Genomic DNA, 57,671 nt, shown 5'->3' with positions numbered 1-57,671 from the left:
CGGGTTTCGTAGCGAACGCGCGTGATCGAACGGCCCGCCGTTTCCTTTGCAATCACCGTATCCATGTCAGAGCCTTTCGATTTTTTTGGCGACGTCATCGAGCAGGTCGACAACGGCTTCGATTTCCGTCTTGTCCATAGGCTTCATACCGCGCGCCTTAAGCGATGCCTTAAGATTACCCATAGCGCGGTACAGCGGAGCATAGTCGCCGTGCTCACCGCTCTGGCCGTCCATCAAGGTAAACAGTTCGGCGACCTGATCCGCCTTTTCTGTCAGGAAGGCCTTGCCTGCATCGGTGATTTGCGCGGACTTGCGGCCATCTTCGCCGGGCGAAATGGTGATGAAGCCTTCGTCTTCTAACCAACTGAGAGTCGGATAGATGACACCGGGGGAGGGGCTGTAGGCGCCGTTAAAGCGTTCTTCGACAGCCTTTATCAGTTCGTAGCCATGGCTTGGCTTTTCTTCGATGAGCTTGAGCAAAACCAGACGAAGACCGCCGTGGCCAAAGCCACGACCATCGCGGCCACCGCGCATGCCGCGGAAACGTTCCATAAAAGCTTCGCGCCCGCCGCCGAAACCTCCGAAGCCGCGACCAAAGCCGTCGCGATGGCTGAAATTGCGGTCAGAGCAAGCACCCTGTCCGCGATGGTGAAAAAAGCCTCTCATAAGAGTCTCCATATATAATTCGTGTGTAACCAGATATATCGAAATTTGGCGCGTACATAAATAGCAACTAGCCTCACCTCGGTACAATCTAGATATATCTAAAATGCATCGTTTTCAAGTGGGCGGATAAATAATTTGCATTACGAAAACTTAATCCGAATCCCTGCATCCGAAATGCGGGTCCGAAGCCTCTTATCTGCAAAGGACCGGATGAGACCGGAACTGGAAATCGACCGTCGGGCAAATCGACACAGGAGTTCACATGGATTTTGATAGCATTACAGGCATCGTAGCCGTCGTCTTGGCCTTGGGAATGCCGGTATTTATCGTCGGCATTATTTTCTTCTTTATTTTCCGCAGCAATGCGGAGAAGCAAAAGACCTTACGCATGGCGATCGAAAAGAGCGACACCTTGCCGCCGGAGTTTCTGGAAAGTCTGAAGACGTTGCAGAAAAAACCTAAGACGCCGGCAAACGATCTTCGGGCGGGGCTTATTCTGATGGCGATCGCCGCAGGGCTGGTTGTTCTTGATGCCGCCGGTCACGGCTGGACGGTCGGCAGCTTGTCCGGTATCGCCGCGATCCCCGGCTTTATTGGTGTGGCGCTTCTGATCCTTGGGATCATCGGCAGCCGTAAAAACTAAGCCCGCCTGCGGCAACCCGGAGACGTAAACGCAGATGGGCCTGACAAGCGAAAAGCTTGATCTGACGCGGCAATCGGATGTCGATCTCGTACGCCTGTGTCTTGGCGGCGACAAATTGGCCTTCGCCGAACTGGTGCGCCGGCATGGGTCGGGCGTGCGCACGCATCTGCGTCGGATGGGGGCTCAAGGGGCCGATGCCGACGATATGGCTCAGGAGGCGTTTATCAGCGCCTATGAGCATCTGGCGGAATTTCGCTTCGATGGGCCGTTTGCCGGTTGGATCAAGCGGATAGCGTCGCGACGGTACCTAAAAAAGGTGCGCGCCAACCAGAAGTACGTGCTGACCGACGATATGACACCGTACGCGCCGGAAACGACCGGGAGCGATGATTTCCGCGCTCATAACCTCGATGCCGCTCTCAATCGTCTCAAACCCGCCGAAAGGCTGTGCCTGACCTTGAATTTTAGTGGCGACCTGTCGCATCAGGATATCGCCGACGAACTGAAAATTCCGCTCGGGACGGTCAAAAGTCATATCAAACGGGCGCTGGATCAACTGAAGGTTATCCTGTCACCCAATTCAGACCCAAACCCGAATCCAGTGATGGAGACCGGAACATGAACGATAACGATATCAAAGACCTGTTCACCGCTGTCCCGGCTTATGATGACGCGCCGGCATTCCAGATGCGCGTTATGCGTAAGCTAAGAGTCAATCTGTGGTTGCGCCAGGGTTTCGTGGTTCTGGCGGGCTTTATTGGCGGACTGTACGCGCTGGCACAATTTGTTCGCCTGCCGAACTGGACGATCGGCGACCGCGCCGTGGCCGGCGCGCATATTGCACGAGTCGAAACGGATCAGACCCTGCGCGCCGGTGTCGAGTTTCTCGATGTCCTCCGTGTGCGCGCGATGACTTTGTTCGAGTCGTCAGCGCATACGTTGAACCTCATGCAAACGCCCTTCTTCTTCTGGGTCAGTTTTTCCCTATGTTTAGTCTGTCTGGCGCTGTATTACGCCTATAGCCAAGAGGAAGCGATTTGAGTCCGGCGTCTGCCGGTCTGAAAATCGCCCCAGACGGAGAAAACCGAATTGAGTAGCCAAGCCGCGCCGATGCGCGCCAAACGCCTGACAGCACCTGAAATCCAGAAGCGCAAGGGACAGACCCCGCTTGTTTCGTTGACTGCCTATACCACGCCCATGGCGGAGATCATGGACCCGCACTGTGACATCCTGCTGGTCGGCGACAGCCTCGGCATGGTGGTCCACGGCCTGCCCAACACCATCGGCGTGACCATGGAGATGATGATTCTGCACGGACAGGCGGTTATGCGTGGGTCGAAAACGGCCTTCGTTGTCATTGACATGCCCTTTGGCTCATATGAGGCCAGCCTAGAGCAGGCGTTCGCCAACGCAGTTCGGCTGCTTAAGGAAACCGGCGCGCAGGCCGTCAAGCTGGAAAGCGGTCCGACCGTCGCTGAAACCATCCGCTACCTGACCTTGCGCGGCATCGCCGTCATGGGGCATGTCGGTCTGCGGCCGCAGGCGCTAAACGTCGAGGGGGGCTTCAAGGCCAAGGGGCGCACGGAAGATGAGCGTGCCAAGGTCATAAAGGAAGCGCAGGACAGTGCCGATGCCGGCGCGTTCGCTATTGTGGTGGAAGGCGTGGCGGCTGACCTGGCAGGGGAGGTTACGCGCCTGGTGTCGGTGCCGACGATCGGAATCGGCGCATCGAGCGCGTGCGACGGCCAGGTGCTGGTGACCGATGACATGCTGGGGTTGTTCGACTGGACGCCAAAGTTTGTTCGTCACTATGCCGACCTGCGCACCCAGATTGGCGCCGCCGTTGAATCCTATGCGAAAGATGTCAGGGACCGCAGCTTTCCCGCCCCAGAAGAGACATATTTTGCTAAATAAGTAGGGCTTGAACTGATTTTGGGGGAAGCGCGTGCCCAGCGCGACTGTATCCGGTTGCGTTAACGATAGCCAGCGGCTAGTTTCGCGCCGAATTGAAGCACTTCCGCTTCCTCTGAAGACGAGATGATAAGGATTCGCTGTGAGCGATATTTTTGACGAAACCGAAGAGAACCTGCGCGCCGACAAATGGGCGTCCATCGTCAAGCGGGCGTTGCCGTGGGTTATCGGTGTACTGGTCGCCGCCCTGGTGATCACGCTGGCTGTCGCCGGTTACGGCGCTTGGCAAAATAGCGCATCGACAAAGGCGTCGGAAATCTATGCGGCAGCGATAGAGTCGCTGGCCAAGGGCGACAAGGCTGTCGCCAAGACGAAATTCGAAGAGGCCGCCAAGGTGGGCAACAAGACATACACGGCTATGTCCTATCAACATCTGGCGGGTATCGCGCTCGACGACAAAAACGCGCCTGAGGCTATCAAGGATCTCGATCTGGCGGCCAAGGCCACCAGCATTCCCATGATCAGCGACGGCGCGGCGCTCAAGTCCGCCCTGTTGGCCATGGATACAGCGCCCTATGCAGATATCGAAAAGCGCCTGACGCCGCTAACCAAGGAGGGACGCCCCTATTCGGCGCTCGCCAAGGAAGCCTTGGCCATGGCCAAATTGCAGAAGGGTGACGTCAAAGGGGCGCGGTCCGATCTGCAGGTCCTGTCGGTGACGCTCGGAACGCCGGACGGTGTCAAGCAACGCGCCTCTGCCTTCGTGGCCGCTATTGATTCGGGCGCCATCACCACGGCCCAGGCATTGGTCAAACTGCCCGAAGCGCCGATGCCTGTCATGCCGCAGATGCAGCCGGGCGCGCAAATGCAACAAATGCCTGCTCAATAGACCCGCCGGCCACATTTAGAATTCTTGTCATGGAAGACGCGCTTATGAACTTGTCGAAGGTTAAATCCAAAGCCCCGAGCCTTCTCGTTCTGGGGGTCGCGGTTGCGCTCAGCCTGAGCGGCTGCTCGACGGTCAGCCGACTGAATCCGCTTAAGGGCAAGAATGCCGAAGACTCGGCTGTGGCGTCCCAAGGCAAACGTATTTCCATCGTCGCCTTTGATCAGCAGTTGCAGCCATCAAAGAGCCTGAAGGGCGTCGGCTACTATTTGCCGGCACCGGCTGCGGTCGATAGCTGGCCTGTGGCCGGCGGACCGGGAACCGTGGTGGAAAATGCCGCGGCCGCTAGTGATTTCCGCGTCGCGTGGAGCAAGGGCATTGGGGCGCGCAGCAAGGGCGTCACCGAAGTTCTGGCTCAGCCGGTGTCCGACGGAAAGACCATCTATGTGATGGACGGCGAGGCGCGTGTTTCCGCGTTTGATGTGAACAGTGGTGCCCAGGTCTGGAGCGTAGACCTCAACCCGCACCTGAAGCGTGACAAGACCGGTTTCGGTGGCGGCCTTGCCCTGTCGGACGGCAAGCTTTATGTCACGTCCGGCTACCGCTTTATCAAGGCGCTGGATGCTTCCACAGGGGCGCAACTGTGGGAAAAGGCCGTCGATACGCAGCTTCATGCCGCGCCGACTGTCGACGCTAAGCACGTGTTTGCCAGCGATGTCGACAATCAGATCTTCGCTTTCGACAAATCCACCGGTGAAATGGTGTGGACCTATCAGGCCATGGCGGAGCCTGCGCGTCTTTTAAAAACCTCGGCGCCCATCGTGGCCAACGACGTTGTATACGCGCCGTTTTCGTCAGGTGAACTGGTCGCCTTGAGCGCCACAACCGGTGATCCGGTCTGGTCTCAGACGCTGGCGCAATCTACGCGTACCAACGCCATGTCGCAGATTCGCGATATATCCGGCCGCCCGGTTCTGGCTGGCGGCGTCGTGTTTGCGGCGAGCCACTCCGGCGTATTCCAGGCTATGGATGTGCGGACGGGCAATCCCAAATGGAAGGTTGACCTAGACAGCATCAATACGCCGTGGGTTGCGGGGGACGTTGTTTTCATCATCAGCCTTCAGGGCGAACTGGTGTGCATCAGCCGCGAAAGCGGTCAGGTCTATTGGATTAAAGACCTTAACGAAGGGATACAGAAGACCAAAAAAGGCTTCTTCGGCCTGGGGCGTGAAAAGAAGGTCGGCAAGATTCCGTTGTGGTCGGGTCCTGTCCTGGCGTCAAACCGGCTGGTGATCGTTAATTCGGAAGGCGAGGCGGTGGCCTTCGATCCGAAGAGCGGCGAGCGCAAGGAAACGATCAAGCTTGGCGGCTCCGCCTTCATCGCACCGATTGTTGTCGGAGATAAGTTGTTCGTGGTGACCGACGACGCCAAACTGGTTGCGATCCGGTAATTTGCCCTTCCGGCTCTGGGAATTCGATCTCGCGGTCCGCTATTTGCGTAACCGGCGTGCCAACGGCGGCATAACCGTTATCGCCATAATTTCGTACGTCGGGGTTATGCTCGCAGTCACGGCGCTAATCGCCATAATGTCTGTTGTGCATGGGCTCCAGGGGCAACTGCTCGGAAATCACCTGATCTTTAACAGTCACGTCGATATTGCCGGCGCGGCCATCAATGACCCGCAGACGCGAGATGCCATGGTGGCGCGGTTATCGCGCGTGGACGGCGTTACGAGCGTTGCGCCCTATTTGCAGCTAGCCGGAATTGGCGCTGCCTCGGCCGGCAATGCCAACATCTATGTCCGCAGCGGCAAGGATGATGCCTTGCAAAAGGCGGGAATAGATCAGTACCTGGTGGCCGGTTCCCTGGATGCGTATACCCGCGGCGATGGCGTGCTGATCGGCAGCGATCTGGCCGACAATATGGGACTGGGTGTTGGCGACACCCTTTCGGTGACCGTTCCTGTCGGCAGTGGGCTCGACCTGACTTCCAGTAGCGCGACATATATTGTCTCCGGCATCTTTCGATCAAACGCGGGCAGGGTGGATGCCACCTACGTCTACCTGCCCTGGAGGGCAGCGCAGGCCCTTCTCCACCGTAACGGCAAATGGGACGTGGTGGAGTTGCGTACGGACAACCCGTATCGGGTGGACCGAATGCTGAGCGATTTAAAACGCGCGGCCGGTCCCAATAGCCATGTCGTAAGCTGGAAAGACCGCGACAAGGTCATCTGGCAGGCATTGAAGCTTGAAGAAACCGTCATGCGGATCATCCTGTTCTTCGTCACCGTCATTGCGTCTTTGAGCATCATCGCCGGGATTGTCATGTTGGTGAAAAACAAGGCGCGCGATATCGCCATATTGCGGACCATAGGGACAGGTAAGCATTCGATCGCGCGCATTTTCTTTCTGTCGGGCGCCATGATCGGCACAGCCGGCACGTTTAGCGGGCTGATTCTGGGCGTCGTCATTGTCACTTGGATGGTGCCGGTTCAGAAAGCTCTGAACGGCCTCTTTCATGTGCAGACCGGCTTGGTGGGGGCGGCCTATCTTCCGGCCCGGCTGGACGTCATCGAAGTGGTCTTTATTGTGATCGGCGTCCTGGTCGCCAGTTGCCTGTGCGCGCTTGTTCCGGCCTTGTCGGCGGCACGGCTTGAGCCCGTTGACGCGCTCAGATACGAATAAAAGTGGCTATTGTGACGATTTTCGCTATAAGGCGGCCATGCCTTTAAGAATAGCTATAGTCGGCCGGCCCAATGTCGGCAAATCGACCCTGTTTAACCGCCTGGCGGGAAAGAAGCTGGCCATCGTCGATGACCAGCCCGGCGTCACGCGCGACCGCCGCTACGCCACTGGCCGCATCGGTGATATTGACCTGGAACTGATCGATACCGCCGGTTTTGAAGACCTGAGCGATCATTCCCTCGAAGCGCGCATGCGTATTCAGACTGAGCGTGGAATTGATGAAGCCGATGTGGCGTTTTTCATCGTTGACGCCCGCGAAGGTGTTACGCCACTTGATCGTATCTTCGCCGATATCCTGCGCCGGAAGGACACGCCTGTCGTGTTGATCGCCAACAAGGCGGAAGGCCATCAGGCCGCCGCTACGGCGGAAGAGGCGCGCGTGCTGGGTTTCGGTGAGCCTATCCACCTGTCGGCCGAACACGGCGAAGGCATTTCCGAACTCTATGACGTCACAGAAAAGTATCGCCAGTTGGTTGAAGGCGACTTCATGGACACCGAGGCTGAAGACGAGGACGAAGAGACCAAACCGATCCGTATCGCCATCATCGGTCGTCCCAACGCCGGTAAATCGACCCTGATCAACAAGTTGTTGGGCGAAGATCGACTGCTGACCGGGCCAGAGGCCGGGATTACCCGCGATTCGATCAGTGTTGACTGGGAATATGAAGGCCGGACTATTCGGCTGGTTGATACGGCGGGTCTGCGCAGAAAGGCGCGGGTCCAGGAAAAGCTGGAAAAGTTGTCCACGGCTGACACCATACGCGCCATTACCTTCGCTGAGGTGGTGGTGCTGGTCATGGACGAAGCCAATGCTTTCGAAGTTCAGGATCTTCAGATCGCCGATCTGGTGGAACGCGAAGGGCGCGGGCTGGTCTATGCCGTTTCCAAATGGGATCTGGTCGAGGAACCGCAGGCCCGCATGGCGGAAATTCTCGAAATTTCCGAACGCATGCTGCCGCAATTGCGCGGGACGCCTTTGGTGACGTTGTCTGGCGCGACGGGTCGTGGGCTGGAACGCCTTATGCCAGCGGTGTTGAAGACCTATCGCAACTGGTCAGCCAAGATCAAGACGCGGGACCTCAACGACTGGCTGGCCCTGGCCATCCAACGGCATCCGCCCCCCGCCGTTGATGGCAAGCGCATCAAGCCAAAATACATGGCCCAGACGAAGGGCCGTCCGCCGACGTTCGTATTGTTCGCGGCACGCGCCTATGCCATGCCGGATCACTATCGCCGCTATCTTATCAATAGCTTGCGGGAATCCTTTGACATGCCGGGTGTGCCTATTCGCGTGACGGTGAAGGCAAATTCGACGACCAATCCCTATGTAGATGCTACCAGTGGCGAAAATTCGGGGCCGCCACGTGTGCGCGCCAAGCCGAAAATGAAGCCGGGTGAAAAGCCGGCGCACCCCAACCGTGTCCGGCAAAAGCCGAAGGGAACCGCCCCCGCAACGCCTAAGGTCAAGGTGGCCGTCAAGGCGCGCGCCGATGTCGCCAAGGCCAAGGCTGTGAAGACCCGCGCCATGGCGCCCAGCACCAAGCCCGGCGCCGCGGCTCCGGGCGGACGGTCAAAGCCGTCGGGCAGAGGCAAGAAATAACAAAAAGGCCTCCTTTCGGAGGCCTTTTTCATATCATGTCTAAAGCTGTTCGAGGACGCGTGCCAACCGGACCAGCATGGCGTCGATATCATCAGGCGTGACATCGAGGGGCGGGCGGAAACGAATACTGTCCGTGCCCGCGCCCAGAAGGAGAAGGCTTTCGGTTTCGAGCGCCAAATCCACCAGGCGGCCCTTGTTGCGCTTTTCCAGCACAGTGAAGCCTTGATAGAGCCCAAGGCCACGCACATTGCCGATCAGGTGGGGGAAGCGGTCCACCAGGGCATTCAGGCCATCGAACAGGCGCTTGCCCTTGTCCGCGACCTGCGCCAAGAGATCTTCGTCTTCGACAATCTGCCATTCCTGAACGAAACGGACCATGTCGGCCAAGGTGCCGCCCCAGGTCGAATCGAGCACGCCGATGTCTTCCATGGGATTGAGCATATAGACCGCGCCATTGCCGAATTTCTTGGCCACGGCGATGGACTGCGGCGGATGGGGGACATCGAACAGGTCGATGGAGAAAACCGCACCGGTCTGTCCGCCAGAGGTCTGCACTTCGTCGAGGCCCCAGCCAATATCGTAACGATGACAGAGCTTTGACAACCCCTGATAAAAGCGCGGCAGCGCCAGGCGGTGACCGCCGGCGCCCTGTAGCGGCTCGAGAATCACGCCGGCAATTTCATCGGCATGATCCTTCATGAACGATTCGAGCAGGCTTAGCGTCTGATCGACAATGTGTTCATTCTGGGCAATGGACAGGCGCGCGTCGTATTCGGGGAAGGGCACCTGAATGTTGCCCTGAATGATGCCGCGAAAATCACGCGTGGCGACAGGGTCGTGCGTCAGCTCGGTGATGTTGAGCGCATAAACCGTACGTCCGTGAAAGGCTTGTTCAAAATAGATAAAGCGATGGGTGAGCGCCGTCTTACCCTTGGCCTTTAGTTTGTGATTATGCAGGTTGATGAGATATTTCATCATGTTTTCGACGGCTTCGGCGCCCGAATTCACGGCATAGACCTCAACGTGCTGACCGCGCATGCAGACCGGCGCGAGGCGATGCAGCAGCCGGTAATAGGCCAGACATTGCGGCGTCAGGAAATCCGGGTTTGCCATCTTGTTGTTGGCGGCCAGAACCAGTTCACGCATGTAATCAGGTTCGAACAGGCGCGGATGATTGTAGCCAAGCAATTTTGAGCCATAGAGGCCGCACCAGTCGGTAATACGATCTCCATCGACGGTCGCCAAGGTCATGCCCTTTGAATTGGCCAGGTCGACAACAAAGGGATAGGGTTCGGCGATAACGTACTTGCCGAGTTCTTCCAGCATCTCTGCGCTGCGGGCACGGGGGTAGGTTGGGGACGTGTGCATGTTCATGCCCGAGAGTGTGATACCAATTTTCACAAAATGAAAGTAAAAATGTGCAAATTGAAAACAAAATTATACATTTTGACTTCGCGATGACGCAAAAAAAAGCGCGACCTGACGGGACGCGCTTTTATAATCAGGCGACGATGTCGGCGTTCTGTGCGCGCCAATCCGGGAAATGGATCGTTTCCAGTGGCGGAACCCGGTCAGCGTCGGCCAGAGTCAGGATCAGGGGAACGATCTCATTGGGGTGCGGTACGCTTTCCGGCTCTTCACCGGGATAGGCGGCTGCCCGCATACGGGTGCGCATGGCACCGGGAGACACCATTGCGGCGCGGATTGGCGTGATTTCGATTTCATCCGCCCAGGCGCGGACCAATGTTTCCATGGCAGCTTTCGTTGCGCCATAAGGGCCCCAGAAGGCGCGGCCGGTTGTCACAGTGGCCCCCGTCGTCAGGAAGATGGCACGCCCGGCGGCAGATTGGCGCAAGAGCGGCTCCATCGCACGAAGGAGGCGCCAGGTCGCCGACAGGTTGACGCTGACTATTTTTTCGAAGTCTTTCGGCTCGTGATGCGTAACCGGGCTGAGGGTGCCCGAAATGGCGGCGGCGTGCACCAGAATATCGACGCGTCCGAAGCGTTCGAACAATACGGAACTTAGCCGGTCCATAGCGTCGCCGTCAGTGATATCAAACGGTATCAGAGTGGCGTGTTGACCCGTGGCCGCGAAAATCTCATCGTCGAGCTCTTCGAGGGCGGCCTTAGACCGCCCGCAGGCAATAACCTGAGCGCCGGCCTTGGCGAGGCCGAGAGCACAGGCTTTTCCTATGCCCCGCGAAGCGCCGGTGATCAGGGCGATACGGCCGGTATGCTGGGTCATTGCGGTCTCGTTAATGGGCGTTTACGAGCAAGGAGAGTTGTGCACCGGCATTGGTATCGCCTTCGGCGCCTTCGCGATCGGTCAGCCGTGTCGGATATTCGCCAGTAAAATAGTGGTCGGTAAATTGGGGCTGGGCCGCGTCGCGTCCCGTGTGTCCCATAGCCTTGTAAAGACCATCAACCGACAGGAAGCCGAGGCTGTCGCATTCCAGCTTCTCGCGCATTTCTTCCAGGGTGTGGTTGGCGGCGAGCAGCTTTTCACGGTCGGGCATGTCAATGCCATAGAAATCCGGCCACATGATCGGTGGACTGGCCGACCGCAGGTGGACTTCTTTCGCGCCGGCGGCGCGAACCATCCGGACGATCTTGACCGAAGTCGTTCCGCGTACAATCGAATCATCGATGAGGACGACACGCTTGCCTTCAAGCACGATACGGTTCGGCGCGTGTTTCTTGCGCACGCCCAGATCGCGAATACCCTGGGTCGGCTGAATGAAGGTACGGCCGACATAATGGTTGCGAATGATGCCAAGGTCGAACGGCAAACCGGACTGTTCCGAGAAGCCCAAGGATGCGGGCACGCCGGAGTCGGGCACGGGCACGACAATATCGGCGTCAGCCGGATGCTCTATCGCCAATTGGCGGCCCATACGCTTGCGCACGTCGTAGATGGACTTACCGTTCACTACGCTGTCGGGACGGGCGAAATAGATGTATTCGAACAGGCAGGGACGGGCGGTCTTTGCGCCAAACGGCTTGAAGGAGGTCAGTCCGCCCTCATCGATCTGGATGACTTCACCATTTTCGACATCGCGGATGAAGGTGGCGCCGATCATGTCCAGGGCGCAGGTTTCCGACGCCAGAACGTAGGAGTCGCCCAGCTTACCGATAACCAGCGGGCGGATACCGAGCGGATCGCGCGCGCCGATCAGCATGCTGCGTGTCAGTGCAACCAAGGCGAAGCCGCCTTCGATATGGCGCAACGCATCGATAAAGCGGTCAATGATCTTCAGTGATCGCGAACGGGCGATCAGATGCAAAATGACCTCCGAATCGGAGGTCGACTGGAAGATGGAGCCTTCCGCCACCAGCTTGGTGCGAAGGTGCATGAAATTGGTCAGATTGCCGTTGTGCGCCAGCGCGATACCGCCGTCGTCTAGGTCGGCGAACATGGGCTGAACGTTGCGGATGAAGGCGCCGCCTGATGTCGAATAGCGTGTATGACCGATGGCGGACCGGCCTTTCAGGCGGGCAACCACCTGAGGCTGGGTGAAGACGTCACCGACCAGGCCATGCTCGCGTTCGGTATAGAAACGCTTGCCGTCGCATGAGGCGATGCCGCAGGCTTCTTCGCCGCGATGCTGGAGGGCATGCATGCCCAGGACCGTAATGGCGCTGGCGTCATCGATGCCATGAATGCCAAACACGCCGCATTCCAGGCGGGGTCGGTCGTCGTCGGAGTCGCGTGGGGTTGCGTCGGGATCGGTGAGAGCAGACAGTTCAGGCTGAGACAACAGCATGGAATCTCTTTTCTATAACGCTTCGACCGTCCGGTAGTGGGCTCACTGAACGGTCAGTTACTTCTGGTTTTCGGCCGCCCGGTCACCCACTCCCAAGCTAGCGGGAATGAAGGCCTGGATGAGCTGGGCGCATTTAACGCTCAGCGGGTAGATCTTGGCGGCGCGGAACCAGTGCGGCTGCCGGTCAATAGGCGTGACCAGCGAAAAAAGCAAATGGATTACGCCCAAAACCACCAGTGTACGGAAGATTCCGATACCGACCCCAAGAACGCGGTCGAAGGTGTTCAATGCCTTCTGCTTCTGGATGCGGTCCGAAAGGCCGTGGCCCATATAGCGGATGCCGAAATACAGAACCAGAAAGGTGACAAACGCACCCATATAGGAAGTAATCGTATCGAGGTGGAAGGTCTTGGCGAGAAAAGGTTGCGACAGAAAGGCGATGAAGAGCGACAGAAAGAAGGCGATCAGGTTGACCAGCTCCTTGGTGGCGCCACGAATGAAGCCCGCGAAACACGATATGGCCAATAAGACCAGAAAGATGAAATCGTAGACTTCCACGCGTATCCCCCATATGTGACGGCCGGCCCCGTTTTCCAGCCCCTGACAGGTTTTTATTCAAAACGCGAGGTGGCGAAGCCGATCCTTTTCATACCATCTGCGCCGGACCATAACAATATAGGTTAACCGAGAGACCGGTCAGCCCTGGGGAAATAGCCCGGTCACGGCATCGACCAGGGTCGTGTAGCCCCGCACCTGCAAGGGCGCGTTTTCGGCGGCGGACTGGGCTGTGACGGCACTCGAAAACCCCAGCTTCAGCGCCTCTTTCAGGCGCGCCTCAGACCGGGAAACCGAACGGACATCGCCGGACAGGCTGATTTCCCCGAATACCACGCAGTCGCGGGGCAGGGGCGTATCGGTGAGGGCGGAAACCAGGGCTAGAGCAGCGCACAGATCTGCTGCCGGCTCGGAGATGCGCAAGCCGCCGGCGACATTCAGATAGACATCCTTTTGGCCGAAGCCTACGCCGCACCGCGATTCCAGAACAGCCAGTATCATGGCCAGCCGACCGGAATCCCAGCCGACGACAGCGCGGCGGGGTGTGCCATAAGCTGACGGCGCAACAAGGGCCTGGACTTCGACCAGCACGGGACGCGACCCTTCTATGCCGGCAAAAACCGCAGACCCGGAGGCGCGTTCATGACCGTCACCGAGAAACAGGGCGGAGGGGTTGGGGACTTCGCGTAAGCCTGCGTCGCCCATTTCGAACACGCCGATTTCGTCCGTGGCGCCGAACCGGTTTTTCGTGCCGCGCAAAATGCGGAAGGGGTAGCCGCGCTCGCCTTCGAACGACAGGACGGCATCGACCATATGTTCCACGACGCGGGGGCCGGCGATCTGGCCTTCCTTGGTGACATGACCAACCATGATGATGGAGGTTGATTGTTTCTTGGCCAATCGCACCAGCTCACCGGCGCAGGCGCGGACCTGAGACACCGAGCCCTGTGCCGCCTCGACCGCATCCGACCACAGGGTCTGAATGGAATCGATGATGACGAGATCGAATTTTTCGCGTTTCAGGGCCTCAAGTATGGTGCGAAGTGCGGTTTCCGCCGCCAGATCCACCGGCGCCTTGGACAGGTTCATCCGCGAGGCCCGTCCGCGAATTTGTTCGACGGCTTCTTCGCCAGATATGTAGGCAACCTTGAGATTCTTCAGTGCCGCGTTGGCGGCCACCTGCAACAAGAGGGTCGATTTGCCGACACCCGGATCGCCGGCGATCAATATCGCCGAGCCAGGCACGATCCCGCCGCCGCAGACGCGGTCGAACTCCTGGATGCCGGTAACCATGCGGACCGGCTCTTTGTCTTCGCTCTCCAGCGTTTCGAACTGTAGCTTGCTCAGGCGGGAAATCTTCCCGGCCGTTTCGGGTTTCAGCGCGCCCGGCGGCGCACTAAAGGCTTCCTGGACCAGGGTGTTCCACTGACCACACCCGCTGCATTGCCCCGCCCACTTGTTGTGGACATTGCCGCAGGATTGACAGACATAGACGGCATGATCACGGGCCATGGAGCACTCATATGAAGATATTTGTTCTTCATATGTTCTGATTTTGTGACCATGTCAACCGCGGTGCCTAAGTCCTTACTCGTAATTGTCGTAGCGACCGCCCTGGGCCAGATTGCCGAAGCGTGTGACGTTTTCGTCGAAGGACAGCTTGACCGTACCGATGGGGCCGTGACGCTGCTTGCCGATGATGACTTCGGCGGTGCCGCGCAGGCGGTCCATGTCTTCCTGCCAGGTCAGGTGCTCCGGCGTGCCCTCGCGCGGTTCGGAGCGGCCGACATAGTAGCTTTCACGATAGACGAACATCACGATATCGGCGTCCTGTTCGATAGAACCCGATTCACGAAGATCGGAGAGCTGAGGGCGCTTGTCGTCACGGCTTTCGACGCTTCGCGACAACTGGGAGAGAGCGATGACCGGGATGGCCAGCTCCTTGGCCAGGGTTTTCAGGCCCATGGTGATGGTCGACACTTCCTGGACGCGGTTCATATTGCCGCCGGTGTCGCCAATGGTGACAAGCTGAAGGTAGTCGACGATTAGACAATCAAGGCCGGAGGTCCGCTTCAAACGGCGCGCGCGGGCAGTGAGCTTGGCCAAGGTGATGCCGCCGGTATCATCGATGTAGAGAGGCGAGGCGCTGATTTCCATCGCCGCGTCCTTGATGCGCACGAATTCGCCCGGATTGATCTCGCCCTTACGAATCTTGTCCGAGGCGACACCGGATGCGTCGGCGAGCAGACGCCCTGCCAACTGGTCTGCTGACATTTCCAGGGAGTAGAAGGCAACGACGCCGCCGCGCACGGTCTTGCGGGTGCCGTCCGGCTGCGGTTCGTAGGCGAAATTCTTGGCGATATTCATGGCGATATTGGTCGCCAGGGCGGTTTTGCCCATGGAGGGACGACCGGCCAGGATAATCAGGTCGGATTTGTGCAACCCGCCGATTTGTTTGTCGAGATCGACCAGACCGGTCGATACGCCGGCCAGACCGCCGTCGCGGTGAAAAGCTTCCTCGGCGTGATTCAGCGCGCCGGCCACGGCGTCGGAGAAGGTAACAAATCCCGAGGAGGAGCTGCCGGTCTCGGCCATGGCGAACAACTGCGCTTCGGCCGCTTCGATCTGGTCGCGGGCGTTCTGTTGGCCCACGGCCGACTTGGCAATTTCGCCGCCGAGACGGATCAGGTCACGACGTAGGGCCAGGTCGTAGATGACGCGTGCATAATCGGACGCGTTGGCGGCGGGCGGCGCGCGGTCCACCAGGTCGGCAAAATAGCGGATACCACCCAGGTCCTGAAACGCCTGATCGCCCTTGAACTTATCCAGAAGCACAATCGGTTCGGCCAGGTGCCCGACACGAATCTGGTCTTCGATCACGGCAAACAGCCGTTGATGGAATGGCTCATAGAAGTGGCGCGGCTGGAGGCCGTCGTACAGGCGTTCGTAGGCGCCGTTGTCGAACAGCAGGCAACCCAGCAGGGCCTGTTCCGCCTCCAAGTTATGCGGAATGGTCGAGGGCGCTTCGGCGGCGGGAACGGCGGGAGACAGTGTATCGGGCATGAGGGGCATAAACAGAGTTAAAACAGGAAAGGCAAGGACTGTCCCGGTAGATTCTGAGGGTGACCACACCTTTCCACTTAACGGCAATTCACAGGCTGTGAACTATGGGGATAAGTTAGACGGCCGTGCGAGTATGGAATATCTTACTCGCGTAAAAATGTTCGCAAAAGTACAAATTTAGAGCCGCTCGATAGGCTCCCACCGAAAAAAAAAGCGCCCCATCCGGAAGATGAGGCGCCTCAAGCATTAGATGAGTTTGGCTATAACAGGTCGTACGTACCTGATTACCAGGATTGGGAAACGCGGGCGTAGACGTAGCGGCCGTTGAAACCGAACGGTGAGAAGCGGGTGAAGGACAGGGCGCCCACACCATTGCCGCTGGTGACGTTCAGGTTGGCCGGGGTCGCATCCGGATAGACATCGAACAGGTTGTCGGCGCCGATGGTGACCGTGGTGCCGCTACCGAAACGATAGCTGCCGGATAGATCGATCAATGTCTTGTCGCCCGAATGGATATCGTTCGCCTGCAAAGCCGCCGGATCGGTCACGTCACTGTAATAGGTCGCGCGTCCATTGACGGACCAGCCGGCCTTTTGCCAGTCAACGGCAAAGGTCGCCTTATCTTCAGGCTGCGAATTGGTCAGGATGACCTGACGAATACGGGCGAACAGAACCGGTTGCGGATTAAGCGGCGAGTTCGAAAGCGTCGGCAGCTTGTCGATCTCGGTCTCGTTGTGGTTATAGGCGAGCGAGAGGTTAAAGCGGCCGAAATTCTCGGTCGGAATCCGGTAATTGCCAACAATATCAACACCCTTGGTGGTCGTATCTACGCCATTGATGAAGAAGCGCGCGGCCGAGACACCGTAAGGCGCCAAGACCGGCGTCACGTTCGAGCCGGAAATGTTTTCCGACAGAACGATACGATCATTCACTTCGATCTGATAGGCATCGACCGTCAATTCGAACGGCCCCTTATGCCAGACGGCGCCAAGGCTATAGTTGGTCGACTTTTCAGCTTTCAGCGGTTGAGCGCCAAGCGTTGCCGCCACCGGGCTGGTCGCCGGGAAGGTGCCGGTTTCCACGATGGTGGCGTTGCCGTTGTTCGTTACGAGAACGGACGCGGTCGAGGTGAAGTACTGTTGAGCCAGGGACGGCGCGCGAAAGCCGGACGATATTGAGCCGCGAATGGCCAGCGCGTCGGTCAGCTTGTAACGGGCGGCCAATTTGCCGGACAGGTTGTCGCCGAAGTCGGAGTAGTTTTCGGCACGAACGGCGGCGTCGAAGCTGAGCCGGTCGGTAATGTCGGCGGCGACATCGGCGTAGACGCCGACATTGTCACGATCAACGTCAACCGCGTTGCTTGGCTGGAAGCCGCCAAAGCCTTGCGCGCCGGCGGACTTGGTAGTGACCGGGCCCAGGGCGTAGGATTGCACCTCACCGGCGCGGATCTGATAGGTCTCGCTGCGGGCTTCGATGCCAACGGCCAGGGTCAACGGCCCCGCCCAACCGGAGACTTCGAATGGGCGGCTGAAGTCTGCGTTGAAAACGGTCTGGCCGTACTTCAACTGACCGTCATAGAAATCGCGTTGCGAGGCGGCACCGTAGGACGGGTTGACGCTGTTCAGCGTGTAGTAATCTATCTTGTTGCCGCCGTTGCTCAGCGAAATATCGCTGGTCCAGGCGCCCAGATTGCCGCGAAGGCCGACGGTTGCCGAATAGTCACCGGATTGGGCGTTGATGATAGGCAGGAAGCCGTTGGGGTAGATGGCAGCAATGTTGCCGGAGGCGTTGGCGTGGCGGAAGAAGGCGGCGCTCTTCGAATCCAGATCGCTGACGCTGGCATTGGCATACAGGGTCCAATCGTCGTTCAGCGGCTTGCCGGCGTTGACGAAGAAGGCATAGCTCGATTGCGCCGGATCGCCATAGCGGCTGGTGACAACCGCCGGACTGACCAGAGCGTCGATATCCCCACGCGATGTCGGGTTGCGACGGCGCACTTCACCGGAAATGGTGACAAAGCCGTCCGAGCCAAGCGGAAGGCCGATCCAGCCGTTCAGATTGGTGGTGGCACCATCAGACGCATGGCGCGACGAACTGGCGGGTTTGACGTCGGTATCGTATTCGCCATAGGAGAAGCTAAGGCCGCCACCGCTACGGGCTTCGCGCAGGTGCAGGTTCATAACGCCAGCTATAGCATCCGATCCATATTGAGCGGAGGCGCCGTCACGAAGGACTTCCACGCGGTCAAGCGAGACTTCGGGGATAGTATTCAAATCAACGGCGGACGATCCGCGGCCCACGGAACCGTTCAGATTGACCAGAGCTGAGGTATGGCGGCGTTTGCCGTCAACGAGGACAAGAGTCTGATCGGGAGACAGGCCGCGCAAGGACGCCGGACGAATGCTGTCCGTGCCGTCAACGCCCGCGGGACGCGGGAAATTCAAACTGGGCGCCACACGCGACAAGGCCTGGCCTAGTTCGGTATTGCCTTGGGATTGCAGGCTTTGCGCTGTGACGACGTCAACGGGGGCGAGGGTGTCGAGGCGAGAGCGGCGGCTGGCACGCTGGCCAGTGACAACGACCTCCGTTGCCGAATCGTCGGCAGTAGGCTGAGAGGATTCTTGCGCGAAGGCCGGAACCGCGAAGGACGCCGACAGGCTGAGGACAAGGGCAGTAGACAGAAACAGCTGGCGGCCAGCGGCGGATTTGGCAGACATGGTTTAACTCCTGGTTTCGGTTCGGGCTCGCCTGTTTGGCGATTTTGTCCGACTCGTGCGGTTGTGCTGACGCCTAATTGGTCGCATTACCGTCACATTTAAAGATGCCGCATCGCAATAAATCGTCGAAGATCGGATTAGGAAAACTATTGAATTGTTTTGGTGTAGGAATAAAGGATTTGTAAATAGTGTTTTTATTCAAATGTTTAATATAATTTCCGGTCGTGCCGCGACCTGTTTTAGATTAGTCTGGCCGTTATCCGAAATACGGCGCTGAAATGTTTTGTGATCACATTGATGACATTTTTCTGGCAATCGGGCATGAAAAAGCCTCCGCAAATGAATTGCGGAGGCTTGATCTTTAGGTCTTGCGGCCAGTTTTAGACCGTTTGCAGGTTGGCTGCCGAGGTCTTACCCTTTTCGGTAACCAGCTCGTAGCTGACCTTTTGGTTTTCGTTCAGCGAACGCAGACCGGCGCGTTCAACGGCGCTGATGTGGACGAACACGTCGCCACCGCCGGCATCCGGCTGAATGAAACCATAACCCTTGGTGGAGTTGAACCACTTAACTGTACCTGTTGCCATTATGGCCTCCTTGAAATCGCACCTCTGTGCTTTGAATCCCAGCGGAATTGCCGAAACCCGATCCGAAAAGCGTGCGTCTTAGGAAGAATGCCATAAGGCGGTCGTGCCGGTAGATACCTGAAATTCGAAACGCCCTCAGATTATCCGTTTCCCATCAAATAGCAAGCCTTCCTTTAAGCGAGGAACAACAAGGCCTTGCAATAATTCCCAACTTCTGACGGCGCGCATATGGAAAATGCAAAAACCCGGCGGGCGGGACCCACCGGGTTTCTGGTCTCTATTGGTGTACGAAGCCTTAGGATTCGTAAGGCGCGTCGGCCATGGCCGCACCAGCGCCGCCTTCGAGCATGTCGGCCGCAGCGGCTTCATCAGCCAGGCGGTCTTCCTCGAATTGCGCAGCGATAACGTTTTCGCCAGCCGCTTGACGCTCAGCTTCATCAGCCGAACGGGCGACGTTGACCGTAATGGTCAGCGAGACTTCAGCATGCAAACGCACCTTGATCTCATGCAGACCAAGCGTCTTGATCGGCGTGTTCAGGACAACCTGATTGCGCTCGACCTTGCCACCGGCTTCGGCGATAGCGTCCGCGACGTCGCGGGCGTTGACCGAACCATAGAGCTGACCGCCGTCACCCGCCTGGCGGATGATGACATAGGTCGTGCCGTCCAGTTCAGACGCAGCCTTTTCGGCGCCAGCCTTGGCGGCGGCGTTACGGGCGACGATCTGTTCCTTCTGGGCTTCGAAGACCTTCAGGTTGGCGGCAGTGGCGCGCAACGCCTTATGGCGCGGCAGCAGGTAGTTACGGGCGAAGCCGTCCTTGACACCGACGACGTCGCCGATGGTGCCGAGGTTTTCGACGCGTTCCAGCAATACAACTTTCATGTGCCTGTACTCCTTACTTCACAACGTAAGGCAGGAGCGCGAGGAAGCGGGCGCGCTTAATGGCCTTGGCCAGTTCGCGTTGCTTCTTCTGGCTGACAGCCGTGATGCGCGAGGGAACGATCTTGCCGCGCTCGGAAATGTAGCGTTGCAGGAGCTTGACGTCCTTATAGTCGATCTTCGGCGAATTGGCGCCGGAGAACGGGCACACCTTACGGCGGCGGAAGAAGGGACGACGGGCGGGGCCGTTACCGACGGGAGCGCCGGGGGCGGGAGCGATGTCTTCAGCCATGGGTCAAGACCTCCTTATTCGGCAAAAGTGGCGTCGGCGTTACGCTCGGAACGCTCAGGGCGGTCACGGCGCGACAGGACGGGTGAAAGTTCGAGATCGAGCTCTTCGACGCGGACGGTCATATAACGGATGACGTCTTCGTTGATCGAGAGCTGGCGCTCCAGTTCCTTGATGGCCGGAGCCGGTGCGTCGAGCGCGAGCAGGGAGTAGTGGCCCTTGCGGTTCTTCTTGACGCGGTAGGTCAGGTTGCGCAAACCCCAATATTCGATCTTGGCGATGTGACCGCCATTTTCTTCGACAAGGGTCTTGATGGTTTCGTTGAGCGCTTCGGCCTGTTGCGGCGAAACGTCTTGCCGTGCAATGACGACATGTTCGTAGTAGGGCATGTGTATCCTCTTCCGTTGATCCGGGTGGCGCATTTACCGGCGGAAGCCCGGAAAACACGATGGATCGAAACGGGCACAACGCCCGACGACCACCCGAAAGGGAGCGCCCTCATAAACGAGACTTGCGCAAAACGCAAGTCCCGCTTGCGCTTGCGATTAATGCATATCCTTGACGGCGGCCAGCAGGGCGCTGACATGGGTGGAGGCGTCACCGCTATCGTGAACGAAGGCGATCTTGCCGTCTGTGCCGATCAGATACGAAATGCGGTTGGACATGTTCATGGCCCCCATCTGGGCGTCATAGGCCTTGGTTACGCTGGCCTTTGTGTCAGCTCCAACCGGGAACTTGCCCTGACAGGTTTCCTTCGAGAAGCGCTGCAGAGTTGCGATGTCGTCCGTCGATACACCAATCACGGTAACATGGTGCGCCTGGAATTCAGGAATAGCCTCGGAAAACTGGTGCGCTTCCAGCGAGCAACCGCCGGTGAAGGCTTTCGGATAAAAATAGACCAGAACGGGCCCGTTCTTCAGAGCAACCTTGGTCGAAAACGTATCCACCTTGCCGTTGGTCGCGGCCGGCAGCGAGAAGTCGGGCGCCTTGTCGCCGACCTTCAGAGCGGCGAAGGCGGGTGAAGCAAGGGCGAGCCCGACGGCGGCGAAGCCGAGGGCAAGTGTTTTCATCTTGGGCGTCATGGGCGTATCTCCTGTCTGATGGAAAAGCGTATGCTTTTTCCAGTACGTCGGCAAGCGCGAGCGCGTTACATATACGTGCCAATTAAGCCGGGGGATTATGCTTCAGAAGAAATGCGACGGCCGTCTCCACAGTCTGGATTCGCGTCGGCTCGCGTGACATCCAGTGGTCTTCCTGTTTCAATTCGACCAATTCCACAGATTTTCCCGCCTTCTGCATCGCTTTATACATTATCGTGCTTTGTTCGAATGGCACAACAGTGTCGTCCTTGCCGTGGATGAGCAGAATAGGGACCTTGATGGCATCGATGTGCTTGACGGGGGATATTTCGTCCCATCGGCTTTCATCGCCCAGGAAACGGCGCCAATATCGCATGGTGTGACTGTCGCCTTTGTAACCTTGCCATTCCAGTTCGTGCGCCATGAAGGCCTTGATGTCTGAAATGCCGGCCAGCGACACCGCGCAATTATATACCCCCGGATCGATGGAAGCCCCGGCTAGGGCGGCATAGCCGCCATAAGACCCACCGAAGATGGCGACGCGTTTCGGATCGACCTTGCCCGCCTTTACAAGGGCGCGCACGCCATCCGACAGGTCCGTCTGCATCTTGCGGCCGAACTGGCCGTATCCGCTGGCGGTAAAGGCCGAACCATAGCCGGCAGACCCGCGATAGTTGGGTTGCAGAACGGCGTAACCACGCGAACTGAGCGCCTGGGACAAAAAGTCGAAGCTAGAGTCATCGTATGATTGAGGCCCGCCATGCGGCAAGACCACCAGCGCCAGGTTTTTCGCCTCCCGATCCACGGGCAAGGTCAGAAATCCAGGAATTTCCAATCCATCGGCAGCTTTATACGCATATGGCGCCTTATCGGCGACCCACTCCATCGGCAAGTCCGGGTAGGATTGGCCGATTTCCTTGTATCCCCCCTTACGGAAATCGATGGCGTAGTAGGTGCCGGAATTGCCCTCTCCTTGAACAAAGACAAGCACATGAAGCGGGTCTTCAGCGAATCCAGCCAGGTCAGCGTGAATATCGCCGACCGCGCCCTTCACCAACTTCGGCAACTGAGCGAAGACAGGGTCATAGAAGACGGACTCGGCAATGCCGCCCGTATTCCCGAAACCGACCAGGTTGAACGTCGTCGGATGGAAAATGGGCCAATGCGTTGCCCCGTCGATGTCGATTGTTTTGAACACCCCATCGGGCGTTACCTCGACATACTTGTCCTTCAGGTCGCCATCATTCATGTACAGCAGTACCGATTGGCCGTCGCGACCCAGGCCCGACAGATAGGGCATGTCCAGCTCGGCCTTAACCTCATATATGTTGCGCCAGCCCTTTTCAGTCCTGTAACGCAGCGACCAAACGTGTTTGTCATCGTCGTACTCCGAACGGGCCACCAAGGTCCCATCGTAGCGGATAACCCAGTTATTGATGCGGCGGCCGTCCTCGTCGATGAGAAAGCCGCGGTGCCCCTCGGTCGTGAAGCCATAGAGCGCTGTATTGATCTCGGTCGTAATACCATAGCCGCTGGCGCTGAAGTTAGAGGCGGTTATGCGATAGCCGCCATTAACCTTGATGCGTCGGATGTCGCCGAAAATCACGGCGCGGAAATCTTTTTGCTCGCTGTAAAGCTGGTAGCGCCTGCCGGCGTGGACATCAATGATGAAGCCCAGCCATTCTTCGATCTGGTCTGCACCGAATTTTGATGTCTTAGAGGTCGTGACGAATATGCTCTTATTGTCGGCCCACATGAGGTCGCGAATTTTGTCGCCGTCGATGGCGGCCGCAGCCGTCTTGCCCGTGGTCAAGTCATAATCATACATGACGATACCGCCATCCTTATTCATGGCCAGACAGACACGCGTACCGTCCGGCGACAGGGCGACCTTGCTGATAGTGGGCAATTTACCATACACGGCGAGCGGTGGCGGGGTTGGTGCGGAAGGCTGAGCCCAGGCCAGTGCCGGTATGCCGTTAAGAACGACGGGTGTCGCCACGGCCGCGACGGCGCCGAACAGATTGCGGCGCGACAGAAATTTATCCGTCATGATATATACCCCCCTCAGAGCATCTTTTTTTTCTTTCATGACGGTACTGCGACATTTCAAGTCCGGCAACACCGATTTTTCGTCATGCGAGTATTTCTCAACTTGGGGTGAGGGTTTTTGCCGGACGGCGGTCGAACAAATCTCTGTGCGGCGGCTTGCCCAAACGGGCGCATTGCCCTAACGGAGTCGCCGGTTAATTTCTGAAAGGCGACCCGTCATGACATTGGCATTTGTTTTTCCCGGTCAGGGCTCACAGAGCGTCGGCATGGGCGCGGACCTGTACGAAACCTACGCCGTAGCCCGGGATGTCTTCAATGAGGTGGATGACGCACTGGGGCAAAAGCTGTTTGCGCTGATGAAGGACGGCCCTGAGGATCAACTGACTTTGACCGAAAATGCCCAGCCGGCGATCATGGCGGTATCGATCGCCGTGTCGCGCGTGCTGGAAAAGGAATTCGGCATCGCGTGTTCGGCTGCAAAATATGTTGCCGGTCACAGCCTGGGTGAATATTCCGCCCATGCGGCAGCGGGCACTTTTTCGCTGAGCGACACGGCGCGGCTTTTGAAGCTGCGCGGCCAGGCCATGCAGCGCGCGACGCCGGTCGGTGTTGGCGCCATGGCCGCCCTGATCGGCAAGGCGGACCTGGAATTGGCAGAAAAAGCTTGCGAAGCCGGTGCGGCAGCAGGTGTCGTTGTGATCGCCAATGATAACAATGCGGGACAGATCGTTATTTCGGGCATGAAGGATGCAGTTGAACTGGCGGTTGAAAAGGCCAAGGAACTGGGCGCCAAGGGCATGTTGCTGAACGTGTCCGCGCCGTTCCATTCTCCCCTTATGGCCCCCGCCGCCGAAGAGATGAAAGCCGCCCTGGCCGAGGTCGCCATTCATATGCCGGTGTCGACCTTGGTCGCCAATGTCACAGCGCAGCCTATACGCGGCAAGGAAGAGATTGCCGCGCTCCTGGTGCAGCAGGTCACCGGCCGGGTGCGCTGGCGTGAAACCGTCCAATGGCTGGCGGGCGAGGGCGGTGTGACCACCTTTGCCGAACTGGGAGCTGGCAAGGTTCTGACAGGTATGTCCAAGCGGATAGCGCCGGAGGCCACCTCAATCGCGCTGAATAGCGCGGCTGATTTCGAAGCCTTCGCCCAATCCCTCAAGCGCTGATTTCACTTGATACATCAGGCGCTTTGACATACACCGCGCCGCCAGTTCTTTCTCCCTATTCAGGAATCGCCATGTTCGATCTGACCGGAAAAACCGCCCTTGTTACCGGCGCCACAGGTGGCCTCGGGGCCGAAATCGCCCGCGCTCTGCATGGTCAGGGCGCCAAGGTGGTGCTATCCGGCACGCGTGAAAACGTCCTTGCCGAATTGGCCGCTGAATTGGGGTCGAATGCGGTGGTCGCTGCCGCCAACCTGTCGGACGCCGCCCAGGTAGATGGCCTGGTGGCGAAGGCGGAAGAGGCGGCCGGTGCCGGGATCGATATCCTGATCGCCAACGCCGGGATTACCCGCGATGGGCTCATCCTGCGCATGAAGGACGAAGACTGGGACACGGTCATAAAGGTCAATCTGGAAGCCTATTTCCGTCTTGCGCGTGCCGCCACCAAGGGCATGATGAAGCGGCGGTTCGGCCGCATCATCGGCATTACGTCGATTGTCGGGGTTACCGGCAATCCGGGCCAGACCAACTATGCCGCCTCCAAGGCCGGGATGATCGGTTTTTCCAAGGCGCTGGCGCAGGAAGTCGCCAGCCGCAATATTACCGTCAACTGCATCGCGCCGGGCTTCATCGCCTCGCCGATGACCGATGACCTGAATGAGGCGCAACGCGCCGCCATTCTGGCCAAGATCCCCGTGGGCGACCTGGGCAAGGGCAGCGATATCGCCGCCGCAGCGGTTTACCTTGCCAGCGCCGAAGGCGGTTACGTTACGGGTCAGACCCTGCACGTCAACGGCGGGATGGCGATGATCTAAAACAGGTATGGACATTACGTCGTCTTTACCTGCATCTGCGTGGCGTTTTCCGGGTCCAGCTAACGGATAGCGCTTTAAATGTCTTGAATCGGCGGTTTTATATGCCTACAAGACAAAACTGGATTCTATCCTCCCCTTGGGACCCTGCGGTCTCGGGTCCTAAGTATCTACTTTCTGAAGGGACAATAAATGTCTGAAGTTCTTGAACGTGTTCGCAAGATCGTTATCGACCACCTGGACGCCGATCCGGACAAGGTCACGGAAAAGGCGAGCTTTATCGACGACCTGGAAGCCGACAGCCTCGACATCGTCGAGCTGGTCATGGCTTTCGAAGAAGAATTCGATATCGAAATCCCGGACGACTCGGCCGAGCACATCCTGACCGTTGGCGATGCCGTCAACTACATCGATGGTAAGCTGAAGTCCTAAGCTGCAAAGCTTTCTCAAGCGCGGTTTCAGGCTCCCGATTTTGCAGGGGCTTGGCCGCGCTTAGTTGTTTTTGGGGTCTCTAAGAGGGTTGATTGCCTATGGTTCGTCGCGTCGTTATCACTGGTTTGGGTCTGGTTTCGCCACTAGGCAATGGAGTGGACATATCCTGGAAGCGGCTGCTGGAAGGCAAGTCGGGCGCTGGTAAGATCACCGCTTTCGACACCACGGATTACGCCTGTACGGTTGCGTGCGAAGTCCCGTCCGTCGATGGACGCGGCGGCGGCGGTCCGGATATCGAAGGGTCTTTCGATCCATCGGCTGTTTTGTCGAACAAGGAACGTCGCAAGGTAGACGACTTCATTCTGTACGCCATCGCGGCGGCCGACGAAGCCCTGAAAGACGCCGATTGGCATCCGGAAACGCCGGAAGACCAGGAGCGAACAGGCACGCTGATCGGTTCCGGTATCGGCGGCCTGGGCATTATTGCCGAAACCGCGCTGGAACTGCGCGACAAGGGGCCGAAGCGGATTTCGCCCTTCTTCATACCATCTTCCCTCATCAACCTGGCCTCAGGTCAGGTGTCCATTCGCCACGGACTGAAAGGGCCAAACCATTCCGTGGTTACGGCTTGCGCCACGGGGGCCCACGCGATTGGCGATGCCGCCCGCATGATCAAGTACGGCGACGCTGACGTCATGGTGGCAGGCGGCGCGGAATCGGCCATTGTGCCGATCGGCATTGCCGGGTTCATTGCCTGCCGCGCCCTGTGCACGGCTTTCAACGACACGCCGGAAAAGGCATCGCGCCCCTACGACAAGGACCGCGACGGCTTCGTCATGGGTGAAGGCGCGGGTATCGTCGTTCTGGAAGAGTACGAACACGCCAAGGCGCGCGGCGCCAAGATTTATGCTGAAGTGCTGGGTTACGGCATGTCAGGCGACGCTTACCATATCACCGCCCCCTCCGAAGACGGCGACGGCGGCTACCGCGCCATGGTGGCGGCAGCCAAGAGCGGGAATATCGATCCAACCACGATAGATTACGTCAACTCACATGGCACCTCGACCATGGCTGACGGCATTGAGTTGAAGGCTATCGAGAAGTTCCTGGGTGAACGCGCCAAGACCGGCACGGTGTCTTCGACCAAGTCCGCCATCGGTCACCTCCTGGGTGGCGCGGGCGCGGTTGAGGCCATTTTCTGCGCGCTGGCTATCAGAGACCAGATTGCACCGCCGACGATCAACCTCGACAATCCGGACGTCGAAACGACCCTGGACCTTGTGCCGCACACGGCCAAGCCCATGAAAATCAAGACAGTCCTGTCTAACAGCTTCGGGTTCGGCGGTACCAACGCCGCTCTGATCCTCGGCGCTGTTGAATGACACAGATGGACGGCTCCAAATCTGACACGTCGAAGGGCAAATCTATCCTTGCCCCTTTGGCGGGTTTGGCGGCCGGCATAGCGCTTCTTATTTTTGCCAGCTTCTTGTTTCTGTATGCGCAATTGTTCGGGCCAGGACCGACGAAGACGACGCAGGTGAGCTTTGTGCATGGTATGAGCGTAACCGCGATGGGCCGCGAGCTACAACGCCGCAAGGTCATCCATTCCGCCTCGCTATTTCGCATAGCAGCCAAGTTCCGTGGGCGACAAAGTGATATGAAAGCCGGAACTTACGATTTTCCCGCCGGTATATCGCTGATTGGGGCGCTGAAACAGATCGAAGAAGGCCGGGTCGTTCAGACCTATGTCACCATCCCCGAAGGCCGGACCTCGGCACAGGCTGTCCGTATCCTGATGGCGACGCCCAATCTGACAGGCGACGTCGATGTTCCTCCGGAAGGGTCAATTCTGCCGGAGACCTATCTCTATGAACCCGGTGAGGCCCGCCAGGCAGTGTTGGAGCGCATGCTCGAAGCCGGCAGGCAGACTCTGGACATGCTTTGGGCCAAACGACAGCCGGGTCTTCCGTTCGCGACAAAGGAAGATGCGCTGATCATGGCTTCCGTCGTCGAGCGCGAAACGAGAATTCCTGCGGAACGACCGCGCGTCGCAGCTGTTTTTATAAATCGCCTGCGCAGTGGTATGCGGCTGGGATCGGACCCCACAGTTATTTATGGCATCTCGCACGGTGAACCCCTGGGCCGTGGTTTGACACGCTCGGAGTTGGACACACCGACACCGTGGAACACATATTTGATCGATGGCTTGCCTACGACGCCCATCGCCAATCCGGGCAAGGCTTCGCTTGAAGCCACCCTAAACCCTGCCAAAACTCAAGACCTGTATTTCGTGGCGGATGGTTCGGGCGGACACGTCTTTTCCGCCACCTATGAAGCGCACCTGGCAAATGTCGCGAAATGGCGGGCCATGGAGGCGCAGGTCAATGTCTATACGTCTTCGGCCTCGGCACAATCCGCCACGTCGATAGCGCCTCCCGCCGCTCACCGAAACGGGCATAAGTAATTTCATTCAGCGAGTTGGAGTTCTCCATGAGCTTATCGAGCATGACCGGCTTCGCCCGCGTCGAAGGCGGCGAAGGCGGCGAAGGCGAGGCCGCGTGGACAGTGGAAATCCGCAGTGTCAACGGTCGGGGACTTGACATTAAGTCGCGCTTTCCAGCCGGTTTTGAAATGGTTGAAAAGGTGGCTCGCGACCTTGCGAAAGGCCTATTTCAGCGTGGGCAGATGAACCTGACGGTATCTGTTGCCGGTAACGGCTCCAAAGCAGGGGTGAGTCTCAATATGGATGTGCTCGACATGTACTTGGTGGCCGGCCGTAAACTGATTGACGCGGGTGATGCGGTTACGCCGTCCGTCGATGGCCTGCTGGCGCTACGCGGCGTGATTGATGCCTCGGGCGACGAGCGGGGCGAGTTGAACGAGGTAGGCGCGAGCGCGCTCAGCGGTGACCTTGCGGCCGCCTTCGATCGCCTGAAAGAGGCACGCGACAGTGAAGGCCGGGCGTTGGAGGGCGTGCTGAAAGGACATCTGATCACGATGGCAGCCTGCGTAGAGCGTGCCAAGGCGCTGGCCGATGGTCAGGTGGACGCCATTCGGGAACGCTTTACCCGCCGTCTGAACGAACTGCTGCCGGAATCCGGGGATTTTCACGAGCGTGTGCTGCAGGAGGCTGCCCTGCTGGCTACCAAGGCCGACGTGCGCGAGGAACTGGACCGGCTGACCTCTCATTTGGACCAGGCACACCAACTCATCGATGGTGAGGTGGCGCCTGGACGCAAACTCGACTTCCTGGCTCAGGAATTTATGCGTGAAGCCAACACCTTATGTTCGAAATCGGCCTTTATCGAATTGACCCAAACCGGCCTTGAGCTTAAAGCCGTCATCGATCAGTTCCGCGAACAAACGCAAAATGTGGAGTAGGCGATGCCGAATACTCATAACCCCGGCACGCAACGCATAAAGCGCGGTCTCATGCTCATCGTGTCCTCACCGTCCGGCGCGGGCAAGACGTCGTTGTGTCGCCGCCTGATGGCGGATCATCCCGATCTGGACCTGTCGGTGTCGGTCACGACGCGCAGGCCGCGTCCGGGTGAAAAGGATGGTCGCGAATATCATTTCATCGATGACGCCCATATGGACGAATTGGTTCGGGACGATGCCTTCCTGGAACATGCTGCCGTCCACGACCATCGTTACGGGTCGCTGCGTGAACCGGTCGAGCGCGCGTTGTCACAGGGCCAGAACGTTTTGTTCGACATCGACTGGCAAGGCGCCCAACGCATCTCGGCTAAGGCGCCTTCGGATGTCGTACGTATTTTTATCCTGCCGCCATCGATGGTCGAATTGAAGCGTCGCCTGGTAGCGCGTGCGCAGGATGAAATGTCGGTTATCGAGCGGCGCCTTAACCGCGCCAAGGGCGAAATCGCGCACTGGGCCGAATATGACTACGTCATTCTCAATGATGACTTCGACCGGTCCTATGCGGAACTCATCCATATCTATCACGCCGAGGTGGCCCGCCGGTCACGCGGGCTTTGGATCGCGCCCTTTGTCGATGAACTGATGAGTGAACCCATCTAGGCGGAGCCCTACAGTAGTTCGGCGAGGCGCAGGAAATCAGCCGGGCTTACCTGCTCGGCGCGCTCCGTCGGGGCAATACCTGCCCGCTCAAGCAAGGCTTCGCCGCCTAATGGCTTTAGAGAGGCGCGCAGCATCTTGCGGCGCTGACCGAAGGCGGCAGCCGTGACCTTCTCGAGGTTTTTGATGATGATCGCATCGGGGCGCTCGCTTTTGGGCGTCAGCCGGACAACGGCGCTGTCGACCTTAGGCGGCGGCGTAAAGGCGCGGGCCGGCAGGTCCATGATTTTTTCACAGTCACACAATACCTGCGATATAACGCCGAGGCGTCCGTAATCCTTGTCGCCAACCCGTGCCACGACCCGCAAGGCGACTTCGAGCTGGAACATCAGGGTCATGCTGAGCGGTTGCCACGGGCCGGTCAACCACTTGATGAGCAGAGGTGTGCCGACATTGTAAGGCAGGTTCGAGACGATATGTGCCTGTGCGGGCAGGTTGCGATCCGCAAGCGATTGAGATTCATCCACCTTCATGGCGTCGCCGGTGATGACCTCAAAGCGGTCGCCATAGACTCCGTTCAGTTCGCCGAGCAGGTCTATAAAGCGCGGATCCATTTCGACCGCGATAATTTTTTGCGCCTCTGTCTCAAGCAGGGCGCGCGTTAGGCCGCCCGGCCCGGGGCCGACTTCGATCACGACGTCGCCCGTGAACGGACCGCCCAGGCGGACGATCTTGCGTGTAATATTGAGATCAAGCAGGAAGTGCTGTCCGAAGGACTTCTTGGCCATAAGGCCATGGGCCTCCAGGCTTTCGCGCAAGCTGGGCAGTTCGGTCATAGGGCGCGATTCCGGCTAATCATGTCGGCGGCCCTGATGGCGGCCAGCAGGCTGTCGGCGAGCGCCACCCCCTTGCCAGCTATGTCGAAACCCGTTCCGTGGTCTGGAGAGGTTCTCACGATTGGCAGCCCCAGCGTGATGTTGACGCCTCCCCAGAAATCGATGGTTTTCAGCGGGATGAGACCTTGGTCATGGTACATGCACACGGCGGCGTCGTAGCCCCGCCGCGCCTCGTCATGGAAAAGGCTGTCGGCAGGGAATGGACCGGCAATTTCAATACTTTCATTTCGCAAGATATCGATCGCCGGGTGTAAAATATCGATTTCCTCCTGCCCGATTGTTCCGTCTTCGCCGGCGTGCGGGTTCAAACCGCACATGACCAGCCGCGGCGCTGCGAGCCCAAAATCTTGCCGAAGGGCGGCGTGTGTAATGCGACCGAGTTCCACGAGGCCGTCCACAGTCAGCGCATCCGGCACGGCCTTGAGCGGGATATGGATGGTCGCCAGTACAACCCGCAAATCTTTAGCCGTCAACATCATAACGGGCGTTGGGACCGCATCGCCGTCGCGGCATAACTCTGCCAGAAATTCGGTATGACCTGGAAAGCGGAAACCTGCGGAATACAGAACGGATTTGGCGATAGGGCATGTCACGAGCCCACGCGCCTGCCCCGAACGGCAGAGGTCTACAGCTTGGCGGATCCAGTCGATAACCTGCTGGGCATTGCGGCTATCAGGCTTTCCGGCGACGACCGGGGCCGTAAGCGGTGTGTGGAGGACTGGTAGGGCCGAAGCGAAGTATGACCCCGTCTCCGACACATCGCTCACCCGCGCGACGGGCATGCCGCGGGCTTCGAGCAATGCCGCGTCTCCAAGCACGCAAAAAGCTAAACCAGCCTGACTTCTCAAGCTGGTCCATGCTTTCGCAGCAAGCTCTGGGCCGATCCCCGCAGGGTCACCCAGGCTCATTACCAGAGGCGGATTAGTGATTTTCAATCGTCGCCGTGCTTCTCAATTCGCGCAGATAGCGGCGGCCAAGCATCGACAGGCGTTGATTGACCAGATTGGTTTCAACCTGGTCGCGGGTGAGGGCGTTGTCACCGGCCAACTGGCGGCCGCACACATAAAGAACATTGACGTTTTGGTTGTTGCGCAGCGGTGCGGTAACCTGATTGTCCTTAAGCGGACGTAGCGCGGCGGCATAGTTGGGCAGCAGATTGCTCAGTTGCGCGTCGCCGAGGTCGACTAGCTGAATGTTGGATGACGCCTTCTCGCTTTGCTCGTCAAAAGCATCGCAAGAGCGCACGCGCGACGCAAAATTGGTCAATGCCGTCTGCGCACTGGCGACGTCGCTGGCGCTGGCATTAGGCGGCAGGGATACGGCAGCCTGTTTGATGCGGAAGACCATGTCTGAATTGCCGTCGGTCTTTTGGCGCAGAAGGTAGAGATAGGCGCCGTCTTTTGTCACGATCACGCCGCTCATCTGTCCGGGCTGCATGACCTTAAGGACGTTTTCAATCGCTGGATCTATATTGCCGGAGACCAGCCAGCCCGCATCACCGCCGTTGGCGGCAGATGGCGCACTGGAGAATTGACGCGCGACCGCCTGGAACGGAGCCACATTCGCCGCGATCTGATCGTGCAATTGCCGCGCGCCTTGGGCCGCGTTGGCTGCGGAGCCCGCGGATACGTTATCGATGAAGATTTCGGAGACGAGATATTGCGGCTTCTGACCATCGGCAATGACCTTGTCCATCAGGGAGTCGACCTGAGCAGAACCGACCGCGGCATTGGAATGGTAACGGCCGCCGACCAGTTGGCTCCAACCACTTTCAGCAGCGATCTGCGTACGCAAGGTAGCAGGTTCAACACCGACGCGCTTTAGTTCGGCGAGCAATTGCTCCGGTTTCAGATTACTTTGAGCCGCCATACGAGCGATTTCTGAATCGACTTCCTTGTCGCTGACCTTGACCTTCCAATGCGTCATTTCCTGCTGCTGCAGGCGCTCGTCGATAAGACTATTCAGCGCCTGTTGCTGAAACGCAGCATAGTTATCCTGGGTGACCTGAACACCTGAGGTAACGATCAATAGCAGCATTCGCTGTTTCAGGTCGTACGAGGTAATCATATCATTATTGACGGATACGAGAATGCCTTCACCCAATGGCGGCAATTCTGGCGCCTGTGCACCAGGCGCCAGACCCGGAGAGGAGGCCAAGGCGGCTTGGCCCGTGTCAGGCGTCTGGCTAAGCCCCTGAGCGAACGTGGCGCCCGCCACAGCGGTTAGCGCGAGGGCTAAAGACAGGCCGGCAGTGCGAAGAAGCTTTGACATATGGGAGCCGGTTGAGAGGGTGTGAATGGTGGACATGATTCTGGAAACTGGAGATTTGAGGCCGATTTTAGCGGACATCTTTGAAATTGGAAGGTGATGTTCCCAATGTGGTTAAGTTAAGGCGGAAGAATATCGACGATGACGGTTTGCCGTTCAGGCGGGTCAATTGGGAGTCATTCCGCTGATAGACCAGTTCGAACCAGGAACAGTCGTCGCGATAGATCAGACTGACGGTTGAGCGGCGCCAGGTATTGGCGACCAGATCACGGTCCAGACGCGCCGACACCCCCCAGTTTTGCGTGAAGAAGTGGCGCGCATAGAGTTGCATATTGCGGTAATTGTCGCCAAACCGTTCCAGTTTACCGTTTATGACGATTGGCGTTACCAAGGCATCATTGAAAATATAGCGCAGGGTGCCTGTGGTATTGGCCCTCGCGGCACTTAACCCGACTTCGCCCTGACTCAGACGTGAGGACTCGCCATCGAGACGTAACCGGGTGTAGCCGTAAATGCCATAGGGGGATTTGAAGCTGGCATTGGCAATCCAGTCCGAATTCTTCCGTCCCAGCCCGGAGGGATCGTAAGTATAGGTTGCACCATTGATGGCGACCGTTTTGAGAAACTGTGTCTCATCTTGATCACGCAACACGCGCCCGATCAAGCCATCGGTTTCCCAACCAGACTTGAACTTCAGTTCTGTGCGAAGCCCCAAATTCAGGCGGCTACCGGATTCGTAAATGTCGAAGCCGGGTGATTTGTTGACCGTAAACAGAGTCGTTTCATCAAATTCCAAGGACTGGCTGTCTTCGGTTGGGAGATACGGATTGGCTTGGCTTCTGGGGGACACTGCCAATTGCGCGATGGGTTCAATCACAACGGTGAAGGTATCGAACTTACGAAACAGCGGGTAGCTGAGGTTAACCCCGGCGGTGCCAAGGCCACGGGAAATCTCCCCGGACGTGCCCGACGTGTCGAGATCGGTTACCTTGTAGTAGTCGCCACGCAAATCGACGAACGGTCCCCACTTAACACCGCCTCGGGTCGTCATATCACCATACCAGGCCAGTCCGGCACTGGCACGGGTCGTGTCATAGCCCGTGACGCCGTCGGACAAGGCGGGCGCCCCAATGTCGCGCGCGGTCAGACCACTGATATTCGTAGAAAGCTCTTTGTGGAAGATGCCGATGCCACTCAACGAGGCTGTCAGTTGCCCGCCTAAGAAACGAGACCGCGGCGACCAATAGGCTTCTATTTGGGGTGCAATCGTTGGATAGAAGTCTGAATTTGTCGCGTAGGGCTGGGTAAGGCGCTGAGTACCTGTCGTATTGGTCGGGTCGTAGTCTAGCCAGCCCGCGGTTTGCAGGCTTTGGAAGCTGGCCATGGTGATGGCAAAGTAGGCATTCGACACTTGCCGTGTCAGGTTGAACTGATTGACCAGTTGCCGGGTGTCGACCGTCAACCCGCCTCTTTCATCGAAAGCGCCATCGATGTTGTAGCGTTCAAAGAAGTTTGCGTAGGTGCCGCCGCGGGGTAGGGACAGGGTGCCGTTGTTGTACAGACCAGACGGAAAACGATCCCGGACGTGCTGCGCGGTAAAGCTCCAACGCCAGTCAGGATTAATCTTAAACGCGCCATCGGCAAGTATATAGCCGCGCGTGTCGGAATGACCGTACTTCTCACCGGCATTGTCGAAAAATTTATCGTCCGTTACGCCCAGGCGAACATCCAGCAGGCCAGAATAAAATTGCCGCTGGTATTCCATATTGAGGAGGGGATTGACCTCCGTATTTAACTGCGGACTGACGAGCAGGTACGAATAGGGCGATATCGACCATAGATAAGGTTGTTCATACGAAAAGCCGCGTTTTTTGCTTAAGCCTATTTTGGGGGGCAGGAATCCTGAGGCGCGATCCAGTTCCGGATCGGGAGTCCATAGATAGGGCGAATATAGAACCGGGACGCCTTTTATTTTCACCGTCGCGTTATTGTAGAAGACCATCTTCTTGTCTTTACGCTGGGTGATCTGGCCCGCCTCAATCGACCAGGTCGGCGACTGGGTTTCACCGTGTTTCACGCAGAGGGCGCAAGGCGTATAGATCACGCTTGTCAGGCGATTGATATCCGGACTGATCTGCTCAAGCCTGCGCGCAAATACTTTTGCATTGTTTTTGCCGACAGAAGCGAAGTTTTCGCTGTAACCCGCCTGTTGATTGTCGTCATAGCGAATTTTATCGGCATACTGAATGCTGCCATCATCACCGATCGTCTGCGTGTGACCGGTCGCCGTGGTGACGCCCGTGTCAGAATTGGATGTAATTTGATCGGCACGAATGGTGCGGCCATTCTGACGCAGTTCTGCATTGCCCTGGGCTGTGACCAGACCGTCATCACTGGTTGTGACGGTATCGGCCTCGACATAGGATTGATCACGCACCAGGCCGTCTGTGCCAGGCACCGTTTCAGACCGCACAGAGGAGTCGTTAGGAACGGACGTATTAGGGCTGGGCAGGCTCACGCTGTTTTGCGCTACGCTCGACGATGCTGCCTGAGCCATTGCCAGTTCAAACGCCATCTGCGTCCCGGTCATTCCGGTACCGGACGGCGTCGCCGGTGCAGACTCCGTTTGCGCCACCGCCTGGCCGCCGCTTCCGACGCCCATGGCCATCAGGGACACCAGTCCCGCCCCCAGCTTGAGAGAATAGCGCTTCTTCATGCGTTACAGCTTAAGTCCCGTAGCAAAACAACAGTTCGGAATGCCGCGGAACCGCCCGCGCACTCCATATAGCATAGAAAACGGCGAAAAGAATCACCAGTAGGGCGAGCCTACCTTTTTTAGCCGTCCTCTGTGTAAACGATCAAAGTCATCGCCGCCAGCATTGCTAGGATTGGCGGAGACCAGCCCGCCAGAAAGATCGGAATGACGCCAGCTTTACCCATGGACGAGAACAGTTGATTGACGAAGAAGATGACGAAACCAAGGCTGATGCCCGAAATGATCAGCCCGGTGAGCCCGCCAAGCCGCATGAGGCGCAGGGAAAACACAGCTCCCAAAGCGGTCATCGCTGCGAACATCAATGGCGTGGACAAGAGTTGATGTAGCTTCAACTCGTACATAGCAGTCGAAAAACCAGAAATCTTGTTCTGGTAAATCAGGCCCGGCAGACGCCAGAATGGCACGGCCTGGGTCGACGCATACTTACGGAAAGCCTTTTGCGGATCCAAATTGGACGGGATGCCAAGTAGATCGTATGGTGGCACGGCGGGGCCGGACACAGTGGCCTCACGCGCATTCTTCAATGTCCATCCGCCCTGACCCAATGTCGCTTCCTGCGCATCGATCCGCTTGCGGAAAATCGGCGTTTGTTTAGCATCGATGTCATATATCCAAAAGGTCACGCCTAAGAGATGTCCTGGCGGTCCTTCCTGGCGTTCCGCGCGGATGACCACCTGCTGCTGCCCATCTCCTTGGCGCAGATAGATCGCGCCGCTATGCTTGTCCGGGACCGTATCGGCAGCGTTCAACTGGTTGATCGACTTGTCGTAAGTGTCACTGAGAATCGATGCCACCGGATTGAGAATGCCAATCGTCAACAGTCCGAATGCGAAGGCAAGAATGCTGGCCGGCAGTACGAAACGCCACGCCGAAACGCCGGCCGCGCGCATGGCAATCAGCTCGCTGCGTCGGTTCAGATTGACGAAGGCGAAAAGAGAACCGAACAAAAATGCAAACGGCAGCAGGATCAGGATCGAGCCCGGAGACTTTTCCAGCATCAAGCCGATTATGGACAGGCCCGATACCTCATCCTTGGCGCCCAGAGATTTCGAAATGCCGACATACTCAATGAGAAAAATCAGGCTCGAAACGACCATGACCGCCGACAGAAAGGCGGACACGCAGGTTTGCAGGATGTAGGTTTCCAGACGGCTTTTGCGCCAAGGGTTCAGGTAGGTTAGGTAGCCAACGAGAGGGAGATTGCTGATCCAGTTCATGTCTGCCTCGCTTACAATGGCTGCAAGACGGTGCGGTCGCGCCGGGTCGCCTGATGGACACGGCCCGTCGTACCGTCATGTTTGCGGATAAGATGGAGGCACACGAAGATCGGGATCATAGGTACGATATATTGCAAAAGGTTCAATACCCATGCAGAGGCGGAGGCAGTCTCTACCACTACACCGAAAATGCGGATCGTCAGGGCAATGATTGCCGCCACGCCGATACGTTGCGCGTAACCATTGCGGCTGAAGCGCCCCCCGAGCACGCTGACTATGGCGAGGAGTACAAAGGCGATATTATATAGCGGGTTGGCCAGGCGCGCATTGGCTTCGGCCACATACTTGCCGCGTATGGATTTTTCATAAGCGTAATTGATGGGGAACAGTAGCTCGTGCATGTAGCGATCCCCTTCCTTGAATTGCAGGTAGTCGTCGCTGGCGAAATAGGAGGTGATGTCGAAACTGGCCTGATCCCAGGTTTGATGCTCGATCACGCCCTTTTCCGTCAATTGTTGATTAGAACCGTTGCGCATGACGAGAACCGAACTGCCATCTACCTTGACGATACGGCCCTCACGCGCGGCAAAGGTGCGATCGCGACCGTCGGCCTCATCTGTTCGGATAAATAGTTGGCGCAGCAGTCCATTTTGATCGATCCGCTGAACATAGATGGTCAGACCTGTCGGGGAGGTAGCAAAATCCCCTTCTTTGACGAGGCTCGACAAGAGATCGTTCTTTACATCGAACAGTTCCTGACGCATGGCCCGGTTTGTAAGGGGCTGAATGAACAGGTTCACCATTAGGCTGATAAGCGTCAGATATATTCCGATGCGCAAAATTGGATAGGCAACCCGCATCAACGACATGCCGCTGGCGTAGGCGGCGGTAAATTCGTGTTCGCCCTGCATCCGTGTTAAAGCGACAAGTGTGCCAACGAAAAGGGCGATGGGGAAAATCAGCCCCGCCAATTGCGGCATGGAGAGCAGAGTAATCTTGATGAAGACCCACGCACTCTGGCCACGTTCGACGACAAGGTCGAATTGCGTCAGGGATTGGCTCAGCAGGGCAATCGCCGTCAAGGCCGCCACGGCACCGCCGATCGGTAGGATCAGCTGGCGAAATATGTAGCGATCAAGTGTGCGCATGCGTAAGTCTGATCCATCAGGCAGCCGTATTTCGAATTTCTTTTGACCGCTTACGCGGTTAATTACAAGCGCTTGTTGCGGCAGGAACGCGGCTCGGCGCGAAAAATGTGAACAGATCCGTACAGTTTGGTCCGGCAATGCGTTGTCGGGTCACAAAAAAGTTGCAGAAAGCCCTTCTGTCGCGCCTTAAAAAGGGGCATAGGTCTGGAAAATGCCGCCTGCGGCGGTCGTATCGACTCGGAGAATTCCATGCCTCAGCCCACTATTCAGCTTGCTAGCACCGCTGCCGCCAAAACCTGTCTGGGAGTTATTTTGGGTGAAAACGAAGCGCCAAGTCCCGGCTTCGCGAAGTTTGACTCAGCGGTAGCGGATGAGATCAAATCGGTCCTGACCTTGATGGCTTTCAAGGGGACGCGCGGTAAGGTGCAAATGGTCAGCCGGCCCGCCGCTGTTAATTTTGCCGCTCTGGCCGTTGTCGGTGCCGGCGACATCGCCAAGTTGGACACCGCCGCGATGGAAACAGTCGCTGCCAGCCTCTACCATGCAGTCAAGGCATCGGGCTTTGAGGGGCTAAGTCTGGATCTGACGGGGTATGGGCCGGAACTGGTGGCGCATGCCCTTCTGGCGTTGCATCTCGCCGCCTACCGCTTCGATAAATATTTTGGTCAGGCCAAGCTGGATAAGGCGCCAAGTCTGAAAGCGATCACCGTTGTATGCGACGATATCGCCGCGGCTGACAAGGCTTTCAAACCTTTGGCTGCCCTTCGCGACGGTATTCTGTTCGCCCGCGACCTCGTGTCGGAGCCGGCCAATGTACTTTATCCGCAATCCTATGCCGACCGGCTGGTGGGCCTCGAAACTATTGGCTTGCAAGTCGAGGTTCTCGGCATCGCCGAGATGGAAAAGCTGGGCATGCATTCCCTGCTCGGCGTAGGTCAGGGCTCTTCGCGGGAATCGAAGATGGTCGTCATGCAATGGAAGGGCGCGGGCGACGCCCAGCCGGTCGCTTTCGTTGGCAAGGGCGTGACCTTCGATACCGGGGGCATTTCGATCAAGCCTGCGGAAGGCATGGAAGATATGAAGTGGGACATGGGTGGTTCGGCGGCGGTCGTCGGCACCATGATTGCGCTTGCCTCCCGTGCCGCCAAAGTCAATGCGGTCGGCATTGTCGGACTGGTAGAAAACATGCCCGATGGCAATGCCCAGCGTCCAGGCGACGTCGTCAAGGCGATGTCGGGCACCACGATCGAAGTCATCAATACCGATGCGGAAGGCCGACTCGTTCTGGCCGACGCACTCTGGTATTGCCAGGACCGCTTCAAGCCGCAATTCATGATCGATCTGGCCACGCTGACGGGCGCCATGATCATTGCTCTGGGCATGGATTATGCCGGTGTTTTCAGCAACAACGACGAACTGGCTGAGAAAATTGGTGAGGCTTCCAAGGCCGCGTCCGAAAACACCTGGCGGATGCCGCTGCCACCACAATACGAAAAGCAAATCGATTCCAAGATCGCCGATATTCGCAACATCGGCGGACGTCCGGCAGGCTCGATTACTGCGGCGCTATTCCTCCAGCGCTTCGTCAACAATGTGCCCTGGGCACACATGGATATCGCGCCGACCGCCTGGACGAACGAACAACGGCTGCCGACGGTACCGGAAGGCGCTACTGGCTTCGGCGTGCGTACGCTGAATGAACTGGTCGCTAAATATTACGAAAGCTGATGCCGGACATCTGGTTTTATCACCTCGAAAAGACGCCCTTACCGCAGGTCCTTCCGGATTTGTTGGAGAAGGTGGTGCAAAAAGGGTGGCGCGCCTACATTCATGGTCATGAGGATGACAAGATTGACACCTTGAATGCCGAGTTATGGACTTACAATCCAGCAGCCTTTCTGGCCCACGGTAAGGAGGGTGACGAGTTGGCGCCGCGTCAGCCTATCCTTATGGGAACGTCAGGTGTGATGGTGAATAAACCAGAGGTTTATGTGTCAGTCTCGCCGATCGACATGCCGGACATCAGCACTACGGAGCGGTGCATGGTGGTCTTTGAAGGTGCAGACACCGATCATTTGGCATGGGCGCGTTCGCAATGGAAGCGGCTGAAAGGCGAAAGTCTGGAACTGGCCTATTGGAAACAGAACGCCCAAGGACGATGGGAGAAAATACAATGAAGCAAATACTTACAGCAGGCGCGATCGTGACGTTCGCCTGTGTCGGGCTGGCGTCCTGCTCATCCACGCCGGAACCCCAGCCGCAAACCGAGGTTCGCCCCCCCAGACCCCAGACGCAGACACCGGTTCATCGCCCACCGTCAACGCCGGTGCCATCGTCGTCCTACAAGCCGATGGCGGACGATCAATGCGGCGCGACAGCCTTACAATACCTGGTTGGCAAGCCACGCACGGAGATTCCCGTACCGTTGAACCCCGGTTCGCGCCGTGTAGTCTGCTCGACGTGCATCGTTACGCAGGAGTATCGCGCCGATCGTCAAACGATTGTGTTCAGCTCTGAGACCGGTATCATTCAATCGGTCAAATGCGGCTAATTTCTTAATAATTTTTGCTGCACTATGCTGTGGATGGCCCAGGGTGATGGTGCTACCCTGAGTTTTGTTGCTTGCGAATCGACGGCAGCCGGGGCGGGCCGTCACACCATCGCTATGTCTCCAGTGACGTGATCGAGGCCCGGGAAATATGGAAAAAACGCTGATCGCCGAAGGCCGGCCGGCCGAAATTCTGCTAGTAGATGATAATCGCGGCGATGCATTTTTGGCGTCTCACGCTTTCAAGGAAGCCAAGGTGGCGAGCAACCTCACGGTGGCGTCGACCGGCGAAATGGCTATGGCCATATTGAATCAGGACGGGGAATATGCCGGAAAGCGTTTACCGGACCTGATCATGCTTGATCTCGGGCTGCCAAAGATGAGCGGCGTCGAAGTTCTCACTCGTATCAAGACGAATGGACGTTTTCAGCACATTCCTGTGATTGTGATGTCAAATTCCGGAGCGGGACACAATATCTTAAAAAGCTACCAGCTTTATGCCAACGCATATGTCATTAAGCCGGTGGACCTGAACAAGTTTCGAGAGGCCATCAGTCTGATCGAAAAGTTCTTTTTCATGCTGGCTTGTGTTCCGGCGCAGGAAATGGACGCCTAAGGGAGGACGCATTATGGAGCCAAAACACATCACTATGTCCGCCCAAGCTGACCCGGCAGAAGAATTCAAGGATTTTGCCTACATTGTGTCGCATGATCTGGCTGGTCCAGTTCGGTCGATGGTGGCTTTTTCTCAGCTGCTGAAAGAAAGCCTGCCGCGTCCGGAAACGCCCGAGGATCAGCTTCATCTCGAACTCATCATCGAGAGTGGCCAGAAGTTGGGCGACATGATTGGCGGACTGCTTGCGTTTTCACGCCTTAACACGGTACCGCGCAGCCGGACGCTGGTGGAGCTCGAGATCGTGGTCGCGCGCTGCTATATGCAGTTGCAGGCACAACTGGACGCCACCAAGGGACATTTCAATTATCCACGCATGCCCGAAGTCATGGCCGACACGCAACAGATGCATACGGTCTTCTTTTCCTTGCTGGACAATGCCATCAAATTTCGCAAGCCGGATCAGGCACCGGATATTCGAATCCGCTGCGACAAAGGCAATGATTTTTGGGAGTTCAGCATATCTGACAACGGCATCGGGATCGATCCGATGTTCTACGACGATGTATTCCGCCCGTTACGCAAGCTGCACACAGATGAAGTTTATCCCGGTGTGGGCATGGGGCTGACCCTGACACGCAAGATCATTCTGGCGCATGGCGGCAATATCTGGCTGGAACCCTCCGAAATGGGCGGACTTAAGGTGAGCTTCAGCCTTCCGCGCTAGATGCGGAGCGCCGATATGGACGTAATTAAGGCGCCGGTCCGATGCGACCGGCGCCTTAAATTTACACTCCGGCCTCGGTGCGGGCATTCTCGTAGGTTTCCGCCGCCTCCATCCACTCGGCTTCAAGCGCGACCATTTTTTCTTCGAGCTTGGCCTTATCCTTGCCCAGACTGATCGCCTTGGCCTGGTCCTTTGTGTAAAGGTCGGGATCACCCAATTTCAGGTCCAGCAATTTTATCTGATTGGAGGTCGCCTCGATCTGGCGTTCCAAGTCATCAGCCCTTTTCTTCAGCGGCGCTATGGCGTTGCGCGCAGCAGCGGCAGCTTTACGAGCGTCTTTGGAGTTTACGTTGGCGGGCTTGTCCTTACCGGCGGCGACGGCTTCTTCGCGCGTTGCCGTTTTAGCGCGCTCAATAACCAGCTTGGCATAGTCGTCCATGCTGCCGGTGTAGGTCTTAACGGTCCCGTCATTGACCAGCCACAACTTGTCCGCCACCAGTTCGATGAGTGAGCGATCATGCGTGATGATCATAACCGCGCCTTCATAGTCATTGAGCGCATCGAGAAGTGCGCGGCGGCTATCGATATCCAAGTGGTTCGTCGGTTCGTCGAGGATCAATAGGTGTGGTGCTTCCATCGCCACCATATTCAGCAGCAGGCGGGCGCGCTCTCCGCCGGACAGGTCTTTCACCTTGGTTTCAACCTTGATAGCGGTCATGCCAAAGGACCCAAGACGTGACCGACGCTTGGCCTCCGTCTCATCCGGACGCGCTCGACGTATCATTTCCAGCGGCGTGTCTTCCGGGTCCATGGCTTCGATTTGGTGCTGGTGGAACCAGGCTACGGTCATACGGCGGTCACGCCATTGCGTGCCGTGCGTTTCCTTGAGGGCGCCGGCCAGCAGCTTCGCGAAGGTAGACTTACCCGCGCCATTGACGCCCAAAACGCCAATCCGATCATCGGGATCCAGACGGACATTCATGTGGCGCAGGATAATGGTATCGCCATAGCCTGTGCTGGCGTCTTCGAGGCGCAGAATTGGCGGAGACAGCTGCTTTTCCGGTGAGGGCAGGATAAACGGCGCGACGCGGTCTTCTATAGTCGCGGCGATAGGCGGCAGTTTTTCCAGCTTCTTCATACGCGACTGCGCCTGTGCCGCCTTGGACGCCTTGGCGCGGAAGCGGTCTACGAAGGCCTGGAGGTGGGCGCGTTCAGCTTCCTGCTTCACCTGGTTCGCCGCGTTCAGACGGGCCTTTTCAGCTCGCATGCGCTCGAAATTATCATAGCCGCCGGAATAGTAGTCCAGGCGCTGACCGACGACGTGAACAATGGCATCGACCGATTCATTGAGCAGGTCGCGATCGTGGGAGATCATCAGGGCCGCGTTAGGGTAACGCTTCAAACGGGCTTCCAACCACAACGCGCCTTCAAGATCGAGATAGTTGGTCGGTTCGTCGAGCAGCAAAAGATCCGGCTCGGCCAGCAGAGCCCCAGCCAAAGCGGCACGCATGCGCCAGCCGCCGGAGAAATCCGATATCGGCCGCGTCAGGTCAGCATTGGAAAAGCCAAGCCCGCTCAGGATTTCCGCCGCCTTGGCCGGCGCGCGATCGGCCCCGATGGCATAGAGGTCGTGATGGATTTCCGCCTGATGCATGGGATCGGCGGTTTCAAGGGCCAGCAGCAGATCACGACGGCGGATATCCAGGTCCAGAACTTCGTCAATCAGATGCTTGGGCGAGGCGGCAATTTCCTGATCGACCGATGCGATGCGCCAGGCTTTCGGCGTCGTAATTTCACCGCCGCCCGGCTGCGCCTGACCCAAGATCAACTTGAAGAGGGTCGACTTGCCGACACCGTTCAGACCGACCAGTCCCGCCTTGGTGCCGGGCGTCAGGCTTAGGGTGGCACCGTCGAAAAAGCGACGCCCGTAGGCGTCGTAGACCAGGTTGGTAATCTGCAGCATATGACTTAAAAACTTTAGAAATTTACGGGTTGGCTTACGCCTTGGGTGTCGCTATAAGCCAGCCCAACCCAAATACCAACATAAAATGGATTTCCTATGTCCCGTACTTTCTCGATCATCAAGCCGGACGCGACCCGCCGCAACCTGACCGGCGCGATCAACGCCGTTATCGAAGCGGCTGGCCTGCGCATCGTCGCCCAGCGCCGCGTAAAGCTGACCCAGGCGCAAGCCGAAACCTTCTACGGCGTCCACAAGGAACGTCCGTTCTTTGGTGAACTGGTTGGCCAAATGACTGCCGAGCCGGTCGTCGTGCAGGTTCTGGAAGCCGACAATGCCGTGCCGAAGTATCGTGAAGTCATGGGCGCCACCAACCCGGAACAAGCCGCGGAAGGGACCATCCGTAAGCTGTTCGCGCTGTCTATCGGTGAAAACTCGGTCCACGGTTCGGACTCCGATGAGAACGCCGCGATTGAAATCGCCCAGTTCTTCACGGAAGATCAGATCGTCGGCTAATTGCCGCTACGGCTTAGATATCGAAACGCCGGGGTTTTCACCCCGGCGTTTTTTTATGGATCGGCTTTTGCGACGACGATATCTCGGCTGAAAGGGCAGACGTCTAGACTTTTGTCAGAATCGTCCGAACCGCCTCAGCATACAAGCGGTGTTCCTCAGCTAACACTCGAGCCGCTAGCATATCGGCTGTATCTCCGATCAAAACAGGTACGCGGGCTTGAGCGATGATGTCGCCTTCGTCAACGCCGGGTGACACCCAGTGAACAGTGGCCCCGTGTTCCTTGACGCCGGCATCGAGGGCGCGTTCATGGGTGTGCAGCCCCTTGAAATCCGGCAGGAGGGCAGGGTGGATGTTTATCATCTTGCCTTGCCATTGCGTCACCAGCCATGGCGTCAGCACGCGCATATACCCGGCCAGACAAATGAATTCGACGCCGGCGCCACGCAGTTCGGCATCGATCAGACGCTCATGCGCCTCACGGTCCTTGCCGAACACTTTGTGATCCAGGGCAAAGGTCTTTATGCCGTGGGCGGCCGCCCATTCCAGGCCCGCCGCGTTCGGATCGTTGGAAACGACCAGCACGAACTCCGCCGGAAAATCAGGCGATTTGGCGGCCTCTACCAATGCCATCATGTTCGAACCACGGCCCGAAATGAATATGGCAGCTTTGGTCTTGCGCATTATTTCGCCGCCAACTGACCGCAGATAAAGGCGTCTTCGCCGGCATTGAGCAAAGCCGCCAGGACGGCATCGGCATCCTTGGGCGCCACATAGAGCACAAATCCGACGCCACAATTGAAGGTACGCAGCATCTCCTGCTTGGCGATATTGCCGGTATCCATCAGCCACTGAAACACGGGGGGGAATTCCCAACCGTCAAAATCGAACTGGGCCGTCAGACCGTCGCGCACCGCCCGATCGGGATTTTCAATGAGACCGCCACCGGTGATATGGGCGCCCCCCTTGATCAGGCCCGCCTTCATCAGGGGGAGGACGGACTTGATATAGATCCGTGTCGGTTCAAGCAGCGCCTGCGCCAGGGACAGGCCCTTGGCAAACGGCGCGTCTGACGACCAGGACAGGCCAGCCACCTCGATCACTTTGCGGATCAGCGAGTACCCGTTTGAGTGGGGGCCGGAAGAGGCCAGGCCGATGATGACGTCCCCTTCGCGTTGGTCGTCCAGGCGCGGCAAGACCTTATTGCGGTCAACGGCGCCGACGCTGAAACCGGCCAGGTCGTAATCATCGCTACCGTACATGCCTGGCATTTCGGCCGTTTCACCGCCCACCAGCGCACAGCCCGCCCGCTTGCACCCTTCGGCAATACCAGCGACAACGCGCTTGGCGGTATCGACATCCAGCTTAGAGGTCGCATAATAGTCGAGGAACATCAGAGGTTCCGCACCCTGCGCCAGAAGATCGTTAACACACATAGCGACCAGATCGATTCCAACCGTATCGTGCCTATGGGTTTCGATAGCGATTTTGAGCTTGGTGCCGACACCGTCGGTCGTCGTCACGATAAGCGGATCGTCGTAACCGGCGGCGCGCAGGTCAAAGAGGGCGCCAAATCCGCCGAGACTGGCTTCCGCCCCCGGACGCCGCGTCGCCTTAGCCAACGGCTTGATCGCATCGACCAAGGCTTCGCCGGCGTCGATATCGACTCCGGACTGTGCGTATGTTAGGCCAGTTTTTGCGCCAGGTTCGGACATAAAATAATTCCTGTAATCACTTAGGGCTATTTCCGGCCCGTTTCGGTTTGCTATAACTACAAAATGACACCAATTACAAATACCAAAGACCTGATCGCCTTTTGTGATGCGATAAAATCCGCGCCATTTATTACGGTCGACACCGAATTTATGCGCGAGACCACCTACTGGCCCAAGTTGTGCCTTATCCAGGCCGCCAGCGAGGATCAGGCCGCGATCATCGATCCGTTGGCCAAGGATCTGGATTTAAAGCCTTTTCTCGACGTACTGGCGGACGAAAAGGTTCTCAAGGTGTTTCATGCCTGCCGACAGGACATGGAAATCTTTGTCAATCTTGGTGTCATGCCAAGGCCAATCTTCGACACCCAGGTTGCCGCCATGGCCGCCGGTTTCGGTGATCAGGTCGCTTATGATTCGCTTGTGCGCCAGAAATTGAAGATTGATATCGATAAAGGGTCTCGCTTCACTGATTGGGCGCGCCGTCCCCTGAGTGACCAGCAGTTAAGCTATGCCCTCGGCGATGTCACCCATCTGGCTAAGGTTTATCCCAAACTGCGCGACCGATTGGCGCGTGAAGGCCGCCTGGATTGGGTGTCGGAAGAAATGAAGGCCCTGACCGCGGAGTCGCTTTATTCCACCAGCCCGGAAGAGGCCTGGCGACGTCTCAAGCCGCGCAAAAACGCCGTCAAGTACATGGCGGTCTTCGCCCAGGTTGCGGCTTGGCGCGAACGGATGGCGCAGGAACGCGACATGCCTCGCGGGCGGATACTCAAAGATGAGGGCATAGATGAGATTGCCACTCAGATGCCGACCGATCCCGGAGCTTTCGATCACCTAAGATCAACCTCTAAAGGGTTCGGGGCGTCGAAATTCGGTCTTGATCTGGCGGAAATCATCCGGAACGTGTTGAAAAACCCGGAAGCCTTTGCGCCTAAGGTCGAAAAGTCGGCGCCGCCCGTTCAGGTGCCTGCATCGGTCGTCGAACTTCTGAAGGTGCTACTGCGCATTCGCTGCGAAGAGGAGGGCGTAGCGCCCAAACTCATAGCAACGGTGTCCGATTTGGAAAAGATCGCCCTGGATGACAAGGCGAAGGTGCCGGCTCTGGAAGGCTGGCGCAAATCGGTATTTGGTGACGACGCGCTCCGCCTCAAGCGGGGCGAACTGGCCCTGGTGTTAAACGGCACCAAGGTCGAGGTTGTTGAACTGGACTAAGAGCGCTCTCCGACGATCGCACTTTTCAGAAAGCGCTCTAATAGGTAATAATATTCAGGTTGAGTTTCAGCGCCTGAGCCAGGGCGCGGGCCCGTCGCCGCGTCTGTTCGCCGAGCAACAAATCTTCCCAACCCGACTTCGCGCTCAGCACCAGTTGCAGGTCCTGTTGGCGAATATGCGCATGACTGAGTAGTTTCGCAGACTTTGCCGATAAGTCGCAACCCAGGCGAAGTAACAGCCCCAGCTTCGTGGCCCGCTGTAACATGTCTTCACCGAGGATGCGACTGACCAGTATGGGTTCTTTCGTATAGGGATCGCCGCTGTAGCGGGTATAGGTCGCGCAAGCCAGGAACACACGCTCCTCATGGTTTTGCCCCGCGATCGGCGCGCGCAGGACCTGATCGCAGGCGAGATCTGCGCGATGATCGGGGTGGAGGCGCGCACCAATATCCGACAACTGGGCGGCGGCGCGGATCAGTTTTTGCGATGGCCGTTCGATCAAAAACGTATCGACGCTGTCGTAAAACTCATTGGCCCAGTTCGCCAGGTTTGGCCCCAGATCGTCGTTTATTCCCAGACGATGCCCGAGCGCGGCGCAGCCGGCAATCAGCGGGTCTTCCTGCTGACGCGCGGGGCTGAATTCGTCGAACAACAGGCCCTCCCGCAGACCATATGCCGAGAAGCACAGGGTATCAAATTTGAGAATTTCGATCAGCCCCTGCAACACGAGGGCGGCATAGGAAATGTTTTCCAGCCGACGCTTCGACACACCGGGGATTTTTTCCAGGGAGGACGGAGACTGGCTGGCGATCAAACGCGATATGGACAGAGCTTCGCGGGCCGGCAATTCAAATTGCTGAATGACGTGAAGCGGATAATTCTGCTTCTGCATCCAGATAAGCGCCAAATTACGCCAGGCGCCGCCCACGGCGTGAAACTGCGCATTATGGAAGCGGCCTTCGAGCGGCACCAGACGGCTTTTGATAAGATCGTAAGTCTTGTCAGTCTCTATAGGCTTCGGCGCGCCCAGCGCAAACGGGCCAAGCGGAAGGGTAATGCCCTGGCCCAGAGCCTCGCCATCGAGAAGGATCAGCTCAAGGCTTGAACCGCCGAGATCACCGACGACGCCGCGCGCATCGGCATGGCCGCAGCGAACGCCCTGGGCGGAATAGTAGGCCTCTTCGGCGCCGGTCAGTACGCGGATCTGGAAGCCCGTCTGGCGCTGCACTTCAGCGACAAATTCCGGACCATCGCTCGCTTCACGGATGGCGGCGGTTGCGACGACATGAACGCCGTTAAGATCGTAGGATTCTAGGATGGCCTTGAACCGGCGCAGCGCGATAAGACTTTCCCTCATCCCGCCCTTGTGCAGGGCGCCGATGCTTTTCAAATCTCTCCCGAGCCCCGCCAAGACCTTTTCGTTGAAAACGGGCCATATAGACCGACCTTCGACGCGGTAAATAACCAGACGAACAGAATTCGAGCCGATATCGATGACAGCGGTATTATAATTCAAACTCATCCGTTCCCGATACAAAAGACAGCCTTCCGCTAACGCGTTTGGCTCCCTTTGACCAGTCCTATATTATTAATCACAATGACTTGCGCTACACCTACTTACGGGCGCCGACGTGGTCGAAGGCCTGAGGCAGGTCCTTGACGCCGCGCCCGCGTCCTGAGAGGGACGGGTTAGTCATGAAATAGTCGTGGGCTGAGAACGGCTTATCTAGGTGGCTGACATCGAGGCGATGGTAGGTGCCGTTTGATTGCAGCGACCACGTCTGAGCTTCGTCATTGAGGTTGGCGACCATGATCTGGTCCAGGACCTGGCGGTGAACGGTGGGGTTTTCAACCGGAATCATGACTTCGACGCGACGATCGAGGTTACGGCTCATCCAGTCGGCCGAGGAAATGAACACGCGCGCCTGATCGGATGGCAAGGCATGGCCGTTGGCGAAACAAACGATTCGGGAATGTTCCAGGAAACGTCCGACAATGGATTTGACCCGAATGTTTTCCGACACCCCAGGGACTCCCGGCCGCAGGCAACAGATGCCACGGATAATCAGGTCGATCTGCACGCCGGCCTGGCTGGCCTGATAGAGTTTCTTGATGATCGCCGGATCTACCAGCGCATTCAGCTTGGCCCATATCTGAGCCGGCTTACCCGCTTTGGCGTTGATAATTTCCTGATCGATCAGATGAATAAGGCCGGGCTTCAAGGTAACGGGTGAGAAGTACAGCTTTTCCATCATCTCAGGGCGTGCGTAGCCGGTGATGAAGTTGAAGACGCGCATGGCGTCACGACCCAGTTCCGGATTGGCCGTGAAGAGCGAGAGGTCGGTGTATATCTTGGCCGTGATCGGATGGTAGTTGCCGGTGCCGAAATGACAATAGGTCCGCAACGACTCACCTTCACGCCGGACAACGACCGACAGCTTGGCGTGGGTCTTATACTCCACGAAACCATAAACAACGTGGACGCCAGCCCGTTCCATTGCCCGCGCCCAGCGCAGGTTGGCTTCTTCGTCGAAACGTGCCTTGATCTCAACCAGGGCGGTAACGTTCTTGCCCTGTTCGGCCGCTTCAATCAAAGCCGCGACGATCGGCGAATCCTTGGACGTTCGGTACAGGGTTTGCTTGATCGCGATGACGTCCGGATCACGCGCCGCCTGGCGCAGGAACTGAACCACAGCATCGAAGCTTTCGAACGGGTGGTGGACAAGGATGTCCTTTTCTCGAATGGCACCAAAAACATCGCCGCCATTATCGCGAATACGTTCTGGAAAACGGGGCTCAAATGGCTTGAACTTCAGGTCATTGCGGTCGCGCGGAATCAGTTGGGACACCTCAGCCATACCCAGAATGCCGGTAATATTCACAACGTCTTCGGATTTGGCATGCAGGTGGCCAATGATAAAGGCGCGCAGGTCGTCCGGCATGGTCGAATCAATTTCGACACGGACCACCGAGCCCAGGCGACGTTGTTTGATGAGCGCTTCGAATTCGCGCACCAAGTCTTCGGCTTCTTCCTCCATTTCGATATCTGAATCGCGCAAAATCCGAAACAGGCCGCGCGAGACGATATCGAAGCCTGGGAACAACTGGTGCAGGAAAAGAGAGACGAAGTTTTCCAGGCTAATGAACTTGCGTCGCGTATCGCCGGGCTTGCGCGCAGTGGATTCAATCTCCCAGAACCGCTTGACGCCTGTGGGGATCGGTACGAGCGCGTACATTGTCTTGTTGTCCTTGCGTCGCAGCAGCTTCAGGACAATGGAGAAGCCCAGATTGGGTATGAAGGGGAAGGGGTGTGCCGGATCGATAGCCAGAGGCGTCAGAACTGGGAACAGTTGATTGTCGTAAAGCTTCTCCAACCAAGCCATGTCGGTCTTATTGACATCCTTAGGTGCCAGCAGGATCAGCCCGTGATCGTGCAGTTGGTTGCGAATATGCGACCATATCGCTTGTTGCTTGCTCATTAACTGGCTGGCGGCGGTGTTGACCATTTCGAGCTGTTCGGCCGGTGTGTGGCCGTCGCCGGACAAGACACGGACCCCTTCGCGCACCTGGCCTTGCAAGCCGGCCACGCGCACCATGTAGAATTCGTCGAGGTTGTTCGCCGAGATGGATAGAAAGCGAAGACGTTCCAGCAATGGGTGGCGAGGGTTCTTTGATTCTTCGATGACGCGCTGATTAAAGGCCAGCCAGCTCAGTTCACGGTTGATATAGAGCGACGGATCAAGGGGGACATCGGGACTGAAATCGAACTTTGCCGGACTGCCCGCGGGGGCGTCGTCCGTAGATGGCGGGCTGGGCACGGTCTGTAGGCCAATATTCGAATCAATCATCACTTCGCCAATCAAATCAATCTGTTTGGCGCGAATTTAGCGCCGATTTCTTAAGAACTATATTAAGGTTACCCGTTTTGGTCCGCCATTACATGTCGGCGTCGAACAAATCGGAATTTTGCTCGAAAAAGGATTTTGCCAATGCCCGGTTGAACGGACGTCCGTTGGCATAATGCTCAAGTTCTGTGACAATTTTTTGTGCTGCCGCTACCGACCGGTCCATGCGCCGCGCAATATAGTCGATGAAATCCGGCGACGGAGAAATGGCGCGTTGCGCGAACAGCTTGTTGAGGATAGCTATGAGTAAATCTTCGTCCGGCTCAGGCAAGGTCATGATGCGCATGGCGTTCAGTCGCGATGCCAGATCGGGCAGATGGACATCCCAGGCAATGGGTTGATTTTGCGTAAGGAGAACAAGCTGTTTTGCTGTTTTCTGGACGTGATTACATAGATGAAAAAGGGCTTCTTCGGACGCATCTTCCGCATCGTCCACGACGTAGGTCACGGCTTCCAGCGCACCGGGGTCAAGCCTACGCGTGTCGTCAGCGGTCAGAAACCGGCCCCCGGATGTGTCTGCGAAGATATGGCCCAGATGCGTCTTGCCGCTGCCTTCAGGGCCGAGCAAAATTAAATGCGGACTCAACCATTGATCGGGATGCAACAGTACGCCCATCAGCGCCGCCAGTTCCGTGGTGGCGATGAAGTTGTCGCGGCTGAAGCGGTCAGCGGCTTCGAGGTCTAGCGGCAATTGCGTGGACATGGACCCAATGTAGAAGGCCCGGCCGCCGAAGACAATGACCGCATGGTGGATAAGAGGGTCAGATTGTGAGTAAATTCAAAGGCGCGCCCGATCCGCCAAACGGCAAAAGGCTTGACAACTAATCCGCATCATGTGCCTTGGGGCGCAACGAAATTCCATATCCTTTGGCTACAAAATGCACATTTATCGCTCCCATACCTGTGGCGCCTTGCGCGCTTCCGACGCCGGTTCGCAAACCCGCCTTTCGGGCTGGATTCACCGTAAGCGCGACCACGGCGGCCTGCTGTTCATCGACCTGCGCGACCATTACGGTTTGACCCAGCTGGTTTTCGATCCGTCATCGCCCGGTTTTGCCAAGGTCGAGCGCTTGCGCGCCGAAAGCGTTATCCGTGTCGATGGCAAGGTCGTTTCGCGCGATGGCACGACGATCAATCCCAACCTGCCGACGGGCGAAGTCGAAGTCTATGTCAGCGACGTCGAGGTTCTTGCAGAGGCAGCAGAACTGCCACTGCCGGTATTCGGTGAGCCGGAATACCCCGAAGAAATCCGCCTGAAGAACCGCTTCCTGGACCTGCGCCGCGATACGCTGCACAAGAACATTGTCCTGCGGTCGAAGGTGATCCATTCCATTCGCCAGCGCATGGTCGATCAGGGTTTCCTGGAATATCAAACGCCGATCCTGACGGCGTCTTCGCCGGAAGGCGCGCGTGACTTCCTGGTGCCGTCGCGCCTGCATGCCGGCAAGTTCTACGCCCTGCCGCAAGCGCCACAGCAGTTCAAGCAATTGCTGATGGTGTCCGGTTTCGACCGTTACTTCCAGATCGCGCCTTGTTTCCGCGACGAAGACCTGCGCGCTGACCGTAGCCTGGAATTTTACCAGCTCGACGTCGAGATGAGCTTCGTCACGCAAGAAGACGTGTTCGCGGCTATTGAGCCTCTGATGCATGGACTGTTTACCGAATTCGGCGAAGGCAAGCGCGTTTCGTCCTATCCGTTCGTGCGCATTCCCTACAAGGAATCGATTGCCAAATACGGTTCGGACAAGCCGGACCTGCGTAACCCGATCGAAATGCAGGACGTGTCGGATGAATTCCGTGGCGGTGGCTTTGGCCTGTTCGCCCGCATCCTGGAAACGTCGTCGAACGCGGTCTGGGGCATCCCGGCGCCCAAGGGTGGCTCGCGCGCCTTCTGCGACCGCATGAATTCCTGGGCACAGGGAGAGGGCCAACCCGGCCTGGGCTATATCTTCTGGAGCGAGGACCAAGGCGGATGGGGCGGACCGATCGCCAAGAACTTGGGACAGGAAGGCACCGCCGCTGTCATGGGCAAGCTGGGTCTGGGCCAGGGTGACGCTGCCTTCTTCGTGGCGGGCGATCCGAAGGTCTTCTATAAATTCGCGGGATTGGCGCGCACCAAGGTCGGCACCGATCTGAATCTGGTGGACGAAGACCAGTTCAAGTTCTGCTGGATCGTCGATTTCCCGATGTTCGAGTATAACGAAGACGAAAAGAAGGTCGACTTCTCGCACAACCCGTTCTCCATGCCGCAGGGCGAGATGGAGGCGTTGCAGACCAAGGACCCGCTCGATATCCTGGCCTATCAATACGACATCGTCTGCAACGGCTACGAACTGTGTTCCGGCGCGATTCGTAACCACAAGCAGGACATCATGCTGAAGGCGTTTGAAATCGCCGGCTATGATGAAGCGTTCGTGGAGTCGCAATTCGGCGGTATGCTCAATGCCTTCAAGTACGGCGCCCCGCCGCACGGCGGTCTGGCCCCTGGCATCGACCGCATCGTGATGCTGTTGGCCGGTCAGACGGCGATTCGCGAAGTCATTGCCTTCCCGTTGAACCAACAGGGACAGGACGTGATGATGGCCGCCCCGTCCGACGTACAGGACAAGCAGTTGAAGGAACTGCACATCCGCACGCAAATGCCGATAAAGGTCAACTGACCCGGCCACACGAATATAAAAACGTTGAAAGCCCCGCCGGTTCCCGACGGGGCTTTCTTTTTTCGATCTACCGACAAAATCAGTGCACGACGCAGACGGGGATGCGCAGCCCACGCGGGAGCACAGTCGAGCGGTCACCGCACGTCTGGTCCATCTGACGTTGGGTCAGGCCGGTGGCGCTACCCAGTTCCGCGCCGGAAAAGTTCACACCCGACAGGATGGCGCCGGAAAAATTGGCGTGTTCAAGATAGGCGCCGACAAAATTGGCATTGGTCAGGTTGGCGCCGGCGAAATTGACGCGGCCGAAGAGGGCGGCTGAGCCATTGATATCCCGCAGGTCGGCGCCGGCAAAGCTGGTGCCGTTGAAGATACCCAGACCCATATCCGCCTGGCGCAATCGCGCACCGGCGAAATTCTTGTTTTTCAAAGTGCGATTATTGAAATCCGCCTGAAACAGGTTGCATTTCGGGCAGCTGGCGCCGTTTTGCGCCCGATCGACCTGCGCGGCATTCTGCGCCATTGCGGGAGCGGCGAGGAAAGAGGCGGCCAGCAGGGCCAGGGCAATACGTTTCATATGAAGACACCTTCGCTGATTTTGATCGATAGCGAGCAAGGATGAGGCCATCACTGACGCTCGTCCCGGTCGTCAGACTCGACCCGAGACCCGACGGCATCCGCTTTCTTGGGGCGAGCAAACGGCACCACGACCAGATTGTCGGTCGCCGTTCCACGGGCGAAGCCCTTTGAAATAAGCTGCGAAGCCGGCATGGCGTTACTGGGCGCGTCTTCCATATCCGTCGCCGCGTCCCCGTGAAAATAGCTTTGGCCCAGGCCGTCAGCATTGAATTCTTCGGGATCGGCATTAGAGAGGTCGTCCCGATCAAGATAGGAGATGGCAAGCTCTCGGAAGATGTAGTCGAGAATTGATGTCGCCGACTTCACGCGATCATTGCCGGTAACGGGTCCGGCGGGTTCGAACCGTGTAAAGACGAAGGCATCGACAAATTCGTCCAGCGGGACGCCATATTGCAGGCCGATAGAAATGGCGATGGCGAAATTGTTCATCAATGAGCGGAAGGCGGCGCCCTCCTTGTGCATATCGATGAATATCTCACCGAGCGTGCCATCCTCATATTCGCCGGTGTGGATGTAGACCTTATGACCGCCGACGCCTGCCTTCTGGATATAGCCCTTGCGGCGATCGGGCAGGCGGGTACGCGACCGCTCCCGTTCCACGATCTTTTCCACGACGCGTGTGGTGCTTTCCTTCTGCGGCAGAGGTGCCGGATCGGAGCGCCGGGGCGCCTCATCGACATCGGGAATATCCAGCGTGAAATCCAACGGCGCATCTTCGCGAATGACCGCCACAGCGCGCAACCCCTGGCTGGCGGCCAGAGAATATATCTTCATGACCTCCAATACGCCTTGATCCCAGGCCACGGGGAAGGGGGACAGGGCGGGGGCGTCCAGAAGATCCTCGATCTCCACCCGCAACGCCATCTGAGCCTTGCGGCTGAGCGGGGCCAGAAGATGATGGACGGCATCCCCAGCCAGTTTCAGCGCCTCCGGATCCGCGTGGCCGAAAATGTGCGCTTCGGCCGACATACGTTCGTCGGCAGAAAAGCCCATGGTCGTGAGCAGGTCCAGGGCCGGATCGGCCAGTTCAGCTTCGGTCAGTCCCCATATATCCTGTATAAAGGCTTCATCTATGTGGCGGATTGAAAATACCTCGGCCAGGTTGGAAGCAGTCATGATCGCCGCCTCAAGCCGATTGATTTCAAATTCGCTCAAGCCCTTGGATTTCAAGGTGGCGACATTAATGCCGGGCGCATCGACCAGGCTTCGTGTCCCCAGGACGAGCGGACGGACATCGCCCCAGGCATGAGATATCGCCTGCAAGCCCTTGACCACACAATGCTTAACCGTTGGAACAAAGGCGCCATCTTCGGTTTCCATGACCGTAAGAAGGCCGCCCGTCCCCGAGTCCCCGAGCGAGACCCCCAGGCGCAAGGCCAGTTCGGCATCGTCATACAGAGCCGTGACTTGACGATTACGCAAGCCGGTCTTCTTAGCGCGCTTAAGGCCCGATTGGATCAGGTCGAGAGTCCGCCCCTTTATCTCCGCGTGCCCCTTAAGGGCCGTGGCCTGATAGATCAGCTGGCTCAGGCGGTCGGTCTGCTCGGCCTTGTCGGCGGGGAAGGTGGCATAGGCGCCCAAAGCCACGGCCAAGTCGGCGCTGGCGCTGACCGCTGCCGCCTGAAACAGGGCGAACAGGTGCGTGGCCAATTCTATTCCGGCGCCATCGCCTAGGCTCAAGCCCTTGCCCATCACCGCTTCGCCGACTCCCGCCAAGGTCAGTGCCAACGGCCGACCGGCGGCCTTGTGGAGGCTGTCTTCCAGATTGGCGGAAAAACCGGTTGCCGATTCAATGTCGAGTGCGACGGTCCATAAGGAGACCACATCTATAAAGGCTTCGCTGGCGAACAGGCCATCATCACCAAAGAACCGGTCAATATTGATAGCAGCCTTGGCGGCCAGATTATGCGCCTCGATCGCTTCGGCGTCCTGCGGGTCGAATACAACATGGAGCGTGCCGGTTTCCAGGGCCGTTTCGGCCGCAAGAACGCCTGACGGATCGCCGGCACTGAGCAAGTCACGTTCGCCGAGCACAGCCCGTATACGCGTCGCGCGGCTTTCCGGCGCGGGTGCTACAGACCAATCGGCCGGGGTCGCCCCCTGACTCAACTGGATTTGGCGGGCGATCAATGTATCCGGTGCACCGAAGCGACGAGCCTTAGCGGCGGCGCGCGCCAATGCGGGATTATGCCGGATGCTGGCGCGATTGTCGCCTTCCGAACGACCGATGGCACGGGTTATATCGTCCAGCGCCTGCGCCAGACGGGTTTGGGTTGCGGTTGCCAATGTACGGGCACGCGCGTCTACGAGTATCTGGTTTATGGCCGCCCGGCCCGCATGATCGTCGAGATATAAAGGAGAGCGATCGGTCGGCGCTGGTTGTTGATCGCCGGCCGTCGGGTGGATGCGATGTCCGGAAGCGCGGGCGAGGGCCGGCGCAGCGATACCGGACAAAAGCGTAAATTCCAGCGCGTCAGCAAAGTCGTTGGCCGCTGCCGGATCGGCAAAATATCCGAGGCGCAAGCCCCATTGCGCCAGGCGATGCGCGTAAGCGCAAGCGGCGCCATTGAACGCCTCTGTCTGAGGATCGCAGGCATAGGGCGCTGCATCGGCAGGCAAGTCACGCGCCAGCGAATCAGCCCAGTCCAGCCAAGCTTCAACCTGAACCGATGTCAGATCACGCGGACACAGAACGGTGTCGAAGCCATCGGCACGTTCGATATCACGCGGTTCGAGGTCGTGATCCACGCCGAGTTTGCGCAGGGCGGGGGACAGATAGGCCATCTTGAATCCTCGGGCTGATCCATAATTCTTGCGGACGTGACCCAGATGTAGCGTTAATTTTATCAAGCATCAATAAATCTGGTGTCATCACGGCCATTCATCCACAATATGTTGACAAGGTGTTAATGCGCTAAGGCCGACAATATTTTCCGGCTCGCCTTTACCTGAGCGGCGCGGCTGACTATAGTCGCCGCAGTAATTTGAGGACCAAGA

General features: G+C 57.8%; 52 protein-coding genes (1 of these 52 cut by a window edge). 23 read left to right on the top strand and 29 right to left on the bottom strand.

The genetic code is table 11. From position 1 onward, the window contains the following. On the bottom strand, positions 1-65 hold the start of the coding sequence (locus AEAC466_RS31305) for a siderophore-interacting protein (protein WP_023457751.1). Its footprint begins 739 nt before the window's first position; 65 of the gene's 804 nt are visible here — the first part of the coding sequence; it begins with the start codon at positions 63-65; its stop codon lies off the left edge, out of view. Position 66: 1 nt separating this feature from the next. Further along, complete coding sequence (locus AEAC466_RS31300; protein ID WP_023457750.1) at positions 67-666, bottom strand: PadR family transcriptional regulator; 600 nt, start codon at positions 664-666, stop codon at positions 67-69. A 262-nt stretch (positions 667-928) separates the two neighbouring features. Here AEAC466_RS31300 and AEAC466_RS31295 point away from each other — a divergent pair, with 262 nt between their 5' ends. The 8 genes from AEAC466_RS31295 to der all read left to right on the top strand — a co-directional run bounded on the left by AEAC466_RS31295 (position 929) and on the right by der (position 8,451). Next, entirely contained in the window at positions 929-1,309 is a 381-nt protein-coding gene (locus tag AEAC466_RS31295) for a DUF6249 domain-containing protein (protein WP_023457749.1), read from the top strand. 34 nt (positions 1,310-1,343) lie between these two features. Further along, complete coding sequence (locus AEAC466_RS31290; RefSeq protein WP_023457748.1) at positions 1,344-1,931, top strand: RNA polymerase sigma factor; 588 nt, start codon at positions 1,344-1,346, stop codon at positions 1,929-1,931. After that, positions 1,928-2,350 (top strand): hypothetical protein, encoded by a 423-nt coding sequence (locus AEAC466_RS31285; RefSeq protein WP_023457747.1) that lies wholly within the window; start codon positions 1,928-1,930, stop codon positions 2,348-2,350. Before AEAC466_RS31290 ends, AEAC466_RS31285 begins: the two co-directional genes overlap by 4 nt. 69 nt (positions 2,351-2,419) lie before the next feature. Then, positions 2,420-3,223, top strand: a complete 804-nt coding sequence (gene panB, locus AEAC466_RS31280; protein ID WP_023457746.1) for a 3-methyl-2-oxobutanoate hydroxymethyltransferase — start codon at positions 2,420-2,422, stop codon at positions 3,221-3,223. 139 nt (positions 3,224-3,362) lie between these two features. After that, positions 3,363-4,109 (top strand): tetratricopeptide repeat protein, encoded by a 747-nt coding sequence (locus AEAC466_RS31275; protein ID WP_023457745.1) that lies wholly within the window; start codon positions 3,363-3,365, stop codon positions 4,107-4,109. Positions 4,110-4,138: 29 nt separating this feature from the next. Next, positions 4,139-5,557: a PQQ-like beta-propeller repeat protein gene (locus AEAC466_RS31270; RefSeq protein ID WP_023457744.1), complete on the top strand. Its 1,419-nt coding sequence runs from the start codon at positions 4,139-4,141 to the stop codon at positions 5,555-5,557. Continuing rightward, positions 5,544-6,791 carry an ABC transporter permease gene (locus AEAC466_RS31265; protein WP_031238521.1) on the top strand — a complete coding sequence of 416 codons (1,248 nt, stop codon included), beginning with the start codon at positions 5,544-5,546 and terminating at the stop codon, positions 6,789-6,791. Before AEAC466_RS31270 ends, AEAC466_RS31265 begins: the two co-directional genes overlap by 14 nt. 37 nt (positions 6,792-6,828) lie before the next feature. Next, positions 6,829-8,451: a ribosome biogenesis GTPase Der gene (gene der, locus AEAC466_RS31260; RefSeq protein ID WP_023457742.1), complete on the top strand. Its 1,623-nt coding sequence runs from the start codon at positions 6,829-6,831 to the stop codon at positions 8,449-8,451. 39 nt (positions 8,452-8,490) lie between these two features. Here the strand turns inward: der and AEAC466_RS31255 are convergent, their stop codons facing one another. The 13 genes from AEAC466_RS31255 to AEAC466_RS31195 all read right to left on the bottom strand — a co-directional run bounded on the left by AEAC466_RS31255 (position 8,491) and on the right by AEAC466_RS31195 (position 23,435). Further along, positions 8,491-9,819 carry an aminotransferase class III-fold pyridoxal phosphate-dependent enzyme gene (locus AEAC466_RS31255; protein WP_235074220.1) on the bottom strand — a complete coding sequence of 443 codons (1,329 nt, stop codon included), beginning with the start codon at positions 9,817-9,819 and terminating at the stop codon, positions 8,491-8,493. A gap of 133 nt (positions 9,820-9,952) precedes the next feature. Beyond that, a complete protein-coding gene (locus tag AEAC466_RS31250) occupies positions 9,953-10,696 on the bottom strand; it encodes an SDR family NAD(P)-dependent oxidoreductase (RefSeq protein WP_023457740.1) in 744 nt (247 codons plus the stop codon). A 10-nt stretch (positions 10,697-10,706) separates the two neighbouring features. Further along, positions 10,707-12,215 carry an amidophosphoribosyltransferase gene (gene purF / locus AEAC466_RS31245; RefSeq protein WP_023457739.1) on the bottom strand — a complete coding sequence of 503 codons (1,509 nt, stop codon included), beginning with the start codon at positions 12,213-12,215 and terminating at the stop codon, positions 10,707-10,709. A gap of 57 nt (positions 12,216-12,272) precedes the next feature. Next, positions 12,273-12,773 carry a CvpA family protein gene (locus AEAC466_RS31240; RefSeq protein WP_023457738.1) on the bottom strand — a complete coding sequence of 167 codons (501 nt, stop codon included), beginning with the start codon at positions 12,771-12,773 and terminating at the stop codon, positions 12,273-12,275. Positions 12,774-12,911: 138 nt separating this feature from the next. Next, on the bottom strand, positions 12,912-14,282 hold the full coding sequence (radA, locus tag AEAC466_RS31235; protein WP_023457737.1) for a DNA repair protein RadA: 1,371 nt from the start codon (positions 14,280-14,282) through the stop codon (positions 12,912-12,914). 75 nt (positions 14,283-14,357) lie between these two features. Next, positions 14,358-15,833: a replicative DNA helicase gene (locus tag AEAC466_RS31230; protein ID WP_031238519.1), complete on the bottom strand. Its 1,476-nt coding sequence runs from the start codon at positions 15,831-15,833 to the stop codon at positions 14,358-14,360. Between the two features lie 284 nt (positions 15,834-16,117). Next, on the bottom strand, positions 16,118-18,550 hold the full coding sequence (locus tag AEAC466_RS31225) for a TonB-dependent receptor plug domain-containing protein (protein ID WP_023457735.1): 2,433 nt from the start codon (positions 18,548-18,550) through the stop codon (positions 16,118-16,120). Positions 18,551-18,930: 380 nt separating this feature from the next. After that, the gene (locus AEAC466_RS31220) at positions 18,931-19,134 is read right to left on the bottom strand and encodes a cold-shock protein (protein WP_023457734.1); all 204 of its coding nucleotides are present in this window, start codon (positions 19,132-19,134) and stop codon (positions 18,931-18,933) included. 295 nt (positions 19,135-19,429) lie between these two features. Continuing rightward, positions 19,430-20,017, bottom strand: coding sequence for a 50S ribosomal protein L9 (gene rplI / locus AEAC466_RS31215; RefSeq protein WP_023457733.1), 588 nt, complete (start codon positions 20,015-20,017; stop codon positions 19,430-19,432). Between the two features lie 13 nt (positions 20,018-20,030). Continuing rightward, complete coding sequence (gene rpsR / locus AEAC466_RS31210) at positions 20,031-20,306, bottom strand: 30S ribosomal protein S18 (RefSeq protein ID WP_023457732.1); 276 nt, start codon at positions 20,304-20,306, stop codon at positions 20,031-20,033. Positions 20,307-20,320: 14 nt separating this feature from the next. After that, complete coding sequence (gene rpsF, locus AEAC466_RS31205) at positions 20,321-20,692, bottom strand: 30S ribosomal protein S6 (protein ID WP_023457731.1); 372 nt, start codon at positions 20,690-20,692, stop codon at positions 20,321-20,323. A 156-nt stretch (positions 20,693-20,848) separates the two neighbouring features. Then, positions 20,849-21,385, bottom strand: coding sequence for a peroxiredoxin (locus tag AEAC466_RS31200; RefSeq protein WP_023457730.1), 537 nt, complete (start codon positions 21,383-21,385; stop codon positions 20,849-20,851). 82 nt (positions 21,386-21,467) lie between these two features. Further along, the gene (locus AEAC466_RS31195) at positions 21,468-23,435 is read right to left on the bottom strand and encodes an alpha/beta hydrolase family protein (RefSeq protein WP_162148938.1); all 1,968 of its coding nucleotides are present in this window, start codon (positions 23,433-23,435) and stop codon (positions 21,468-21,470) included. A 217-nt stretch (positions 23,436-23,652) separates the two neighbouring features. Between AEAC466_RS31195 and fabD the strand changes: the two genes are divergently transcribed. The 7 genes from fabD to gmk all read left to right on the top strand — a co-directional run bounded on the left by fabD (position 23,653) and on the right by gmk (position 29,882). Further along, a complete protein-coding gene (gene fabD / locus AEAC466_RS31190) occupies positions 23,653-24,600 on the top strand; it encodes an ACP S-malonyltransferase (RefSeq protein WP_023457728.1) in 948 nt (315 codons plus the stop codon). 71 nt (positions 24,601-24,671) lie between these two features. Next, on the top strand, positions 24,672-25,412 hold the full coding sequence (gene fabG, locus AEAC466_RS31185) for a 3-oxoacyl-[acyl-carrier-protein] reductase (protein WP_023457727.1): 741 nt from the start codon (positions 24,672-24,674) through the stop codon (positions 25,410-25,412). Positions 25,413-25,601: 189 nt separating this feature from the next. Continuing rightward, entirely contained in the window at positions 25,602-25,841 is a 240-nt protein-coding gene (locus AEAC466_RS31180) for an acyl carrier protein (RefSeq protein ID WP_023457726.1), read from the top strand. A 98-nt stretch (positions 25,842-25,939) separates the two neighbouring features. Continuing rightward, the gene (gene fabF, locus AEAC466_RS31175; protein ID WP_023457725.1) at positions 25,940-27,223 is read left to right on the top strand and encodes a beta-ketoacyl-ACP synthase II; all 1,284 of its coding nucleotides are present in this window, start codon (positions 25,940-25,942) and stop codon (positions 27,221-27,223) included. Beyond that, complete coding sequence (gene mltG, locus AEAC466_RS31170) at positions 27,220-28,305, top strand: endolytic transglycosylase MltG (RefSeq protein ID WP_023457724.1); 1,086 nt, start codon at positions 27,220-27,222, stop codon at positions 28,303-28,305. The genes fabF and mltG overlap by 4 nt, the downstream gene beginning before the upstream one ends. A gap of 26 nt (positions 28,306-28,331) precedes the next feature. Then, positions 28,332-29,222 (top strand): YicC/YloC family endoribonuclease, encoded by an 891-nt coding sequence (locus tag AEAC466_RS31165; RefSeq protein ID WP_031238515.1) that lies wholly within the window; start codon positions 28,332-28,334, stop codon positions 29,220-29,222. A 3-nt stretch (positions 29,223-29,225) separates the two neighbouring features. Continuing rightward, the gene (gene gmk, locus AEAC466_RS31160) at positions 29,226-29,882 is read left to right on the top strand and encodes a guanylate kinase (protein ID WP_031238514.1); all 657 of its coding nucleotides are present in this window, start codon (positions 29,226-29,228) and stop codon (positions 29,880-29,882) included. An 8-nt stretch (positions 29,883-29,890) separates the two neighbouring features. On the opposite strand, the gene rsmA is transcribed toward gmk, so the two are convergent. The 6 genes from rsmA to AEAC466_RS31130 form a co-directional block, all read right to left on the bottom strand. Further along, entirely contained in the window at positions 29,891-30,715 is an 825-nt protein-coding gene (rsmA, locus tag AEAC466_RS31155; protein ID WP_023457721.1) for a 16S rRNA (adenine(1518)-N(6)/adenine(1519)-N(6))-dimethyltransferase RsmA, read from the bottom strand. Then, entirely contained in the window at positions 30,712-31,704 is a 993-nt protein-coding gene (gene pdxA, locus AEAC466_RS31150; RefSeq protein WP_235074244.1) for a 4-hydroxythreonine-4-phosphate dehydrogenase PdxA, read from the bottom strand. The genes rsmA and pdxA overlap by 4 nt, the downstream gene beginning before the upstream one ends. Then, on the bottom strand, positions 31,697-33,046 hold the full coding sequence (locus AEAC466_RS31145) for a peptidylprolyl isomerase (RefSeq protein ID WP_023457719.1): 1,350 nt from the start codon (positions 33,044-33,046) through the stop codon (positions 31,697-31,699). Before AEAC466_RS31145 ends, pdxA begins: the two co-directional genes overlap by 8 nt. Positions 33,047-33,113: 67 nt before the next feature. Beyond that, on the bottom strand, positions 33,114-35,759 hold the full coding sequence (locus AEAC466_RS31140) for an LPS-assembly protein LptD (RefSeq protein WP_023457718.1): 2,646 nt from the start codon (positions 35,757-35,759) through the stop codon (positions 33,114-33,116). A 119-nt stretch (positions 35,760-35,878) separates the two neighbouring features. Then, positions 35,879-37,036, bottom strand: coding sequence for an LptF/LptG family permease (locus tag AEAC466_RS31135; RefSeq protein WP_023457717.1), 1,158 nt, complete (start codon positions 37,034-37,036; stop codon positions 35,879-35,881). Positions 37,037-37,047: 11 nt separating this feature from the next. Further along, entirely contained in the window at positions 37,048-38,184 is a 1,137-nt protein-coding gene (locus AEAC466_RS31130) for an LptF/LptG family permease (RefSeq protein WP_023457716.1), read from the bottom strand. A 249-nt stretch (positions 38,185-38,433) separates the two neighbouring features. Here AEAC466_RS31130 and AEAC466_RS31125 point away from each other — a divergent pair, with 249 nt between their 5' ends. The 5 genes from AEAC466_RS31125 to AEAC466_RS31110 all read left to right on the top strand — a co-directional run bounded on the left by AEAC466_RS31125 (position 38,434) and on the right by AEAC466_RS31110 (position 42,072). Then, on the top strand, positions 38,434-39,912 hold the full coding sequence (locus AEAC466_RS31125; protein WP_023457715.1) for a leucyl aminopeptidase: 1,479 nt from the start codon (positions 38,434-38,436) through the stop codon (positions 39,910-39,912). Continuing rightward, positions 39,912-40,361, top strand: coding sequence for a DNA polymerase III subunit chi (locus AEAC466_RS31120; protein WP_023457714.1), 450 nt, complete (start codon positions 39,912-39,914; stop codon positions 40,359-40,361). The genes AEAC466_RS31125 and AEAC466_RS31120 overlap by 1 nt, the downstream gene beginning before the upstream one ends. Next, positions 40,358-40,735 (top strand): proteinase inhibitor i78, encoded by a 378-nt coding sequence (locus tag AEAC466_RS44420; RefSeq protein ID WP_155913559.1) that lies wholly within the window; start codon positions 40,358-40,360, stop codon positions 40,733-40,735. Before AEAC466_RS31120 ends, AEAC466_RS44420 begins: the two co-directional genes overlap by 4 nt. Positions 40,736-40,883: 148 nt before the next feature. Next, positions 40,884-41,348: a response regulator gene (locus AEAC466_RS31115; protein ID WP_023457713.1), complete on the top strand. Its 465-nt coding sequence runs from the start codon at positions 40,884-40,886 to the stop codon at positions 41,346-41,348. A gap of 34 nt (positions 41,349-41,382) precedes the next feature. Then, a complete protein-coding gene (locus tag AEAC466_RS31110) occupies positions 41,383-42,072 on the top strand; it encodes a sensor histidine kinase (protein WP_023457712.1) in 690 nt (229 codons plus the stop codon). Between the two features lie 61 nt (positions 42,073-42,133). Here the strand turns inward: AEAC466_RS31110 and AEAC466_RS31105 are convergent, their stop codons facing one another. Next, complete coding sequence (locus AEAC466_RS31105) at positions 42,134-44,035, bottom strand: ABC-F family ATP-binding cassette domain-containing protein (RefSeq protein WP_023457711.1); 1,902 nt, start codon at positions 44,033-44,035, stop codon at positions 42,134-42,136. Between the two features lie 96 nt (positions 44,036-44,131). Here AEAC466_RS31105 and ndk point away from each other — a divergent pair, with 96 nt between their 5' ends. Next, a complete protein-coding gene (gene ndk, locus AEAC466_RS31100) occupies positions 44,132-44,548 on the top strand; it encodes a nucleoside-diphosphate kinase (protein WP_023457710.1) in 417 nt (138 codons plus the stop codon). 103 nt (positions 44,549-44,651) lie between these two features. Here the strand turns inward: ndk and purN are convergent, their stop codons facing one another. Together purN and purM are read right to left on the bottom strand one after the other, a co-directional pair. After that, the gene (gene purN, locus AEAC466_RS31095) at positions 44,652-45,230 is read right to left on the bottom strand and encodes a phosphoribosylglycinamide formyltransferase (RefSeq protein ID WP_023457709.1); all 579 of its coding nucleotides are present in this window, start codon (positions 45,228-45,230) and stop codon (positions 44,652-44,654) included. Further along, positions 45,230-46,261 (bottom strand): phosphoribosylformylglycinamidine cyclo-ligase, encoded by a 1,032-nt coding sequence (purM, locus tag AEAC466_RS31090; protein WP_023457708.1) that lies wholly within the window; start codon positions 46,259-46,261, stop codon positions 45,230-45,232. The genes purN and purM overlap by 1 nt, the downstream gene beginning before the upstream one ends. A gap of 63 nt (positions 46,262-46,324) precedes the next feature. Here purM and rnd point away from each other — a divergent pair, with 63 nt between their 5' ends. Next, entirely contained in the window at positions 46,325-47,473 is a 1,149-nt protein-coding gene (rnd, locus tag AEAC466_RS31085; RefSeq protein WP_023457707.1) for a ribonuclease D, read from the top strand. 37 nt (positions 47,474-47,510) lie between these two features. Here rnd and AEAC466_RS31080 read toward each other — a convergent pair whose 3' ends face one another. The 3 genes from AEAC466_RS31080 to AEAC466_RS31070 all read right to left on the bottom strand — a co-directional run bounded on the left by AEAC466_RS31080 (position 47,511) and on the right by AEAC466_RS31070 (position 52,081). Continuing rightward, complete coding sequence (locus AEAC466_RS31080) at positions 47,511-48,995, bottom strand: Ppx/GppA phosphatase family protein (RefSeq protein ID WP_023457706.1); 1,485 nt, start codon at positions 48,993-48,995, stop codon at positions 47,511-47,513. Positions 48,996-49,086: 91 nt separating this feature from the next. Then, positions 49,087-51,321 carry an RNA degradosome polyphosphate kinase gene (locus AEAC466_RS31075; RefSeq protein WP_031238511.1) on the bottom strand — a complete coding sequence of 745 codons (2,235 nt, stop codon included), beginning with the start codon at positions 51,319-51,321 and terminating at the stop codon, positions 49,087-49,089. Positions 51,322-51,409: 88 nt separating this feature from the next. Further along, positions 51,410-52,081 (bottom strand): DnaA ATPase domain-containing protein, encoded by a 672-nt coding sequence (locus AEAC466_RS31070; protein WP_023457704.1) that lies wholly within the window; start codon positions 52,079-52,081, stop codon positions 51,410-51,412. Positions 52,082-52,256: 175 nt separating this feature from the next. On the opposite strand from AEAC466_RS31070, the gene aspS reads away from it, so the two are divergent. Beyond that, positions 52,257-54,038 (top strand): aspartate--tRNA ligase, encoded by a 1,782-nt coding sequence (aspS, locus tag AEAC466_RS31065; RefSeq protein WP_031238510.1) that lies wholly within the window; start codon positions 52,257-52,259, stop codon positions 54,036-54,038. A gap of 79 nt (positions 54,039-54,117) precedes the next feature. On the opposite strand, the gene AEAC466_RS31060 is transcribed toward aspS, so the two are convergent. After that, positions 54,118-54,612, bottom strand: coding sequence for a pentapeptide repeat-containing protein (locus AEAC466_RS31060; RefSeq protein ID WP_023457702.1), 495 nt, complete (start codon positions 54,610-54,612; stop codon positions 54,118-54,120). Positions 54,613-54,662: 50 nt separating this feature from the next. Beyond that, complete coding sequence (locus AEAC466_RS31055) at positions 54,663-57,458, bottom strand: TSCPD domain-containing protein (RefSeq protein ID WP_023457701.1); 2,796 nt, start codon at positions 57,456-57,458, stop codon at positions 54,663-54,665. Positions 57,459-57,671: the final 213 nt, after the last annotated feature.

The organism is Asticcacaulis sp. AC466 (assembly GCF_000495815.1).
Lineage (GTDB): Bacteria > Pseudomonadota > Alphaproteobacteria > Caulobacterales > Caulobacteraceae > Asticcacaulis.
The sequence above is the reverse complement of the archived record's forward strand: the minus strand, read 5'-3'. Positions and strand labels throughout refer to the sequence as shown.

Excerpts from the sequence above, each read along its gene's own strand:
- AEAC466_RS31295 (WP_023457749.1), top strand. The coding sequence starts at position 929 with ATGGATTTTGATAGCATTACAGGCATCGTAGCCGTCGTCTTGGCCTTG.
- AEAC466_RS31130 (WP_023457716.1), bottom strand. The coding sequence starts at position 38,184 with ATGCGCACACTTGATCGCTACATATTTCGCCAGCTGATCCTACCGATC.
- rnd (WP_023457707.1), top strand. The coding sequence starts at position 46,325 with ATGACACCAATTACAAATACCAAAGACCTGATCGCCTTTTGTGATGCG.
- ndk (WP_023457710.1), top strand. The coding sequence starts at position 44,132 with ATGTCCCGTACTTTCTCGATCATCAAGCCGGACGCGACCCGCCGCAAC.
- AEAC466_RS31105 (WP_023457711.1), bottom strand. The coding sequence starts at position 44,035 with ATGCTGCAGATTACCAACCTGGTCTACGACGCCTACGGGCGTCGCTTT.
- AEAC466_RS31145 (WP_023457719.1), bottom strand. The coding sequence starts at position 33,046 with ATGTCAAAGCTTCTTCGCACTGCCGGCCTGTCTTTAGCCCTCGCGCTA.
- rplI (WP_023457733.1), bottom strand. The coding sequence starts at position 20,017 with ATGAAAGTTGTATTGCTGGAACGCGTCGAAAACCTCGGCACCATCGGC.
- fabF (WP_023457725.1), top strand. The coding sequence starts at position 25,940 with ATGGTTCGTCGCGTCGTTATCACTGGTTTGGGTCTGGTTTCGCCACTA.
- AEAC466_RS31270 (WP_023457744.1), top strand. The coding sequence starts at position 4,139 with ATGGAAGACGCGCTTATGAACTTGTCGAAGGTTAAATCCAAAGCCCCG.
- AEAC466_RS31300 (WP_023457750.1), bottom strand. The coding sequence starts at position 666 with ATGAGAGGCTTTTTTCACCATCGCGGACAGGGTGCTTGCTCTGACCGC.
- AEAC466_RS31060 (WP_023457702.1), bottom strand. The coding sequence starts at position 54,612 with ATGAAACGTATTGCCCTGGCCCTGCTGGCCGCCTCTTTCCTCGCCGCT.
- AEAC466_RS44420 (WP_155913559.1), top strand. The coding sequence starts at position 40,358 with ATGAAGCAAATACTTACAGCAGGCGCGATCGTGACGTTCGCCTGTGTC.
- radA (WP_023457737.1), bottom strand. The coding sequence starts at position 14,282 with ATGGCCCGTGATCATGCCGTCTATGTCTGTCAATCCTGCGGCAATGTC.
- purN (WP_023457709.1), bottom strand. The coding sequence starts at position 45,230 with ATGCGCAAGACCAAAGCTGCCATATTCATTTCGGGCCGTGGTTCGAAC.
- purF (WP_023457739.1), bottom strand. The coding sequence starts at position 12,215 with ATGCTGTTGTCTCAGCCTGAACTGTCTGCTCTCACCGATCCCGACGCA.
- AEAC466_RS31135 (WP_023457717.1), bottom strand. The coding sequence starts at position 37,036 with ATGAACTGGATCAGCAATCTCCCTCTCGTTGGCTACCTAACCTACCTG.
- AEAC466_RS31120 (WP_023457714.1), top strand. The coding sequence starts at position 39,912 with ATGCCGGACATCTGGTTTTATCACCTCGAAAAGACGCCCTTACCGCAG.
- AEAC466_RS31110 (WP_023457712.1), top strand. The coding sequence starts at position 41,383 with ATGTCCGCCCAAGCTGACCCGGCAGAAGAATTCAAGGATTTTGCCTAC.
- fabG (WP_023457727.1), top strand. The coding sequence starts at position 24,672 with ATGTTCGATCTGACCGGAAAAACCGCCCTTGTTACCGGCGCCACAGGT.
- AEAC466_RS31255 (WP_235074220.1), bottom strand. The coding sequence starts at position 9,819 with ATGCACACGTCCCCAACCTACCCCCGTGCCCGCAGCGCAGAGATGCTG.
- fabD (WP_023457728.1), top strand. The coding sequence starts at position 23,653 with ATGACATTGGCATTTGTTTTTCCCGGTCAGGGCTCACAGAGCGTCGGC.
- AEAC466_RS31115 (WP_023457713.1), top strand. The coding sequence starts at position 40,884 with ATGGAAAAAACGCTGATCGCCGAAGGCCGGCCGGCCGAAATTCTGCTA.
- panB (WP_023457746.1), top strand. The coding sequence starts at position 2,420 with ATGCGCGCCAAACGCCTGACAGCACCTGAAATCCAGAAGCGCAAGGGA.
- mltG (WP_023457724.1), top strand. The coding sequence starts at position 27,220 with ATGACACAGATGGACGGCTCCAAATCTGACACGTCGAAGGGCAAATCT.
- AEAC466_RS31125 (WP_023457715.1), top strand. The coding sequence starts at position 38,434 with ATGCCTCAGCCCACTATTCAGCTTGCTAGCACCGCTGCCGCCAAAACC.
- AEAC466_RS31285 (WP_023457747.1), top strand. The coding sequence starts at position 1,928 with ATGAACGATAACGATATCAAAGACCTGTTCACCGCTGTCCCGGCTTAT.
- AEAC466_RS31080 (WP_023457706.1), bottom strand. The coding sequence starts at position 48,995 with ATGAGTTTGAATTATAATACCGCTGTCATCGATATCGGCTCGAATTCT.
- AEAC466_RS31070 (WP_023457704.1), bottom strand. The coding sequence starts at position 52,081 with ATGTCCACGCAATTGCCGCTAGACCTCGAAGCCGCTGACCGCTTCAGC.
- AEAC466_RS31220 (WP_023457734.1), bottom strand. The coding sequence starts at position 19,134 with ATGGCAACAGGTACAGTTAAGTGGTTCAACTCCACCAAGGGTTATGGT.
- AEAC466_RS31165 (WP_031238515.1), top strand. The coding sequence starts at position 28,332 with ATGAGCTTATCGAGCATGACCGGCTTCGCCCGCGTCGAAGGCGGCGAA.
- AEAC466_RS31195 (WP_162148938.1), bottom strand. The coding sequence starts at position 23,435 with ATGACGGATAAATTTCTGTCGCGCCGCAATCTGTTCGGCGCCGTCGCG.
- AEAC466_RS31230 (WP_031238519.1), bottom strand. The coding sequence starts at position 15,833 with ATGCCCGATACACTGTCTCCCGCCGTTCCCGCCGCCGAAGCGCCCTCG.
- AEAC466_RS31140 (WP_023457718.1), bottom strand. The coding sequence starts at position 35,759 with ATGAAGAAGCGCTATTCTCTCAAGCTGGGGGCGGGACTGGTGTCCCTG.
- AEAC466_RS31075 (WP_031238511.1), bottom strand. The coding sequence starts at position 51,321 with ATGATTGATTCGAATATTGGCCTACAGACCGTGCCCAGCCCGCCATCT.
- AEAC466_RS31200 (WP_023457730.1), bottom strand. The coding sequence starts at position 21,385 with ATGACGCCCAAGATGAAAACACTTGCCCTCGGCTTCGCCGCCGTCGGG.
- aspS (WP_031238510.1), top strand. The coding sequence starts at position 52,257 with ATGCACATTTATCGCTCCCATACCTGTGGCGCCTTGCGCGCTTCCGAC.
- rpsR (WP_023457732.1), bottom strand. The coding sequence starts at position 20,306 with ATGGCTGAAGACATCGCTCCCGCCCCCGGCGCTCCCGTCGGTAACGGC.
- AEAC466_RS31225 (WP_023457735.1), bottom strand. The coding sequence starts at position 18,550 with ATGTCTGCCAAATCCGCCGCTGGCCGCCAGCTGTTTCTGTCTACTGCC.
- AEAC466_RS31180 (WP_023457726.1), top strand. The coding sequence starts at position 25,602 with ATGTCTGAAGTTCTTGAACGTGTTCGCAAGATCGTTATCGACCACCTG.
- rpsF (WP_023457731.1), bottom strand. The coding sequence starts at position 20,692 with ATGCCCTACTACGAACATGTCGTCATTGCACGGCAAGACGTTTCGCCG.
- AEAC466_RS31290 (WP_023457748.1), top strand. The coding sequence starts at position 1,344 with ATGGGCCTGACAAGCGAAAAGCTTGATCTGACGCGGCAATCGGATGTC.
- AEAC466_RS31250 (WP_023457740.1), bottom strand. The coding sequence starts at position 10,696 with ATGACCCAGCATACCGGCCGTATCGCCCTGATCACCGGCGCTTCGCGG.
- AEAC466_RS31055 (WP_023457701.1), bottom strand. The coding sequence starts at position 57,458 with ATGGCCTATCTGTCCCCCGCCCTGCGCAAACTCGGCGTGGATCACGAC.
- der (WP_023457742.1), top strand. The coding sequence starts at position 6,829 with ATGCCTTTAAGAATAGCTATAGTCGGCCGGCCCAATGTCGGCAAATCG.
- purM (WP_023457708.1), bottom strand. The coding sequence starts at position 46,261 with ATGTCCGAACCTGGCGCAAAAACTGGCCTAACATACGCACAGTCCGGA.
- rsmA (WP_023457721.1), bottom strand. The coding sequence starts at position 30,715 with ATGACCGAACTGCCCAGCTTGCGCGAAAGCCTGGAGGCCCATGGCCTT.
- gmk (WP_031238514.1), top strand. The coding sequence starts at position 29,226 with ATGCCGAATACTCATAACCCCGGCACGCAACGCATAAAGCGCGGTCTC.